Genomic DNA, 57,671 nt, shown 5'->3' with positions numbered 1-57,671 from the left:
TTCTTCACCGCGAACGTCCCGCCGAACCCGCAGCACTGGTCGGCCCCCGGCAGCTCCAGCAGCGTCATGCCGCGGACGTTGCGCAGCAGCCGCAGCGGCCGGTCGCCGACGTGCAGCATCCGCAGCGAGTGGCAGGTCGGGTGGTAGGTGACGCGGTGCGGGTAGTAGGCGCCGACGTCCTCGACGTGCAGCACGTCGACGAGCAGCTCCGACAGCTCGTACGTCCGGGCGGCGACCGCCTCGGCGCGGGCGGCGAGCGCGCCGTCACCGCCGGCGCGGGCGACGTCGGCGTGCTGGTGGCGCACCGAGCCGACGCACGAGCCCGAGGGCGCGACGATCGCGTCGTAGGGCTCGAACGTCTCGACGTGGTGGCGCACCAGCCCGAGCGCCTCCCGCCGGTAGCCGGTGTTGACGTGCATCTGGCCGCAGCAGGTCTGCTCGGCAGGGAACGCGACCTCGTGGCCGAGCCGTTCGAGCAGGCGCACGACGGCCTTGCCGACCTCGGGGAACAGGGCGTCGGACAGGCAGGTGACGAACAGCGCGATCTTCATGGTGGGCGACCTCCGGGACGCGGTCGGCGGCCAGCGTAGCGCGTGTGGTCAGACCACACCGGATAGGCTGGGCCGCATGCGTACCCACCAGGTCGTCCTCGCCCACATCGAGGACGACCTCGCCGCCGGGCGGATCCGCCTCGGCGACCGGCTGCCCGGGGAGCGGGCGCTCGCCGAGCGCCTCGGGGTGTCGCGGCCTTCGGTGCGGGAGGCGATCAAGATCCTCGAGGCGCTCGGCGTCATCCGGACCGCCACGGGCTCGGGGCCGGAGGCGGGCGCGACCGTCGTCGCCGACCCGGCGGCGGGACTCGGCGCCGCGCTGCGGCTGCACGTCGCGACCGACCACGTCCCGGTCGGCGACGTCGTCGACCTGCGGTTGCTCGTCGAAGGGGCGGCCGTGCGCAGCGCCGCGGCCCGACCCGCCGCCGACGGCCTCGACCGGGCCACGACCCTGCTCGACGCCATGGACGCGCCGGGCGTCGACGTCGCGACGTTCCTCGACCTCGACGGCGCCTTCCACGTCGTGCTCGCGGAGATGTCGGGCAACGTCCTGCACGCCGCGGTGCTGGCCGGGATCCGCGGGGCGGTGCGCGCGTACATCGGGCAGGGTGCCGCCCGCGCCGCCGACTGGCCCACGCTCGCCGACCGGTTGCGCGCCGAGCACCGGGCGATCCTGCGCGCCGTCCGCGAGGGCCGGGCCGACGACGCCGAGACCGCCGTCCGCCGGCACATCGAGGACTTCCATCGCGACACCGACGGCGGCTGACGACGCCGGCACCCCCGCGGGCGCCGGCCGGTGTCAGGCGGCGGCGGGGGGCAGGAGTCCGCGGTCGATCATCGCCCGGAACGCGTCGCGGAAGCTGTCCTCGGTGTGCATCGCCTCGCCGAACCCCGCCTGGCGGAGTTTCACCGTGCTCGTGAACGCGCGCGGTCCCGCCGGAGCACCGTGGGCGAAGCTGAAGTCGGCGTGGTGGTCGGCGCTGCCGACGAACTCGGCCAGTGTCAACGGCCGCAGGCCGTGGCGGGCGACGACCGCGTCCCACGTCGCGGCCCGCTCCCGCAGGTACCGGACGAGGCTGACGGGCTCGTCGGGCCCGACCTCGACGCCGGTGCCGTCCACTCACAGGGGCTCCGTTCCGCGCGGGACGCTCGGCGTTCGGGTTTGCCCCCGGTCGGCCCGAACGCCAGGGGAACGCGCCGTTCCTAGCGTCGGTGGCGAACCGATCGACCACGAGGTCGACGGCACCGCACCCGCCGGGTCCCGGACCGCGGCGGCCACCGACAGGAGCCCCGCCGTGCACACCGGATCGCGATCCCTGCGTGCCGCCGCCCCGCAGGTCCCGCTGCGGCCGGTCCCGCTGCGGCCGGTCGTGCTGCGCGCGGCGGCCGACGCCGTCCCGGTCGTCGCCGCCTACGTCCCGTTCGGGCTGACGCTCGGCGCCACCCTGGCCGCCTCCGGCATCTCGCCGCTCGTGGCCTGGTCGTCGTCACCGCTGCTGTTCGGCGGCGCCGCCCAGCTGCTCGCGGTACAGCTGCTCGGCGCCGGCGCGAACGTCGCGGTGGTCGTGCTGGGTGCCCTCGTCGTCAACTCCCGGATGCTGCTCTACAGCGCATCGCTGGCCCAGCACGCGTCGGGCTGGTCGCGACGCGCCCGCTGGGGCGGCGCCTACCTGCTGGCCGACCCCGTCTACGCGCTGGCCATCGGCCGGTTCACCAAGCCGGACGGCGGCGGCGACGCCCGGCTGCGGCTCGCCTACTACCTGGGCGTCGGCGCGACGCTGTGGACCGCGTGGATGGCCATCACCGCATCCGGGACGCTGCTCGCGGGGGTGCTGCCCGACGGTCTGCGCCTCGACGTCGCCGCACCGCTGACGTTCCTGCTGCTCGTCCTCCCGATGCTGACCTCACGCCCGGCGTGGGCGGCCGCCGCGACGGGCGGGCTGGTCGCGGTCGCCGCCTCCGGGCTCCCGCTGGGCCTGGGGCTGCTGGTCGGTGCCGCGGCCGGGATCGCCGCCGGCGCGCTGGTGGGAGGCCGTCGTGGCTGACCTGCTGGTGCTCGTCGCGATCGGCGTCGGCACGTACCTGATGCGTGCGGCGTTCCTCGCCACCGCGGGGGCACGCCCGCCCGCCGTGGTCACACGGCTGCTGCAGTACGTCGGACCCGCGGTGCTGGCGGCGATCGCGCTGCCCGCACTCGTCGCGCCGCACGGGCGCGTCACGACCGCCGAGACGGTGCCGGCACTGCTGGCGGCCGTCGTCGCCGGGGTGCTCTGGCGGCTCACCCGCAGCCTGCCGCTCGCCCTGTTCGCCGGGCTCGTCGCGGCCTGGGGCCTCACCTGGTTGCTGACCTGACCCGACCGACCCGACGCACCGGATCGACCGACACACCCGACCCGTCCCGACCGAACCGATGACTCCTTGGGGGGAGACGTCATGATCGAGATTCGCGCATTGCGCAACGGAGAGTTCGACGTACTCGACGCCGTGTTCGACGGCCTGTCCGCGGAGAGCCGCTACCGGCGCTTCCACGCGCCGGTGCGCCGGCTCACCGCGGGCACCCGGACCGCACTGGCCGCCGTCGACGGCCACCGGCACGTGGCGGTGGCCGCGTTCGCCGACGGCCGGCCGATCGGCATCGCCCGGTTGATCGCCGACGACACCGGCCGCAGTGACCTCGGTGTCGAGGTCGTCGACGACGAGCAGCGGTCGGGCGTGGGGACCCGGCTCGTCCGCGCCGTCGCCGGGCTGGCCGCCGCGGCCGGGCACCGTGTCGTCGAGGCCGAGGTGCTGAGCACGAACCGGGCCGCGCTGCGGCTGGTCCTGTCGGTGTTCCCGGACGCCACGGCGTTCCCCGACGGCATCACGACGCGGCTCGTCGCGGCCCTGCCCGAGCCGGCCCCGGCCGCGCAGCAGCCGGCACTGCCCTGGCGGGGGCCGGCGCGCGTCGGCGAGCGGGTGGCGCCCCGGGCGGCGTGACCGCTGCGCCGCTCGGCGGTAGCCGGGGTGGGCCGTGCGGCCCTGGCGTCGGCGAAGGGTGCACAGCAGGCTGATCCGGGAGCAGCCCGGAGGAGCCGTGATGCTGCAGGTCAACCTGCTGGGGGAGCAGTCGGTCACCGACGACACCGGCACCGTCCGGGCCCGGTCCTCGCGCGCGCTCGCGCTGATCGGCTTCCTCGTCGTGCACGCCGACGCACCGCAGACCCGGCAGCGCCTCGCCGCCCAGTTCTGGCCCGACTCCACCGACGAGCAGGCCCTGACGAACCTGCGGCGCGAGCTGCACCACGTCCGCACGGTGCTCGGCGACGACCCGTCGCTGGTCGTCACGGCCCGGGACCTGTGCTGGACCGACTCACCGACCTGCCGGGTCGACGTGCGGTCCTTCGCCCGGTTCCGGGCGGCGGCCCGGGCGGCGGCGGCCGCGGGCGACGACGAGCAGCAGCGGACCCGCGCGGGCGCGGCCGTCGCGTACTACCGCGGCGAGTTCCTCCCCGGCGGCTACGACGACTGGGTGCTCGCCGCCCGCGGCGAGCTCGAACAGCAGTGCGTCGACCTGCTGGACGTGATCGCCCACGGGGACGCGGGCGAGGCGGCGGTCGCGGCCGCGCGCAGGCGGGTCGCGCTGCGCCCGCTGGAGGAGCCCGGCTACCGCAGGCTGATGGAGCTGCAGGGCGAGGCGGGCGACCGGGCGGGCGCGGTCAGCACGTACCACCGGTGCGCCTCGGTGCTCGAACGCGAGCTGGGGGTGGATCCCGACCCGCAGACCCGGGCCACCCTCGACCGGCTGCTGGCCCGCACCACCCCGGCGGCCGAGCCGGAGGGCCTCGCGGCGCACGGGCGGGCCGGATCCGCCGCCGCGCGCCTCGTCGGGCGCACCGCCGAGCTGGCCCGGCTGCGCGAGGTCTGGCGCACCGCCGCGGGCGGGCGGCCGAGCCTGGCCGTCGTGCGCGGGGAGGCCGGCGTGGGCAAGTCCCGGCTGGTGGCGGAGCTGGCGGAGGAGTGCCGGCGCGCCGGCGCCGTCGTCGCCCTCACCCAGGGCTTCGGCACCGCGGGCCGGCTGGCGCTGGCGCCGGTCGCGGACTGGCTGCGCACCCCGGAGATCCAGGCCGCGACGGCGCACCTGGAGCCGGTCTGGCGGGTCGAGGTCGACCGGCTGGTGCCGTCGGCCCGGGCCCGCAGCGAGCCCGGCGGCGGCCCGCCCGCGATGGTCGACGCGTGGCAGCGGCACCGGTTCTTCGAGGCCGTGACGCGGGCGCTGATCGCGGTCGACCGGCCGCTGCTGCTCGTCGTCGACAACCTGCACTGGTGCGACCAGGAGACGTTGGCGTTCCTCGCCTTCTGCCTCGGCATCGACACCGGGGCGCCGCTGCTGGTCGCGGCCACCGCGCGCGACGACGACCCCGACCAGGAGGCGGGGCTGCCGGAGTGGCTCGCCCGGATGCGGTCGACCCACGACGTCACCGAGATCGAGCTGCCTCCCTTCGACAGCGCCGACACCGCGGCGCTCGCCGCGGCGGTCGTCGGCCATCCCCTCGACGAGGACACCGCGGCCCTGCTGCAGGCCACGACCGGTGGCTTCGCGCTGCACGTCGTCGAGGCCGTGCGCTGCGGGGACCTCGACCCGGGGGCCGGGGACCTGAGCACCGTCCTGCGGCACCGCCTCGAGGACGTGAGCCCGCCGGCCCGCACCGTCGCCGGGCTCGCCGCCGCCGTCGGCCGCGACTTCACCCTCGACCTGCTCAGCGAGGCCTCCGACCTGCCGGCCGACGCCGTCGTCGCGGCCGTCGACGAGCTGTGGCGGCGGCGGATCCTGCGCGAGACGTGGGACGGCTACGACTTCGCCCACGACCTGCTGCGCGCGTGCGCGTACGAACAGGTCAGCCCGCCCGCGCGCTGGCTGCTGCACCGGCGCCTCGCCCAGGGGATGGAGCTGCTGCACGCGGCGGACCTCGACGCGGTGTCGGCTCAGCTCGCCGAGCAGTACGCGCGCGGTGGACGCGGTGACCGGGCCGTCGGGTACTACCGGCGGGCGGCCGCGGTCGCGGGCGGCCGGTTCGCGCACGCCGAGGCGGTCCGGCTGCACGAGGAGGCGCTCGCGATCCTGGCCAGGGCGCCTGCCAGCCGGGCCCGCGACACCGAGGAGCTCGCCGTGGTGGAGGCGCTGGCCGCGCCGCTCAACGCGCTGCACGGCTACTCCTCGCCGCGGCTGCGCGACACCCTCGAACGCTCGATCGCGCTGGCCACCGCCCTCGGAGACCGCGGCGCGACGCTCTCGGGCCTCGTCGGGCTGTGGTCGTCGCAGTTCGTGGCGGGCGACGCGATCGCCGCGCACCGGACCGCGTCGCGCGCGCTCGACCTCGTCGAGGACGGGTCGGAGCTGGCCGGGCCCGCCCACTTCGCGCTGGGCGGCTCCGAGCTCAGCCTCGGCCGGCCCGCCGAGGCGCTGCGCCACCTGGACCGCTCCGCCGAGATCGGCGGCAGCCACCCGCTGTCCGTGGGCACCCGATCCGACGTGCACGGTCGCGCGTTCGCCGCGCACGCGCACTGGCTGCTCGGGCACGACGAGGTGGCGCTGGCGACCTGCCGGGACGCGATCGACCTGGCGCGGGCGACCGGCGGCTCCTACAGCCTCGCCGTCGCACTGGGCTACGGCGCCATCACCCACCAGCTGCGCGGCGACCGCGACGCGCTGCTCGGCACCGCCGGCGAACTGCGCGAGCTGTGCGCCCGCTTCGACTTCACCTACTACCGCGAGTGGGCGATGGTCCTCGAGGGCTGGTGCCGGGGCGGTACGGCGGGCCTCGAGCTCGCGGACCGCGGCATCGACGGGCTGACCGCGTTGGGCGCGTTCGCGCGGATGCCCTACTGGCTCTCGCTGCTCGCCGACCTCTCCGCACGGGAGGGGCGGCCCGATGCGGCGCGCGCGACGCTGGACGCGGCCGTCGTCGGCGCCCGCGCGCGCAGCGACGGCTGGTGGCTGCCCGAGGTGCTGCGGATGCGCGCCGCGCGCGACGAGAATCCCGACGTCGCGCTCGAGCGGCTGGGTGCGGCCGCCCGGCTGGCCGCGGACCAGGGCAGCGTCGCGCTGCTGCGCCGCTGCCTCGCCGACTACGCCGCCCGCGGCGTTCCGGCTCCCGCGTTCGCCGTTCCGGACGGGGGTGCAGGCCCCACCCTCGAGCCGAACGCTGCGCAAACGCCTCGTTCCTAGCGTCGACGGCGTGCATCCGGGCAGACCGGATGCCCTGTCGGAAGGAACGACCGTGACCGCGACCCCGCAGCTGACCACCCCGTTCGACGACCTCGCCGCCGCGATGCGCGGCACGCTGATCCGGCCGGGGGACGCCGACTACGACCAGGCCCGGGCCGTCTACAACGGCATGATCGACAAGCGGCCGGCGGCGATCGCCCGCTGCCGCGACACCGCCGACGTCGTCGCCGCGGTGCGCTTCGCCCGGGCGCACGGCGTCGAGATCGCCGTCCGCGGGGGCGGCCACCACGCCGCCGGATTCGGGGTGTGGGACGGCGCGCTGGTCGTCGACATGTCGACGATGCGCAGCACGACCGTCGACCCCGGGGCGCGGACCGTGCGCGTCGACGCCGGCTGCACGTGGGGCGACGTCGACCACGCGACCGTCGCGTTCGGCATGGCGACGCCGTCGGGCTTCCTCGCCTCGACCGGGGTCGCCGGGCTGGCCCTCGGCGGCGGCATCGGCTACCTGTCCCGGCGCTTCGGGCTGACCGTCGACAACCTGCTCTCCGCCGACGTCGTGCTCGCCGACGGCAGCTTCGTCACGGCGAGCGAGACCTCGCACCCGGACCTGTTCTGGGCGCTGCGCGGCGGCGGCGGCAACTTCGGCGTCGTGACGTCGTTCGTGTTCAGGTGCCATCCGATCGGCGAGGCCGGCACGGTCATCGGCGGCCCGGTGCTCTACGACATCGCCGACACGCCCGAGGTCATGCGCTGGTACCGGTCGCTCGTGCCGTCGCTGCCCGAGGAGCTCAGCGGCTGGCTGGGCCTGATCACCATCCCGCCGGCGCCGCCGTTCCCCGAGCAGCTGTGGGGCCGAAAGGCGTGCGCCATCGTCTGGTGCTACACCGGCCCGCACGACCGGGCCGACGAGGTGCTGGAGCCGGTGCGCTCCTTCGGGTCACCGCTGGTCGTCGGCCTGCACGACATGCCCTTCACGGCGCTGCAGAGCGCGTTCGACCCGCTGTACCCCGCGGGCCTGCAGTGGTACTGGAAGGCGGACTTCTTCCGTGAGATCTCCGATGCCGCCATCGACGTCCACGAGCGCTTCGGCGCGCTGCTGCCCACCGGGCACTCGACGATGCACCTCTACCCGATCGACGGCGCGGCGGCGCGGGTCCCGTCGGACGGCACCGCGTTCGCCTACCGCGACGGCGGCTGGGCCGGGGTCATCGTCGGCGTCGACCCGGACCCGGCGAACGCCGGCCTGATCGCGGACTGGGCCCGCGACTACTGGGAGGCCCTGCACCCGACCTCGGCCGGCAGCGCCTACCTGAACTTCGTGATGGACGAGGGGCAGGAGCGGGTCCGGGCGTCCTACCGGGACAACTACGAGCGGCTCGCGCAGGTCAAGCGCCGCTACGACCCGGAGAACACCTTCCACGTCAACCAGAACATCCGGCCCGCGGCCGGCTGACCGGGTCGCGGCGCGGGGGCGCAGCCGCGCCCCGCGCCGCGTCCACCGAACCCCGGGAGGGGACGAACCATGTCGTTCGAGCTGACGCGCGCGTTGTCCGACGCGCACCGCGACGAGCTGATGCGCCGCGCCACGGAGTGGAACCGGTACCGGCGACGGGTGGAACCGGACGGCTCCGGCCACCGGCACGAGGCCGTGGGCTCCCGGTCCCGCCGGCCGCGGCCCGGGTGACGCACGCCGCTCCCGCTGGACGGAAGCAGCGCTGGCGGTGGGGGCGGGCGAATCGGAGGATCGTCCGGTGACGCGCCAGACCCGCCCCGCCGCCGCGCCGGAACGGGACCGACCGCCGCTGCGACAGGTGCTCGCCCTCGGTGGGCTGTCGATGTTCGGGCCGCTGTCGATGGACCTCTACCTGCCCGGCCTGCCCGAGCTCACCACCGACCTGCACACCACCGAGGCCACCGCCCAGCTCACGATGTCGCTGTGCATGGTCGGCCTCGCGGCGGGCCAGCTGATCGCCGGCCCGCTGTCGGACCGCCGCGGCCGCCGGGGCCCGCTGCTGGTCGGGGTCGCGCTGTTCGCGGTGACGTCGCTGGCCTGCGCCTTCGCTCCGACGATCGAGGTGCTGCTCGCGCTGCGCCTGCTCGGGGGTCTCGCCGGGGCGGTCGGGATCGTCGTCGCCAGGGCGATGGTGCGCGACCAGTGGGAGGGCCGGGCGGCGGCGCGGGTGTTCGCGCTGCTCATGGTCGTCAGCGGGGCGGCGCCGGTGCTCGCGCCCGTGATCGGGAGCCAGCTGCTCCGGGTCACCGACTGGCGTGGGGTGTTCGTGGTGCTCGCCGGGATCGGGCTGGTGCTGCTGGGTGCGGCGGCCACGCTGCGCGAGACGCTGCCCGCCGCCCGCCGTCGTTCCGGCGGGGCCCGGGAGACGCTGCGCGCGCTGGGCACCGTCGCCCGTGACCGGTCGTTCCTGGCCCCGGCGTCGGTGCTCGCGCTCGGCTGCTGCTCGATGTTCGTCTACATCGCGATGGGCAGCTTCGTGCTGCAGGGCACCGGCTACGGACTCTCACCGCAGGTCTACGGCGTCGTGTTCGCGGTCAACGCCACCGGGATCGTCCTCGCCGGCCGGCTCTCGGCCTGGCTGGTCGACCGGGCCGGTCCGCGGCGGCTGCTCGGTGCCGCGGTGGCGGTGGCGTTCGCGGCCGCGCTCACGCTCGTCGCCGGCGTCCTGCTGACCCGCTCGGTCTGGGCCGTGCTGCCGCCGCTGTTCGTGGTCGTCGCGGCAGTCGGGATGATCATGCCGAACGCGACGGCCCTCGCGATGTCCGGGCAGGGCGCGGCCGCGGGAGCGGCGTCGGCGCTGCTGGGCCTCGGCCAGTTCCTGACGGGCGCGCTCGTCCCGCCGGCGGCCTCGGTCGGCGGCGTGACGCCGCTGGTCATGGCCGTGACGATCGCGGGCACCGCGACGGCGGCCGTGCTGGCCGCCGTCCCGGTGCTGCGTTCGCGCGATCCCGAGCCCGCCGCTCAGCCCGCGGTGCTCGCGCAGCCGCGGACCCCACCGGGCACCGGGTGAGCCGGCGCGGTCAGGAGGCCCGCGTCGCCCGCTCCGCGCACTCGACGGCGTTGCGGAACAGCATCGCGACGGTCGTCGGACCGACTCCGCCGACGCGCGGGGTGATCGCGCCCGCGACGTCGGCGACCGCGTCGTCGACGTCGCTGAGCAGCCGGCGACCGGCGTAGCGGACCCCGCCGCCGACGACGACCGCGCCCGGCTTGACGTGCTCGGGCCGGACGATCCCCGGCACCCCGACCGCGGCGACGAGGATGTCGGCGTCGCGGGTGTGGCGGTCCCAGTCGGGCACGTGCGAGTGCACGACGGTGACCGCCGCGTCGGCCGTCGGACGCTTCTGCGAGAGCAGCAGCGCCAGCGGCCGGCCGAGCGTCGCCCCGCGGCCGAGGATGACGACGTGCCGCCCCGCCACCGGGATCTCGTGGTGGGCGAGCAGCGCCTCGATGCCCGCGGGCGTGCACGGCACCGGGCCCGGCAGCCCGGCGGCGAGCCGGCCGAGGTTGAGCGGGTGCATGCCGTCGACGTCCTGCTCGGGGTCCATGACGGCCAGCGCGGCCTCGTGGTCGAGATGGCCGGGCAGCGGATGCTGGACGAGCAGCGCGTGGGCGCCCTGCTCGGCGCCGAATGCCCTGATCACGGCGTGCAGGTCGGCCTGCGACGCCGTCGCCGGCAGGTGCTCGTGGAAGGACTCGAAGCCCAGCTCGGCGGCGGTGCGCTGTTTGATGCGGATGTAGCCCGCCGACGCGTCGTCGTCACCGACGAGGATCGTGGCCAGGCCGGGGGCGATCCCGTGGGCGCGCAGCGCGGCGACGCGTTCGCGGACGTCGGCGAGGACGGCCTCGGCGACAGGGGCCCCGGGCAGCAGACGGGCGGTCGTGGGAGCGGACATCGCGACTCCTCGGCGTCGCGGACCCAGGCGGTCGATCCGCGCGTCGATCAGCTCCCCGGTGGTTGCCCACCCGTCCGCCGCCAGTCGCGTTGCTCGTCCAGTATGCCTGGTGGCCCCGGCGCGCCGCGAACCCGCCGCCCACCGCCGGACGACCACCCGCCCGGTGTTTGACGGCCACCGCGGCCGGGTACGGGGGGTCGTTCGATCCTGGTGCGGCGCAGGGCGTCGCGACGAGAGGAGTTCCCGGTGGGCATCGTCTTCGTGCTGTTGGTGGTGTGGCTCGGCCTGGTCGTCGTCGGGTTCGCCGTGAAGGCGCTGCTGTGGCTGGCGATCCTCGGCATCATGCTGTTCGTCGTCACCGGGATCGCGGGCGCCGTCCGACGCCACGCCGGCACCCGCACGGTGTCCCCGCGCTGAGGCCGCGCTGCTCGGACCGGCTCAGTTCAGTTTGTCGAGCCAGTCCGCGGGGACCCGGCCCGCTGGGCCGGGGGCGGGCTGGTCCAACGGCCGGTGCTGCGGGTCGGCCAGCACCGGTCCGGCGACGGGCCGCTCGGCGCGGAAGTCCCAGAACCAGTCCTCGCCGGGTTCGAAGCTCTGCACGATCCGGTGCCCGGTGTCGGCGGCGTGCCTGCTCGCGTGCTGCGCGGGTGAGGAGTCGCAGCACCCGATGTGGCCGCACGCCGCGCAGCGCCGCAGATGGAACCACCAGCCGCCGACCTCGTCGCACTCGACGCAGCCGGGTCCCGACGGCGCGACCGTCGGATCGATGTCGGTCATCACACGTCCTCGTCGGTGGTCGGCCGGCGTCGCCGGCCGTGGTCGTGCCGGCGGCTCGCCCGCCGGGGCCCGCTCATGGCTCGTCCTCGGCATGGGGCTCGAGCGGCAGCCGGACCTGGAACCGCGTGTCCCCGGGCACCGACTCGACGCGCAGGTCGCCGTGGTGGCGACGCACGACGATCCGCCAGGAGATGTCCAGGCCGAGCCCGGTGCCCTCGCCGACGGGCTTCGTCGTGAAGAACGGCTCGAAGATGCGGTCGCGCACGTCCTCGGGGACCCCGGGGCCGGTGTCGCCGATCTCGACGAGCGCGCGGTCGCCGTCGCGGGCCGTGCGGACGGTCAGCGTGCCGCTGCCGCCCATCGCGGCGCACGCGTTGTCGATGAGGTTGGTCCACACCTGGTTGAGCTCCGCGGCGTAGACCGGCACCGCGGGCAGCGTGCGGTCGTAGTCCTTCACGACGCGCACGTCGCCGATCTTGCGCGCGAGCATGATCAGGGTGGAGTCGAGCAGCTCGTGCAGGTCGGTGGTGTTGTAGGGCGCCCGGTCCATCTGCGAGTACTGCTTGGCCGCGCCGACGAGGGTGGAGATCCGCGTCGTGGAGTCGGCGATCTCGTTCATGAGCAGCTCGGTCTCGACGGTGTAGTTCAGCCAGCGGACCGCCCCCTCCAGCGCGCCGCCCAGGCCCGCGGCCTCGGCCCGGGCCACGACCTGCTCGAACCAGCCGACGTCGAGACCGGCCTGCACGAACGTCGGCGCGAGGTCCCAGCCGTCGGCGATGCCGTGCTCGTCGAACCAGTCCGACAGCGCGTCCTCGCGGTCGCCCGCCTCGATCGGGGTGAGCACCGGCGCCTTCGCGACCCGCTCGGCGGCCTCCTCCTGGATCTCGGTCAGCGACTGCAGCGCCACCCGGTCCAGCGAGCCGCCCGCGATCAGGCCGAGCTTGTGGCGCATGCCGGCCACCCGCTCGCGCAGCAGCGCCGTCGCCCGGACCGCGGCGGCCGCGGGGTTGTTGAGCTCGTGGGTCAGCCCGGCCGACAACGACCCGAGCGCCAGCAGCCGTTCGCGCTGGCTCACGGCCTGCTGGGTGTTCTGGATGCCGAAGAACAGCCCCTCCAGCAGGTGCAGCGCCATCGGGAACCAGGTCCGCATCATCTGCTGCAGCGCGGTCGCGTCGAGGACGAAGAACGTCGACGGCCGGGTCACGCGCAGCGTGTTGTTGTACACCTGCGGCATCCGGTCGCCCAGGTACGCGTGCCAGGCGCCGGCGTACACGCCGGGCTGCTCGGTGCGCTCGACCTCGACGTCCTCGTCGCCCGACCGGCGCAGCAGCACCACCGAGCCCTCGATCAGGACGTAGAAGCACGTCGCGGTCTCGCCCTCGGTGTAGACGGGCCCGGCCGGGTAGCGCTCGACCGAGCCCTCCCGGCACAGGAAGTCGAGCTGGTCGTCGCTGAGCTTCTCGAACAGGAACAGCCCGCGCAGCAACGCGGGACTGCACTCGGGCACGGCCACCCCGTCCCGGGGCGCGCTCACGACCGCTCCAGGTACCGGTGCACGAGCGACACCGCCATGGCGCCGTCGCCGACCGCGGAGGCGACGCGCTTCACCGACTCCGCGCGCGCGTCGCCCGCGACGAAGACACCCGGCTGGCTCGTCTCGAGCAGGTAGGGGTCGCGGTCGAGCGGCCAGCCCGGCGGCCGGGCCCCGCCCGTCATCAGGTCGGGTCCCGCGAGCACGAAGCCCGCCGGGTCGCGGGCGACGAGCCCGTCGAGCCACTCGGTGCGCGGGGCGGCGCCGATGAACACGAACAGCCAGGGCGCGTCGACGACCTCCTCCGCGCCGGTGTTGCGGTCGCGCAGCCGCAGCCGCTCCAGGTGCCCGTCGCCCTCGGCCCGCACCACCTCGGTGCACGTCCGGACGGTGATCTCGGGGATGCCGGCGATCTGCTCGATGAGGTAGTGCGACATCGACGCCTCCAGCGACGGCCCGCGCACCAGCAACGTCACCGACTTCGCGTGCCGGGCGAAGTAGACCGCGGCCTGACCCGCCGAGTTCGCCCCGCCGACGATGTAGACGTCGTCGCCCGTGCAGCTCGACGCCTGGCTCAGCGCCGAGCCGTAGTAGACGCCGCGCCCGGCCAGGTCGGCCAGGCCCGGCGCGGCGAGCTCGCGGTAGGACACGCCCGTCGCGAGGACGACGGCGTGCGCCGTGATCGACGAGCCGTCGGAGAACCGGACCGTCCGCCCCGAACCGCTCACGTCGAGCGCCACGACGTCGCGCGCGGTGAGCACCTCCGCGCCCATCCGGACCGCCTGCCGCCGGGCCCGGTCGGTGAGCTGCGCGCCGGAGACACCGTCGGGGAAGCCGAGGTAGTTCTCGATGCGCGAGCTCTGCCCGGCCTGCCCGCCCGTCGCCGTGCGCTCGACGAGGACCGTGCGCAGCCCCTCCGACGCGCCGTACACCGCCGCGCCCAGCCCCGCCGGGCCGCCGCCGATCACGACGAGGTCGTAGAACTCCGACGCCGGTGTCGTCGAGAGGCCGACGCGCTCGGCGAGCTGGGCGTCGTCGGGGGCGACGAGCGTCTCGCCCGCCGGGGTGACGACCACCGGCAGCGTCTGGTCGTCGAGGCCCGCCGCAGCGAGCAACCGGGCGGCCTCCGGGTCGTCGCACGGGTACCAGCGGTAGGGGACCTGGTTGCGGGCCAGGAAGTCGCGCACCTCGTTCGACCGCGCCGACCAGCGGTGCCCGACGACCCGCGTCTCGCACACCGGTCGCCGGTCGGACGCGCGCCAGGCCTCGAGGAGCGCGTCGACGACGGGGTAGAGCTTCTCCTCCGGCGGGTCCCACGGCTTGAGCAGGTAGTGGTCGAGATCGACGACGTTGATCGCCGTGATGGCCGCGTCGGTGTCGGCGTAGGCGGTCAGCAGTACGCGGCGCGCGGCCGGGTAGAGGTCCATCGCGGCCTCCAGGAACTGCAGGCCGTCCATCCCGGGCATCCGGAAGTCGGCGAGCAGCACCGCGACGTCGTCGCCGCGCAGGGCCATCTCGCGCAGGGCCTCCAACGCCGACTCACCCGACTCCGCGCGCACGATGCGGTGCTGCTCGCCGTAACGACGCCGCAGGTCGCGGGCCACCGCCCGGGAGACGGAGGGGTCGTCGTCGACGGTGAGGATCGCGGGGCGGGCCGGGACCAGAGAGGCCGTCATGGTGTCGAGTCTGCCAAGTCCGTCCAGCCCCCGTACGGACCCTGCTCGGGGACGCGGTCGGCCGCGGCGCGGACCACTCAGCCGGCGAGCCGGTCGCGCAGCCCGGACGCCCGGCCGACCGGGCGTGCGACCGCGGCCCGCACCGCCGCCTCCGACCCGACGACCCGGACCCGCTCGATCGCGCGGGTCACCGCCGTGTAGAGCAGCTCGCGCGTCAGCAACGGCGACTCCGGGGCCGGCAGCACGACCGTGACCTGCGAGAACTGGCTGCCCTGCGCCCGGTGCACCGTCATCGCGTGGACGCTCTGCGGCTGCGAGAGCCGGGCGGTGGCGACCCGCAACGGGGCGCCGCCACGACCGAACACCGCCCTCGTGCGGCCCTCCTCGCGGACGAGGACCCCGGTGTCGCCGTTGTAGAGGTTGAGGTCGTAGTCGTTGGTGGTGACGAGCACGGCCCGGCCGGGGAACCACTCGCCGTCGTCGGGGCCCGGCCCGACCCCGGCGTCGGTGAGCCAGCGCTCGACCTCCCAGCCCCAGCGGGTCACCCCGTACGGCCCGCGGCGGTGGGCGCACAGCAGCCGGTGCCGGTCGAGCGCGCGCAGCGCCCCGTCGACGTCGCCTGCCCGGGCGTGTGCCACCAGCGTCCGGTTGGCGGCCACGACCTCGGCGCGGACCGCGTCGAGACCGGGCGGGTCGCGCAGCTCCAACGTCGGGGCCTCCACGAACTCGACGGCCCCGCCCGCCCCGGAGCGCAACGCCTCGATCGCGCCGTCGCCGTCGCCGTCGCGGACGGCCCGGGCCAGCGCGGCGATCTCGGCGCCGAACCGCCAGGTCCGGTCGAGGGTGACGACGCCGTGCACGACCGCGGGGTCGGCCCGGCCGAGCACACCGAGCTCGCGCAGCGTCGCGTCGAGGGCGGGCTCGACCGGGCCCGGGGCGCGGGCCAGGTCGCCCAGCACCGCGCCCGCCTCGACCGACGCCAGCTGGTCGGGGTCGCCGACCAGGACGAGCCGGGCGTCGGGCCGCACGGCCTCGAGCAGCCGCGCCATCATCGTCAGTGACACCATCGACGTCTCGTCGACGACGACGACGTCGTGCGGGAGCCGGTTGGTGCGGTCGTGGTGGAACCGGTTGGTGTGGCCGGGCCTGAAGCCGAGCAGCCGGTGCAGCGTCGAGGCGGGGAGGTCGCCGAGCCGGGCGCGGTCGGGCCCGGGCAGCCGGCGGACCTGTTCGCGCACGGCCTCCGCGAGCCGGGCCGCGGCCTTGCCGGTGGGGGCGGCCAGCGCGACGCGCGGCGGAGGGCCGGGCTGGTCGCGCAGCAGGGCGAGCAGCCGGGCGACGGTCGTCGTCTTGCCGGTGCCGGGCCCGCCCGCGACGACGGTGACCCGGCGCAGCGTGGCGACGGCGGCGGCCAACCGCTGCCGGTCGGTCTCCCCGGCCGCGGCGGCGGCGTCCGCCGCGGTAGCGGCCCGCGCGACGGCGCCGGGACGTTCGCCGACACCGGCGACGCGATCGGTTCCGGTCACGGCGTCGGGACCGGCACCGCCGCCTGCGCGCGCGTCGGCGTCGCCGCCGGACGCAGCGCCTGCCCCGTCGGTCCGGTCATCGGCGTCGGTCCGGCCATCCGCGGCGTCGGTGAACAGCCGGGACAGCCCCGCCCGCAGCCGGTCGACGTCGACCCGGGGCGGCTCGGCGGCCGCGCGGGCGCGCAGCTCGACGCGCACCTGCTCCTCCTGCCGCCAGTAGCGGTCGAGGTACAGCAGGCCGTGGGGCATCCGCAGCGGCGCGACGCCCCCGGTGGGCTCGGCGGACACCAGCGGGCTGGCCAGGCACGCGGCCCGCCACGCCGCCGGGTCGGGCCACGGCAGCGCCGAGACGTCGAGGACCTCGTCGCCCTCGCCGAGCACCGTCGTCCCGACCTCGTCGAGGTCGACGCACACCGACCCGTGCCGCAAGGCCCGCACGGTCAGCGCCGCGGCGAGCAGGACGGTCTCGTCGGTCTCCCCGCCGAGCCGCCCGAGCCGGGCCGCGACGTGCACGTCGGCCGCGGCGAGCACCCCCGCGGCGTTGAAGCGGGCGAGCAGCCCGCCGGCACCGCGGGCGTACCGCGGGTCGTACGGGTCGCCGCCCGGCGCGACCGGCCCGGTGGGAACGGGCCCTGCGGCGGTCCCGGCGGCGGTTCCGGCGGCGGACCCCGTGGCGGTCCCGGGGCCGTTCCCGGTGGTCGTCGCAGCGGCGGTCACGGGGCCCCCTCGTCGAGCAGCCGGGACAGGTCGGTGATCAGCGCGGGCCGCGGCGCCCACGAGAACACCCCCGCCGGGACACCGTCGGCGGCCGGCGTGTCGGGGCCGCACATGCCGCGCAGGAACAGGTACAGCGAGCCGCCGAGGTGCGTACCCGGGTCGTAGCCGGGCAGCCGCCACCGCAGGTAGCGGTGCAGGGCGACCCCGTAGAGCAGCGCCTGCAGCGGGTAGTGCGCCGACGTCATCGCCTGGGTCAGCGCCGCGGCGCCGTAGTGCGCCGACGTCAGCGGCACGTGCCCGTCGGGACCGGCGGGCCCGAGCCAGTTCGTCTTGTAGTCGACGACCACGTAGCGCCCCCCGACGCGGAGCACCGCGTCGATGCTGCCGGTCAGGTAGCCGCGCAGCGCCTGCTCGGCGAGCAGCGGCGCGTCGAGGTGGTCGGGGTAGCCGACCAGCGGGTCGTCGGCGGGCAGGTGCCGGCGCAGCAGCCGCGCGACGTCGGCGAGGACGGGGGAGGGGCCGGGCCGGTCGCCACCTGCCAGCGGCAGCTCGAAGTCGAGCTCGCTCAGCCGGTCGGCGGGCGCGACGTCGGCCAGCGCCGCGCCGCCGACGAGCGGCCCCATCGGGGTCCGGACCACCGGGACGAGCGCGGCGGCCAACTCGTCGGCGTCGACCGCAGCGGGTCGGCGGGCCAGCTCGGCCCGCGCCCTGGCGGCGAGCTCGCCGCGCAGGTCGGCCGCGGTCGTGTCGGCCGACTCGAGGACGGCGTGCACGAGCGTGCCGAACGCCGTGCCCATCGGCAGGTCGGCCATCGGGGACGGGACCGCCTGCGCCGCAGCGGGATCGGCGGCGGTGAACAGGAGCGGGCCCGGCTCCGCGGGCTCGTCGGCGATCCCGGGGTCCTCCGGCTCGCTCACCACGGCCGGGGTGTGCGCGCCTGCGTCGTGGGCCGCGGCGGTCAGCGCACTGTAGGAGGTGCGTCGCCAGTCGAGGTCGATGTCGCGGTCGAAGCGTGCCGCGTCGAGCGGCGGCACCGGCCGGGCGGGCGGGCTCCACGGCGCAGGGACGTCGTCGCCCACCTGTTCGACGACGACGTGCGGCGACCCGTCGGGCCCGGTGCCCGCGCGGCGGACCAGCGCGTCGAACATCGGTCCCGGGTCGGGCGGGACCGCGCACGTCTCCCGCGGCGTCTCGCCGGGGCCTGCGCCCCCGGCGAGCATCCGGTGCAGCGCCGACTTCGACGTCGTCGTCGCCGGTACCCACCACGTGAGGAGCTGCGAGCGCGCGCGGGTGAGCGCGACGTAGAGCAGCCGCAGGTCCTCGCCGGCCTCCTCGGCGAGGTGCGCGCCCTGCCGTTCGAGGAAGTGCGGCCCCGAGGGCCCGCCCACGTCGAGCACCCGCTCCTGGCGCGGGCCCTCGTGCAGCCGTGCGAGCGTGGGCTCCTGCACGTTGCGGTCCCACGCGAACGGCACCGCGACGATCGGGTACTCCTGCCCCTTGCTGCGGTGCACGGTGACGATCTGGACGGCGTCGGCGTCGGACTCCAGGCGCCGGCTGCGCTCGGCGCCGGTGTCGGACCCGGCCTCCTCGATCCGCCGGCGCAGCCACTCGACCAGCGCGGACGGCCCGAGATGCTCCTGGGTCGCCGCGTGGTGCAGGGCCTGCCCGATGTGGCGCAGGTCGGTGAGGGTGCGGTCGCCGTCGGTGCGCGCGAGCAGCCGCTCGGCCAGCCGGCGCCGTGCCGACACCGCCTCGAGCAGCGCCGCCACCCCGCGCCCGCGCAGCGCGCCCGCCCAGTCGCGCAGGTCGTCGCCGAGGGTCTCGACCACGGCGTCGGCGTCGTCGCCGCACAGGTCGGTGACGGTGAGCCCGGCGAAGCAGGTGAGCGCCGCGGCACGCAGCCGCAGCCCGCTGTGCGGCTGCTCCAACGCCTCCAGCAGCGTGAGCCACTCGCCCGCCACCGGGGTGGTGAACACGCTGCGGGTCCCGGTGACGACCGCGGGCACCCCGGCCTCGCGCAGCGTGCGGAGCACGAGCTCGGCCTGGTCGTTGGTGCGGACGAGCACCGCGACGTCGCCGGGCAGCACGGCGCGCTCGACGCCGTCGGCGGGCACGACCGACGCGCCGCTCGCGAGCAGCGCCGCGATCTGCGCCGCCACGTCGGCGGCGACCTGCGGGCGTGCGGCGTCGACCCGGCCGAGCCGGTGGAAGAGCCGGCCCAGCCGCTGCGTGCCGACGACCCGGACGCGCAGCGGCGCGTCACAGGTCGACCCGCGCAGCGACCGGCCGGGCCGCGCGGCCTCGACGTGGTGCACGACGATCCGCGGGTCGCCCAGCGCGGCGCCGTGGAACAGTGCGTCGACGGCGTCGAGCACGGCCCGGTCGCTGCGGAAGTTGCGGTCGAGGGTGAACCGCTCGCCCGCGTCGGTCGCGGCCTGCAGGTAGCTGACGACGTCGGCGCCGCGGAACGCGTAGATGGCCTGCTTGGGGTCGCCGATCAGCACGAGCGTGGTGTGGCCGTGGAACGCCGCGGACAGGATGCGCCACTGCACCGGGTCGGTGTCCTGGAACTCGTCGACGAGCACGACGCGGTAGCGGCTGCGCAGCCGGGCCGCGGCCGCGTCGCCGCGCACCGGGTCGGACAGCGCGGCGTCGAGCCGGGTGAGCATGTCGTCGTAGCTGTAGAGCTTCGCCGCGCGCTTGCGCCGGTCGACCTCGCGACGCACCGCCTCGGCGAAGCTGCGCCGCGTCGCCGCCGGTGACCCCGGATCGGCGTCGACCGGCTCGATGCGCGCCTGCGGATCGCCGACGACCGCCCTGGCCAGCTGCAGCGCCTCGGCGCGGCCGAACGCGGGTCGCTCGGCGCCGGCGGCGGCGTACTTGCGGACGTAGAAGTCGTCGACGACCTCCTCGACGAGGTCGTCGACCGACTCGACGAACAGCGCGTCGGGGTCGGCGTCGCCGAGCACCCCCAGCCCGGCGAGCATCCGCTGGCAGAACTGGTGGGTGGTCGCGATGGTCGCGGCGTCGAACTCCGCGACGGCGAGCCGTAGCCGCTCGCGGCGCAGCGCGACCGTCGCGGCGTCGGCCGCGGCGAGGTGGCGGAGCACGCCGTCGGCCGCGACGCGCGCGGCCGCCGGGTCGGCGAGGGCGCGCTCGGCCGCGGTGAGCCGCTCCCGGACGCGTTCACGCAGCTCGTGGGTGGCCTCGCGGCCGAACGTGACGAGCATCAGCTCCGCGAGCGTCGCGATGCCTTCGGCGACGTAGCGCGCCGCCAGCGCCGCGATCGTGTACGTCTTGCCCGTCCCCGCGCTGGCCTCCAGCACCGTCGTCGCGCCGGTCGCGGGCAGCGGCCCGCACACGTCGAACGGCCGTTCCGGGATGACCGGGGTGAGCGCGGTGGCGGTCACGGCAGGCTCACCTCCTCTGCCGCGAGCAGCGGCGTCCAGACCCGCATCGCGAGCTCGCCGAACAACGACGGTTCCTCCCCGGTACGTGCGGGCGCCGACAACAGGTCCTCCAGCGGTGCCGACGGTCCCCACAACAGCCGGTGCGCAGGCTCGTCGCGCTCGGGGGAGAAGCGGCCCGCCCACGCCGAGCGGGCGGCGTCGACCGCGTCCTCGACGGTCCGGTTGCGCAGCCGCCGCCGTCCCGCGTAGGCGTGGGACGCCTTGAGCACCAACGGGAGTGCCGCGCACAGCCCGTCGCGGTGCAGCGCCAGCAGATCGGCCAGCACGACGGCGGCCCGGCCGGGTTCGACCGGCCCGAGGACGGACCGCTCCGGCCCGTCGGACCCGCGGCCGATCGTCACGGCGCGCCACGTCGTGTCCGGGCGGGCCGCGGTGAGCGCGAGCAGCCGCACCCAGGCGCCGACGCGCTGCTTGGCACCGAGCCGGGAGAAGCCCGCGCTGACGATGTCGCCCGTGGCACCCGGTCCGGAGCCGACCCGGACCACCCCGCCCACCGTGCCGACCACCCGCGTCCCCGCGACGACGGCGGACACGTCGAGGGACTCCGGCGGGGCGGACCGCAGCGGCAGCGTGGCCGCCACGATCGGTTCGACGTCCGCGGCGACCTCGTCGAGGATCCGCCGGCCCAGCCCGCCGGGTGGGAGGGCCCCGCGGCGCCACTCGGCCGCGCGGCACGCGTCGAGGTCGTGCCCGGCGAGCCGGTCGGCCAGCAGCCGCGCCCCGATGTGCCAGCGCTGCAGCTGGTCGAGCTCGACGGGCAGCGCGTCGTCGGGGTCGTCGTCGGCGGAGAACAGCGACACCCCGACGCGCTGGCGCAGGAACGCCTTGGCCGGTCCCTCCAGGAACCGGACGAGGTCGTCGAGCTCGACCTCCGCGGGGGGCGGCAGCACCGGCAGCGGCCCGGGCAGGGGCCGCGGCGGCGGGGTGCGGACGCCCGTCGCCGCCCGGGCCCCCGCGAGCGCGGCCCGGTCGAAGCTGAACGGACCCGGCCCGCCGAGCACGGCCGCCGCGAAGTTGCGGGTATCGAAGGGCTGCAACGGATGACGGACGGCGACATGGTCGCGCGCCCGCCGGCCGTCGGGGCCCACCGCGACGGCGTCGAGCGCATCGAGCAGCTCCCCGACCGGCACCGACGGCGGCCTGCGGACCCCGGTGCGCTCGTCGGCGCCGGAGTGCACGACGACGAGGTGCTCGGTCGCGGCCCCGACCGCGTCGAGGAGCAGCTGCCGGTCCTCGCTGCGCGGGTCGCGCTCGCCGACGCGGGGGTCGCGGGCCAGCACGTCGTCGCCGTCGGGCTCGCCCGCGCGGGGGAACGCGCCGTCGTCGAGCCCGAGCAGGCACACGACGCGGTGGGGCACCGACCGCATCGGCACCAGCGTCGCGACGGTGAGCGTGCCGGTGCGGAAGTTCGCCCGCGTCGGCCGGCCGCGCAGCCGGTCGGCCAGCAGGCCGCGCACGTCGGGCAGCCCGAGCGGCACCGAGGCGGCGTGCGGCCCCGCCGACGCGGTGACCTCCGCCAGCTCGGCGCGCGCCTGCGCGGCCTGCCACGCGTCGGTCGGGGTGGTGGTGGTGAGCGCGTCGAGGCCCGCGGCGAGCGCGGCACCCCACTCGGCGAGCGTCCGCTCGCCGCGCAGCCCGGCGAGGACCGCGGCGAGCCGGTCGAGCAGCTCCGCGAAGCGGCCGACGGTGTCGACGTCGGAGCTGCCGACGTCGTCGAGCGGCAGCGCCGTGCCGAGCCACTGCCGGTCGGCCTCGTCCATCGCCACGCCCAGCAGCATCCGGTCGAGCCCCGCCGACCACGTGTTCTGGGCGAACGCGCCCAACGCGAACGGGCCACGGTGGTCCGCGTCGAGCCCCCACCGCACGCCCGAGCCGACGACGAGGTCGCGCAGCCGGTCGAGCGCGTCGTCGTCGAAGCGGAACCGGCGCCGGACGGGCTCGGTCGCCGCGAGGTCGAGCACCTGGGTGGCGGTCAGCCGGGCGTCCGCCAGCTCCAGCAGCGTGGCGACGGTGTCGAGCAGCGGGTTGACCTGCCGCAGCGCCCGGTCGGCCAGCCGCACCGGGAGCCGGTGACCGGGGTGGCCGGTGTCGTCGTCGATCCCGGCGGCCAGGCCGAACGTCGCCGAGATCAACGGGGCGAACGTCTCGATGTCGGGGCACATGACGACGACGTCGCGCGGCTCCAGCGTGGGGTCGGCGGCCAGCAGTCCCAGCACGACCTCGCGCAGCACCTCGACCTGGCGGTCGGGCCCGTGGCAGGCGTGCACCTGGACGCTGCGGTCGGTCGGGTCGAGGACCGTGGGCACGGCACCGGGGGCGACGTCGTCGCGCAGCGCGCACTGCAGCGCCCCCAGCAGGGTCGGGGGCGGCGGCGGGCCCGGGTGGTGGACGTCGGTCCCGACGGGCAGCCGCAGCTGCAGCTCGCGCACGTCACGCCCCAGCGAGGCGAGGAGCGGGTTCGCGACGACGGCGGCACTGGCGTCGTCCGCGCGTCGGGGCGCCGTCCCGGCCTGCGGCGTCAGCGCGGCCCACAGCACCGGCGACGGGTGCGCGAGCCACAGGTGTACGTCGCGGTGCACGGCGAGGGCGGCGAGCACGGTGAGCCTGCTCGCGGCGAGCCGGGTCGGGCCGAACACCGAGAGCCGCGGGCCCAGCGCCGCGCGGCCGGGGTCGGCCCGCAGCAGCGCACAGGCCGTCTCGACGCGCTCGGCGGGCCCGGGAACCCCGATGCGGGCGCGCAGCCGCCGCCACAGCTCGGCCTGCCAGCGCAGGTCGGGCGCGAGCGCTGCGCCCCCGGCCGCGTCGACGTCGGCGCCCGCGAGCCATTCCCCGAGCATGCCCGGCCGGTGCGCGGCGTAGGAGGCGTAGAGCTCGGCGAGCCGCCGGGCCAGTGCGTACCGCCGCCCGCGCCGGTGCGCGTCGGCCGAGTCCGTGCCCAGATGGGCCCCGAGCAGCGCGAACCCCGGCTCGGCCGCCGCCTCGTCGACCAGCTCCAGCAGCGGCCAGACCGCCCGCGCGGGGCGCCACGGGTCGTCGGCCGGGTCGACCCCCGTGGCCGCGCACACCACCTCGTCGACCACCTCGGCGGGGGACGGGAACCGCACGTTGGCGCACACCCCGTCGGCGCGGCCGTCGCGGGTCCCGAGCCGGTGCGCCAGCCGCTGCGCGAGCCACCGCTCGACGCCGCGTTCGGGCACCGCGACGACCTCGGCCGCGAACGGGTCGGCCGGGACCTGCGCCAGTACCCCGGCGAGCGCGTCGGCGAGGGTGTCGGCGCGTTCGGCGCGGTGGACGTGCAGCACGCCCGGCACGTTATCGACCACCACCGACGATCTTGGGGACCCCCACGCCGCCGGTCGACCGGCGGTCGGCGCTCACCGGTCCGGCGGCGCTCACCGGTCCGGAGCGCTCACCGGTCCGGGGCGCTCACCAGTTCGACGGCGCGTAGTCCTTGAGGAAGCAGCCGTGCAGGTCCTCGCCCGCCTCGCCGCGCACGATCGGGTCGTACACCCTGGCCGCGCCGTCGACCAGGTCGAGCGGGGCGTGGAAGCCCTCGGCGGCCAGCCGCAGCCGCGTGGGGTGCGGCCGCTCGTCGGTGATCCAGCCGGTGTCGACGGCCGTCATCAGGATCCCGTCGCGCTCCAGCATCTCCGCGGCCGACGTGCGCGTCAGCATGTTCAGCGCGGCCTTCGACATGTTGGTGTGCGGATGGCCGGGCCCCTTGTAGGCGCGGTGGAACTGCCCCTCCATCGCGCTCACGTTGACCACGTACGTGCGGCGCGCCGGGGAGGCCGCGAGAGCCGGACGCAGGCGCGAGATCAGGATGAACGGCGCCGTCTGGTTGCACAGCTGGACCTCGAGCAGCTCCAGCGGGTCGACGTCCTCGACCGGCTGGGTCCAGCTGTTGACCCCGGCGGTGTCGGGCAGCAGGCCGCCTGCGTCGATCGACAGGACGCCGGCCTCGACGCGCGCGGGGTCGGAGTTGCCCGCGGCCAGCGCCAGCTCGGCGAGCGCGTGCGGCGGCAGCGCGGCAGGGGCCGTCGGACCGGTGCCCAGCGCGCCGGTCAGCGCCGCCGGGTGGGCGGCCGACACGTCGCCGTAGCGGACGACGTCGGGCACCGCGCCGCCCGGCAGCGCCGGCGCCTCGCGCTCGGCGGCCGCGAGCGCGGAGTAGGAGCCGGGGGAGCGGCGGACCGTCTGCGCCGCGTTGTTGATCAGGATGTCGAGGTGCCCGCGGGCCGCGACGTCGTCGGCCAGCCGGACGACCTGCGCCGGGTCGCGCAGGTCGATCCCCACGATGCGCAGCCGGTGCAGCCAGTCGGCGCTGTCGGGCATCGCGGTGAACCGGCGGACGGCGTCGTTGGGGAAGCGGGTGGTGATCGTGGTCTCGGCGCCGTCGCGCAGCAGCCGCAGCGCGATGTACATGCCGATCTTCGCCCGCCCGCCGGTGAGCAGGGCGCGCCGGCCGGTGAGGTCGGTCCGGGCGTCGCGCCGGTCCCGGTTCACCGCGGCGCAGCCGGGACAGAGCTGGTGGTAGAACGCGTCGACGACCGTGTAGCGCTGCTTGCAGGTGTAGCAGGCGCGGGCCCGCTGCAGGGTGCCCGCCGTCGCGCCCGGCGTGCTCGACACGAGCGGGATACCGCGCGTCTCGTCGTCGATCCGGCCCGGGGCGCCGGTGGCGGTGGCGGCGGTGACGGCCCGGTCGGCGGCGCGCACCGCGTCGCGCTTCGCCCGGCGCCTGCGCTGCCGGACGTCCTTCCAGATCCCGGCCGTCGCCCGCCGGATCGCGACGGCGTCGGGGTGCTCGGTGGGCAGCCGGTCCACCTGGGCGAGCACGCGCAGGCAGACGGCGAGCTCGTCGGGGTCGAGCCCGACGTCTGCCGTGGCGGGACTCTCGGGGTCGGTCACGGTCACGGGTGGATTCTCCGGGACGCTCAGGCGAGCTCGGCCAGGGCCTTGCGCGCCTGCTCGAGCTCGGCCTCCAGCGCCGCGACCCGGGCCTCCCGCTCGGCGCGGGCGGCCCCGACGACCTCCTCGATCGGCTCCGCGAGGTCGGCGTGCAGCTCGGCGGCGGCCCGCGTGACGGCGGCGGCGGTGACGGGCAGCGCGCGGACCACCCAGTCGGCGCCGCGCTTGAGATCGGCCTGCCACTCACCGTCGGCGCTGCCGCTGACCGTCAGCGTCAGCTCGATGACGCGGGTGCGCCGCGCGGTCGATCCCTTGGGGCGGCCGCGGCGCCGCGGTGCGGCCGCGTCGCCGGCGGCGGGGGTGTCCGCAGCTGCGGAAGGGGTGCCGGCCGGGTCGACGGTCTGCGGCTCGTCAGGGGTCGTCACGTGCATACCTCTCGTGGTCGCTCCACCGAACAGGGTGATCGTAGAACGGCTGTTCGAATCGTCCGGATACGGGTGCGTGGCGCGGATCGCACCACCTCGGGCACGTGGATCGTGCATATATATAAAGCACTGATGTAAATTCGAGGTCATGACCGCCCCTCCCGATGCCCCCGGTGGCGACCGCGCGCCCGCCCCGGGAACCGGTGCCGCCGAGGACCTCACCCGGCTCGCGGTGGCGCTGGAACGCGCCGCGAGCTGGGTGCGCCGCACCACCGCCCCCGCGGAGTGGAACCTCGTGGCGCTGTCCACGCTCGACGCCCTCGACACCGCCGGCCCGCAGCGCGTCTCCGACCTCGTGGCCCGCGAGTCGATCTCGCAGCCCGGCATGACGGGTCTGGTCGCCCGGCTCGAGGCCGCGGGCCTCGTCACCCGCGGACCCGACCCGCGCGACGGGCGCGCCACCCTCGTCGCCGCCACCGAGGAGGGCAGCGCCTACATCCGCATGCGGCACCGGCTGCGCGCAGGGGCGGTCGCCGCGCACCTGGAGGCGCTGAGCGCCGCCGAGCGGCACGCGCTGCTCGCCGCCGTGCCCGCGCTGACCCGGCTGGCCGAGCTGGCCCCCGACACCCACGACGCCACGCGGCGGTCCCGAACGGAGGAAGGATCATGAGCACCGGTCACACCGGCGCCGGAGCGAGCCCGTTCCGCCAGCCCAGAGCGGTCTGGGCGGTCGCGTTCGCGTGCGTCATCTCGTTCATGGGGATCGGGCTGGTCGACCCGATCCTGCCGGCGCTCGCCGGGCAGCTGCAGGCCAGCCCGACGCAGGTCGAGCTGCTGTTCACCAGCTACCTCGTCGTCACCGCGATCGCGATGCTCGGCACGGGCTGGGTGTCGAGCCGCATCGGCGCCAAGCGCACGCTCGTCGCCGGGCTGGTCCTCATCGTCGTGTTCGCCGCGGCGGCGGCCGCGTCCGGTTCGATCGGCGGCATCGTCGGCTTCCGCGCCGGGTGGGGGCTGGGCAACGCGCTGTTCATCGCCACGTCCCTCGCGGTCATCGTGGGCTCGGCCAGCGGCGGCTTCGCCGGCGCGATCGTGCTGTACGAGACGGCACTGGGCATCGGCATCGCGTCCGGCCCGCTGCTCGGCGGCCTGCTCGGCACCGTCAGCTGGCGCGGCCCGTTCTTCGGGGTCTCCGCGCTCATGCTGATCGCGCTGGTGGCGACCGTCGTGCTCGTCGAACCCACGCCCCGGCCCGCCCGACGGTCCCGGCTGCGCGAACCGATCACGGCGCTGCGCCACCGCAGCCTCGCGACCACCAGCGTCACCGGCCTGCTCTACAACTGGGGCTTCTTCACCCTGCTCGGCTACTCGCCGTTCCTGCTGGACCTGTCCGCGCTGCAGCTCGGCGGCGTGTTCTTCGCATGGGGCATCCTGGTCGCCCTCTTCGCGGTGTTCGGCGCGACGATGCTCAAGAACCGCGTCGGTACCCTGCGCTCCCTGTACGGCGCGCTCGGTCTGATCGCCGTGATCCTGCTGCTCATCGGGCTGTTCCCGGGCAACCGGCTGCTGGTGATGATCGCGGTGATCGTGTCCGGCGCGGCCGTGGGCCTCAACAACACCTTGGTGACGACGGCCGTCATGAGCATCTCGCCGGTCCCGCGCAACGTCGCCTCGGCCACCTACGGCTTCGTGCGCTTCATCGGCGGCGGGCTCGCGCCCTTCGTCGCCGGGCTGCTGGCCGAGCACGTGAACGTGCAGCTGCCGTTCCTGATCGGGGCCGGTGCCGTCGTGGTCGGTGCGCTGCTGCTGCACACCGTCCGGCGTGCGCTCGACGACGCCGACGCCGAGGCCGCCCGCCCCGCCGAGGACGCGGCCGCCGAGCAGGCCGTCGGGGAGGTGCCCGCCGTGGCGGAGGAGGCGGTACTGGCCGAGGACGCGTTGCGCCGCGAGCACCACCCGGTGCTCCCCGGGCGCGACGGGGTACCCGCCGACATGCGCGAGGGGTCGGGGCGGTCGCGATGAGCGGCGGGGCGCCCGAGCGGCCGGGGCCCGAGCACGACCCCGGCGACGAGGGGCCCGGTGCGCGGTCGCCGCGCGCCGGCCATGGTTTCGAGCTGGGCTGCGACGGTCCGTCGTCGCTGGTCGTGGGCATCGACGGGTCCGACACCGGCTGGCGGGCCCTCTACTACGCGGTCGGTCAGGCGCGCCGCCAGCACAGCCGGGTGGTGGCCGTCTACGCGGAACGGGCGCAGTCGTTCGTCAGCACCCCGACGATCGTCGCGCCGATCGTCGACCCCGAGGCGGACGAGCGCTTCGTCGAGGGGCTGCGCGAGACCGTCGTCGCGCTCGGCGAGGAGTTCGGGGTCGCGACGGAGCTGGTCGTCGTCACCGCGGACCCGGTGCAGGCCCTGCTCGCCGTGGCCGACGACGTGCGGGCCGACGCCATCGTCGTCGGGGCGAGCGAGCAGGCCGGGCACCGGCTGTTCGGGTCGATCGCCGTGCGCACGGTCCGGACGGGGGCACGGCCGGTCACGGTCGTCCCCTGACGGGCGGGCGGTACCGCCGGTCAGGCCGACGGCCGGGTCGGCGTCCCGGTCCCGGGCGAGTCCGCCGCGTGCTTGGCGAGCAGCCTCGGCGCGCCCAGCACGACGCCCGCCGTCACGCACATCGCGGCGAGCTCCGCGGCGGCGAGACCGACCCCGCCCAGGACGACCGCCGCCGCGAGCAGCCCGAGGGCCAGCAGGACCCCGACGGCGAGCTCGGGTGAGCGCATCCAGCGGGGCAGTCGTCGACGGTGACCGCGGAACTCGTCGTCCAGGTCCGGGAACTGCACGACGAGTTGACGTTCGAGCTGGTCGAGACGCTGCCGCTCGGCGGCGCTGAGGGGCGTCTCCGGATCCGGGGGAGTCACGTCCGGGGCTACCCCGTTCGGAGGCTGTTCACACCTGGATGCCCGCCCGTTCTCGGCAGCGCGGGCCGCGTCGTCGTACGGTCGGCGGGCCACGGTCAATGACGGACGCTGACGGACGCTGCACGGGGGGACCATTGAGCACGGGCGCCGACGCGGAACGGGTGCAGGAGGCGGCCCGGGCCGTCGTCGCGGAGCACGACCCGCGCCGGGTCGCCGCGCCGGAGTTCCTCGGCGCCTGCTTCGACGCGGGACTGTCGTGGGTGCACTTCCCCGAGGGGCTCGGCGGGCTCGGCGTCTCGCGGGGCCTGCAGGCCGTCGCCGACGCGGTGCTGCAGGGCGCCGGTGGCCCGGTCCCGTTCTGGCTCAACCCGATCGGCTACGGCATGGCCGCGCCGACGATCAGCGAGCACGCCCGCTCACCGGAGCTGGCCCGCGGCTGGCTGCGTCCGCTCGCGACGACGGAGGACATCTGGTGCCAGCTCTTCTCCGAGCCGGGCGCCGGATCGGACCTCGCCGGTCTCGCGACGAGTGCGGTGCGCGACGGTGACTCGTGGGTCGTCAACGGGCAGAAGGTGTGGACGAGCCTCGCGCACCGGGCCCGCTGGGGGCTGCTGCTCGCGCGGTCGGACCCCGACCAGCCCAAGCACCGCGGGCTCACCTACTTCGTGCTCGACATGACCGCGCCCGGCGTGCGGACCCGGCCGTTGCGCCAGATGACGGGGCAGGCGGAGTTCAACGAGGTGTTCCTCGACGACGCCCGCATCCCCGACGAGCACCGCCTCGGTGCCGTCGGCGACGGCTGGCGCGTCGCGATGACGACGCTGATGAACGAGCGGTCCGCGATCGGCGCGGGATCGGCGGAGCGGGGCTCGGGCACCATCGGCGACGCGCTGTCGCTGTGGGCCGACCGTCCGCACCGGCGCACGCCCGTCCTGCGCGACCGGTTGGCCGGGCTGTGGGCCCGCGCGGAGGCACAGCGGCTCACCGCCGCCCGCGCCCGCCGGACCGCCACCGCGGGCTCACCCGGACCGGAGGGCTCGGTGAGCAAGCTCGTCGCCGCGGAGCTCAACCAGGACGTCTACGAGTTCTGCATGGACCTGCTCGGACCGGAGGGCACGCTCTACGGGTCCTACGAGGTCCGCCGCGAGGGCGGCCGTGACGCGGACTGGCGGGGCGCGGTGCAGCAGCGGTTCCTGCGGTCGCGGGCCAACACGATCGAGGGCGGCACGTCGGAGGTGCTGCGCAACATCCTGGGGGAGCGCGTCCTGGGCCTGCCGGGCGAACCGAGAACCGACTCCGGGCCCTGGAAGGAGGTCCCCCGTGGCTGAGTCGACCACCACGCCGGCCACCACGGCTCCGGTCGCCACCGACGTGCCCGTCGAGTTCGACGTGACCGACGAGCAGCGCGAGCTGCGTGCCGCGGTGCGCAGGTTCTGCGCCGAGCAGTCCGACGAGGCGGCCGTCCGCCGGCACATGGAGTCCGAGGTCGGGTACGACCCCGCGGTCTGGGCGCGGCTGGGCGGCGAACTGGGCGTGCTGGGCCTCGCCGTCCCCGAGGAGCTCGGCGGCGCCGGGGCCGGGCTCGTCGAGCAGGCGATCGTCGTCGAGGAGCTGGGCGCGGCGCTGCTGTGCGGACCGGTGCTCGGGACGATCGGGCTCGCGCTGCCCGCGCTCGTCGCGGCGACGCCGGGGCCGCTGCGCGACGAGCTCGTCCCGTCACTGGTCGACGGCACCCGCACCGCCGCGCTCGCCGCCCCCGAGCACGCCGGGCTGTTCGACGGGCACGCGATCACCGTCGGTGCCGTCCACGCGGGCGACGGCTGGGAGCTCACCGGCGTGGTGAACCAGGTCGTCGACGCCCCCGGGGCCGACCTGCTGCTCGTCGCCGCGAGCGGGCCGGAGGGCGTCGCACTGTTCGCGGTGCCCGCCGCGATCGAGCAGGTCGAGGTCGAACCGCTCACGACGCTCGACCTCACCCGACGGCAGGGCACCGTGCGGCTGCGCGAGGCGCCCGCCCGGCTGCTCGCGGGCGCCGACGAGATCGACGGCGTCCTCGGCCACGCCTTCTACGTCGGCTCGGCGCTGCTCGCCGCCGAACAGGTCGGCGGCGCCCAGCACATGCTCGACGCCACCGTCGCCCACGCCCGCGAACGCCTGCAGTTCGGCCGGCCGATCGGCTCGTTCCAGGCGGTCAAGCACCGGCTCGCCGACATGCTGGTGCAGGTCGAGCACGCCCGGTCGACGGCCCAGCACGCCGCCTGGGCCCTGCAGAGCGGTGCGGACGACCCGTTCCTCGCGACCAGCATCGCGCAGGCGACCTGCTCCGACGCCTACTACCGGGTCGCCGCCGACGCGATCCAGCTGCACGGCGGGATCGGGTTCACCTGGGAGCACCGGGCGCACCTGTACTACAAGCGCGCCGTCACCGACGCGGCCCTGCTGGGCGGCGCGGAGATCCACCGCGACCGGATCGCCGCGGCCGTGCTCGACCACGTCGTCGCCACCCCCGGTGTCCCGCCGGTGGCCGACGGCAGGCCCGCGCCGTCGTGAGGCTGTCGGGGAAGGTCCTGGTCGCCAACCGGGGCGAGATCGCCGTCCGCATCCTGCGCGCGGCCGCCGAGCTGGGAGTGCCCGCGGTCGCCGTCGCGTCGTCCGACGACGCCGACGCCCCGCACGTGCGCGCGGCGTCCGAGATCGGCGCCGAAACCGTCGCGCTCCCGGGCTCGGGCCCCGCGGCCTACCTCGACGTCGACGCGGTCGTCGCCGCGGCGCGCGACAGCGGGTGCGACACCGTCCACCCCGGCTACGGGTTCCTCAGCGAGAACCCCACCCTCGTCCGGGCCTGCGAGGCGGCCGGGCTGCGGTTCGCCGGACCGCAGGCCGAGGTGCTGGAACGCTTCGGGGACAAGACCCGCGCCCGGCAGGTCGCCGCGGCCGCGGGCGTCGCTGTCCCGGAGGGCACCGACGGTCCCGTCGACCTCGACGGCGCCGCCGCGTTCCTGGCCGGGCTCGGGCCGGGCGCGCACGTCGTGCTCAAGGCCGTCTCGGGTGGCGGCGGGCGGGGCATCCGGCCCGTCCTCGACCCCGCCGACCTGCCCGCCGCGTTCGCCTCCGCCGCCCGTGAGGCGGCCGGCGCGACCGGGGGCGACGGCGTCTACGTCGAGCGGTACGTCGCCGGCGCGAGGCACGTCGAGGTCCAGGTCGTGGGCGACGGCACGCGGGTCGTCGCGGTGGGGGACCGGGACTGCAGCGTGCAGCGTCGCCACCAGAAGCTCGTCGAGATCGCGCCGGCCCCCGCCCTGCGCGCCGAGGTCCGCGCCCGCCTGGCGGGGGCGGCCGTCGCGATCGCGGGTGCCGACTACCGCGGGCTGGGGACGGTCGAGTTCCTCGTCACGCCCGACGGCGAGTGGTTCCTCGAGGTCAACCCGCGGCTGCAGGTCGAGCACACCGTCACCGAGGAGGTAACCGGCCTCGACCTCGTCGCCGTCGGGCTGCGGATCGCGGCGGGCGCGAGCCTGGCCGACCTGGGCCTCGACGGGGCCGCGCCCGCGCCACGCGGCACCGCCGTGCAGGTGCGCGTCACCACCGAGACCGTCACCCCGGACGGCCTGCGGCCCGCGGCCGGCACGATCACCGCGCTGGCGCTGCCGTCGGGTCGCGGGGTCCGGGTCGACGCCGCCGCGCACGTGGGGCAGCGGACCAGCGCCCGGTTCGACCCGTTGCTGGCCAAGGTGATCGCCCGCGGTGCCGACCTCGCCGCGGCACTGGCGGTCGCCCGTCGCGCGCTCGCCGAGACGGTCGTCGCGGGCGTGGACACCACGGTCGGGCTGCTGCGCGCGGTGCTCGCCGCCGACGACTGGGTGCCCGGGCAGTCGGGCACCGACTGGTTCGACGCGCACCTCCCGGCCCTCGCGGCCGCGGCCGCGGGGCTGGTCCCGTCGGCCGGACCCGCCCCCGCTGCCGCACCCGTTCCCGGTGCCGGCGGACCCGCGGCGCCCCCGCCCGCAGGCACCCTGGCCGTCGCCGCGCCGACCACCGGCACCGTGGTCGCGGTCGAGGCGGGGGAGGGCGACGAGGTCGCGGCCGGCGCGGTGCTGCTGGTCCTCGAGGCGATGAAGATGGAGCACCCGGTGCTCGCTCCCGCCCCGGGCGTCGTGCGCCGCGTCGACGTCACGGTCGGCGACACCCCGGCCGCAGGCGCCGCCGTCGTGCACCTCGAGGAGCGCGCCGGCGCCGGTGCCGACACGGCCGCGACCGACGAGATCGACATCGACCACGTCCGCGACGACCTCGACCAGGTCCTGCGCAGGCGTGCGGTCGGGCTCGACGCCGCCCGTCCCGACGCCGTCGAGCGGCGCAGGCGCGCGGGCAGGCGCACCGCGCGGGAGAACCTCGACGACCTCGTCGACGACGGCACCTTCGTCGAGTACGGGGCGCTCGCGATCGCGGCCCAGCGTCGCCGGCGCAGCGTCGACGACCTCGTCGAGCGCACGCCGGCCGACGGCATGGTGGCGGGCACCGCCGACGTCGGCGGGCACCAGGTCGTCGTGATGTCCTACGACTACACCGTCCTCGCCGGCACCCAGGGCGCGCACAACCACAAGAAGAAGGACCGGCTGTTCGAGCTGGCCGAGAAGCGGATGCTGCCGGTCGTCGTGTTCTGCGAGGGCGGCGGCGGCCGCCCCGGCGACACCGACGGCAGCTGGGTCTCCATGCTCGACGTCCCCGCCTTCCACCTGTTCGGCAGGCTCTCGGGACGGGTGCCGCTCGTCGGGATCGTCGCCGGGTACTGCTTCGCGGGCAACGCCGCGCTCGCCGGCTGCTGCGACGTCATCATCGCCACCGAGGACGCCAACCTCGGCATGGGCGGGCCCGCGATGATCGAGGGCGGCGGCCTGGGCGTCGTCGCGCCGGGCGAGATCGGCCCGATGCGCGACCAGGTGCCCAACGGCGTCGTCGACGTGCTCGTCGCCGACGAGGCGGAGGCCGTCGACGTCGCGCGCCGGTACCTGTCGTACTTCCAGGGACCGCGAGCCCGGTGGGAGGCCCCCGACCAGCGCCTGCTGCGGCACGCCGTCCCCGAGAACCGGGTCCGGGTGTACGACGTGCGCGCCGTCGTCGACGGGCTCGCCGACGTCGGGTCCGTGCTGGAGCTGCGCCGCGGGTTCGCGGCCGGCATGGTCACCGCGCTCGTGCGCGTCGAGGGCCGGCCGATGGGCCTGATCGCCAACGACCCGACCCACCTCGGTGGCGCCATCGACCGCGACGGCGCCGACAAGGCGGCGCGGTTCATGCAGCTCTGCGACGCGTTCGGGCTGCCCATCGTCTCGCTCGTCGACACGCCGGGGTTCATGGTCGGGCCGGAGTCCGAGCGCACCGCGACCGTGCGGCACTTCGGGCGGATGTTCGTCGTCGGTGCCAACGTCGACGTGCCGATCGGCATGGTCGTGCTGCGCAAGTGCTACGGGCTCGGCGGGCAGTCGATGGGCGGCGGCTCGACGAAGTCGCCCGCGTTCTGCGTGGCCTGGCCGACCGGTGAGTTCGGCGGGATGGGCCTGGAGGGCGCGGTCCGGCTCGGCTTCCGCAAGGAGCTGGCGGCCGTCGAGGACCCCGCCGAGCGCGACGCCCTGTACCGCAAGCTCGTCGCCGAGATGTACGAGCAGGGCAAGGCCACCAACACCGCGAGCGTCTTCGAGATCGACGACGTCATCGACCCGGTCGAGACGCGCCGCTGGATCGTCGAGGGCTTCCGGTCCTACCACCCGGCCGACATGGGCGAGCGCCGCCCCAACGTCGACACCTGGTGACCGCGAGCGGCCGCTGGTGATCCGCGGCCCCGGGGTGGCACGGTGTGGGCGTGCCCTCGCTGCTGCTCTCGCGTCCGGACCTCGACTTCCTGCTCCACGACTGGCTGCAGGTCGAGAAGCTGACCGCGCGGCCGCGGTTCGCCGCCCACGACCGCGACACCTTCGCGGCGGTCCTCGACCTCGCCCACGACGTCGCGACCGAGCACTTCGCCCCGCACCGCAAGATCTCCGACAGCCGCGAGCCCGAGTTCGACGGCGAACGCGTCCACCTGCCCGACGAGGTCGGCGCGGCGCTGCGGGTGCTCGCCGACACCGGCATGATCGGGGCGACGATGGACGAGGCCGTCGGTGGGATGCAGCTGCCGCACACCGTCGCCCAGGCGTGCTTCCTGTGGCTGCACGCGGCGAACGTCGGCACCGCCGCATACCCGTTCCTGTCGGTTGCGAACGCGAACCTGCTGCTCGCCCACGGGTCCCCCGAGCAGATCGACACGTGGGTGCGGCCGATCGTCGAGGGCCGCTTCATGGGCACGATGTGCCTGTCCGAGCCGCAGGCCGGGTCGTCGCTCTCCGACGTGACGACCCGCGCCGAGCCGCAGCCCGACGGGACCTACCGGCTCACCGGTACCAAGATGTGGATCTCCGGGGGCGACCACGAGCTGTCGGAGAACATCGTCCACCTCGTGCTCGCCCGCGTCCCCGGTTCGCCCCCCGGCGTCAAGGGCATCTCGCTGTTCGTCGTGCCGCGCTTCCTCGTCGCGCCCGACGGGTCGATCGGCGAGCGCAACGACGTCGTCCTCGCCGGGTTGAACCACAAGATGGGCTACCGCGGGACGGTCAACACGCTGCTGAACTTCGGCGAGGGCCGGCACACCCCGGGCGGGCGAGCGGGTGCCGTCGGGTACCTGGTCGGCGAGCAGAACCGCGGGCTCGCGCAGATGTTCCACATGATGAACGAGGCGCGGGTCGGCGTCGGCGCGGGCGCGACGGCGCTCGGCTACGCCGGCTACCTGCACGCCCTCGACTACGCCCGCTCGCGGCCGCAGGGCCGGCCGGTCGCGGCGAAGGACCCCGCCGCACCGCAGGTCCCGATCATCGCCCATGCCGACGTGAAGCGGATGCTGCTCGCGTCGAAGAGCTACGTCGAGGGCGCCCTCGCGCTGGTGCTCTACTGCGCGCGGCTGCTCGACGAGGAGCAGACCGCCGACGACCCCGCCGACCGCGAGCGTGCCCACCTGCTGCTCGAGATGCTCACCCCGGTCGCCAAGAGCTGGCCGGCGCAGTGGTGCCTCGCCGCCAACGACCTCGCCATCCAGGTGCACGGCGGCTACGGCTACACCCGCGAGTACGACGTCGAGCAGCTCTACCGCGACAACCGGCTCAACGCCATCCACGAGGGCACGCACGGGATCCAGGCGATCGACCTGCTGGGGCGCAAGGCCGTCATGCAGGGCGGGGCAGGCCTGGCCCTGCTCGCCGAGACGATCGCGGCCACGACCGGCCGGGCCGCCCGGGCCGACGGTCTCGCCGCCGAGTTCGCCGGAGCCCTCGACGCGGCGGTCGCCCGGATCGTGGCGGTGACCGCGACGCTGTGGGCGGTCGGCGACCTCGAGGTGACGCTGGCGAACGCGTCGGTCTACCTCGAGGCGGTCGGGCACGTCGTCGTCGGCTGGCTGTGGCTGGAGCAGCTGCTGGCCGTCGGCGACCGGACCGACGACCTCGCGCAGGGCAAGCGGGCCGCGGCCCGCTTCTTCCTGCGCCACGAGCTGCCCCGCACCGGGCCGTGGCTCGACCTGCTCGCGAGCGCCGACCGGACGACGGTGGAGATGCGGGACGCCTGGTTCTGACCGGCGTTCCGATCCGCGTCGTCCGTTCCGGCACCGGCCGCCGCGGGCGGCCGGACCCGGCCCGCCGCGGTGCGTCCGCCGAGGTGCTCCCGCCGGCCGCGGGCCGGCCCCGGCTCAGCCCGCCGCGTCGAGGTCGCGCTCCACGCGGTCGAGCGCGGTGCGGATGGTCTCGGCGTAGCCGGCGGTCGCCTCGTCGTCGGGCAGATCGCCCATCCGCGCCCGGGCGGCCGCGACGTGGTCGCGGGCCCCGGCCGCGTCGCCGAGGCGGCGCAGCACGTCGGCCAGGTTGAGGTGCAGCGACGGGTAGAACCCCGCGATACGCAGCGACGGATGGTGGGCCTGTGCGCTCGCGTCGGTCGCCTCCGCCGCCGCGGCGAGCGCCCGCCGGTCCCACATCAGCTCCGCGTGCGGGTCGGGCTGCACGTCGGCCGCGTAGTGCGCGAGCACGCACCGGTGGAACGGGTCCCCGGCCGGGTCGGCGAGCTCGGCCCACAGCGCGTCGAACTCCGCGGCGGCCGCCTCGACGTCGCCCCGGCGGGACCGCTCGACGGCCGCGGTGATGCGCTCCATCACCGGTGGGGTCTCGGTTCGCTCCATGCCCCGGGACGGTAGCGACGGCCCCCGACAGAACCGTCGCGGCGACCGTCGACCATGACCGCTACCTGGACCGCGCGCCATCTGTGAGGGGGGCCACCGGCCGAAGCGGACGAATCGCATCGTGCGCTGATGCAATTTCTCTTAGTGTAAAGCAACTAAATTTCACGACGATTGACGTAGGAACGGTGGTGCACGTGGCGCCTGCACAGTCGACGGTGCGGGAGGCGGACCCGATCGCCGGGGAGGCCGAGCCCGATCCGCGCTACAAGTGGATAGCGCTCTCGAACACGACGCTCGGCCTGCTCATGGCGACGATCAACTCCTCGATCGTCCTCATCGCGCTCCCCGACATCTTCCGAGGGATCGGGATCGACCCCCTCGGACCCGGCAACACCAGCTACCTGCTGTGGATGATCATGGGCTTCCTGGTCGTCACCGCGGTACTGGTCGTCGGGTTCGGCCGGCTCGGGGACATGTACGGCCGGGCCAAGATGTACAACCTCGGCTTCGCCGTCTTCACGGTCTCCTCGATCTTCCTCGCGATCACGTGGCAGCACGGTGACGCCGCGGCGATCTGGCTGATCGTCTGGCGTGTCGTCCAGGGTGTCGGCGGCGCGTTCCTGATGGCGAACTCGAGCGCGATCCTCACCGACGCGTTCCCCGTCCGCCAGCGCGGCATGGCGCTGGGCATCAGCGGCGTCGCCGCGATCGCAGGCTCGTTCCTCGGCCTGGTCATCGGCGGCCTGCTCGGCCCGGTGAACTGGCACCTCGTCTTCCTGGTGTCCGTGCCGTTCGGCGTGTTCGGCACGATCTGGGCCTACATCAAGCTGCGCGACACCGGCATCCGCAAGCGCGCCAAGATGGACTGGTGGGGCAACGCGACGTTCGCGGTCGGCCTCATCGCCGTCCTCGTCGGCATCACCTACGGCATCCAGCCCTACGGCGGCCACACGATGGGCTGGACCAGCCCGCTCGTGCTGTCCTGCGTCATCGGCGGCGTCGTCGTGCTGATCGCGTTCGGGGTCATCGAGACGAAGGTCGCGGTGCCCCTGTTCGAGCTGTCGCTGTTCCGGAACCGTCCGTTCACCCTCGGCAACATCGCGAACCTCCTCGCCTCGCTCGGCCGCGGCGGCCTGCAGTTCATGCTGATCATCTGGCTGCAGGGCATCTGGCTGCCCCAGCACGGCTACAGCTTCGAGCAGACGCCGCTGTGGGCGGGCATCTACATGCTGCCGCTGACGATCGGCTTCCTCGTCGCCGCGCCGCTGTCGGGCGTCCTGTCCGACCGCCTCGGCACCCGGTGGTTCACCAGCGGCGGCATGGTCGTCTCGGCCGCGACGTTCCTGCTGCTGGAGATGCTGCCCGTCGACTTCGACTACTGGGCCTTCGCGGCGCTGCTGCTGGTCAACGGCATCGGCATGGGACTGTTCGCCTCGCCCAACCGGGCCGAGATCATGAACAGCCTGCCCGCGGGGTCCCGCGGCGCCGGCGCCGGGATGACCGCCACGTTCCAGAACTCCGCGATGGTGCTGTCCATCGGGCTGTTCTTCAGCCTGATGATCGCGGGCCTGGCGACGAACCTGCCCGGGGTCATGGAGTCGGGGCTGCTCCAGCACGGCGTCCCGGCGGCCGACGCGTCCCGGATCGCCGACCTGCCGCCCGTCGGCGTGCTGTTCGCCGCGTTCCTCGGCTACAACCCGATCCAGCAGCTGCTCGGCGGCGTCCTCGGCCAGATCCCGGCCGACCAGGCGTCGTTCCTGACCGGGCGCAGCTTCTTCCCGAACCTCATCTCGCAGCCGTTCTCCGACGGCCTCGCGGCCGCGTTCCTGTTCGCGGTCATCGCCTGCCTCGTCGCCGCGGTGGCGTCGTTCCTCACCGGCAGGCGCCCGGTGGCCGAGGCCCGGCACTCGCAGGACGCGCCGCGCGAGACGGTGGGCGCGGAGCTGGCCGCGGTCGCGGGCGAGGCCGGCGGGCTCAGCGAGCTCGTCGACGAGTCGCAACCCCGCTCGCGGGGACCCGTCCCGGCCGGGGAGGTCGTCGGCCGGGTGCTGGCGGCCTACGGCACCGAGATCGACGACGGCGTCGTCGTCGTGACGGCGGGCGACGGCAGCCAGGTCGGCCGCGCGCTCGTGGGACCCGACGGCAGCTACTCGCTACGCGGGCTGGCCCCCGGCACCTACACCGTCGTCGCGACGGCCCCCGGCTTCCAGGCCGACGCCGCCGCGGTGACGCTCAACGGCACCGGCGTCGAGCGTGACTTCAGCCTGCAGGGCGGGGGAGCCGTCCAGGGCGTCGTGCGTCCCGTGCTCGCCGGGTTGGCGGCGACGGTGCTGGCCACGGACGCGGCGGGCCGCGTCGTCGGGCGGGCCGAGACCGCCCCCGACGGGTCGTTCGCCCTCGCCGGCCTGCCGTCGGGGGAGACCACGCTGACCGCGAGCCTGCCCGGCCGCCGTCCCCGTGCTGCGACGGTCCGGGTCGGACTCGGCGCCCCCGCGGTCGTCGAGCTCGAGCTGGCCGACGCGCTGACCCGGCTAGGCGGCGTCGTCACCGGCCCGAACGGCACGCCGCTGCCCGGCGCGACGGTCACACTGACCGACGCGCACGGTGACGTGGTGGCCGCGACCGTGAGCGGCCCCCAGGGCGAGTACTGCGTGGAGGGACTGCACCCGGGCAGCTACACCGTGACCGCGTCCTTCGGCGGTCCGACGGCCCAGCGCGTCGACCTCGCCGGTGACGGTCCCGCCCACCTCGACCTGCGGCTCGGCGCCACGCCGGCCACCGCGGGCTGAGGCACGTCGTGGCCACCGCACCGGCAATGACGCCGGTCGCCGCGGGCGCCGACGTCGTCGGGGTCTCCGACGACGTCGCCGAGCTCGCGGGCAGGCTGCGCATCGCGCTGAGCCGGCTCACCCACGCCCTGCGTGCCCCCGACGACGAGGCGGGCCTGACCCCGACCCGGATCGCGACGCTGTCGATCCTGGAGACGGCAGGCCCGCTCCGGGTCGGTGCGCTCGCCGAGCGCATCGGGATCAGCCCGCCGACGATGACCCGGCTCGTCGACTGCCTCGGCGAGCTGGACCTCGTCCGTCGCGACCCCGACCCCGACGACCAGCGCGCCACCCGGGTCAGCCTGTCCGCGGGCGGCAGCGCCCTGCTGGGGCGGTTGCGCCACCGCGGGACGGGGCTGCTGGCCCGTCGGATCGCGGGACTCGACGACGCGGGCCTGGTGACCCTCGCCGCCTCGGTCCCGCTGCTCGAGCAGCTCGCGGAGACGACGGTCGCGCCCTGACACCGGGCCGCCCGGCCGCCGGCCCCAGGCCCTCGCGCGCAACCGCACTGCTCTTCTGCGCCGCCCGGCCGACCGTGAGGTTGCGGCCGGGCTGCAGCGCGCAACCTCACGGTCCTGCCGGGCGTCTCGGCCGACCGTGAGGTTGCGCCCGGGCTCCTGCGCGCAACCTCACTCACTGCTGCTGAACCCCGGCAGGGGAGCGGTGAGGTTGCGGGTGGCCGGGCGGCGTGGGGCCGGGCAGGTGCGCGAAGAGTCGGCGCCGTCACAGTCGGCGCCGTCACAGTCAGCGCCGTCACAGTCAGCGCTGACTGTTCGGCTGCTAGCGTCGGGGCACGGCGGCGCGGCCGACGCACCGCCCGGCCCGATCGGTCGACTCGGGCAGCCGACAGGAGCAGGAGGCGGACGTGCGCGATGCGGTGATCGTCGAGGCGGTGCGGACCCCGGTCGGGCGGCGCAAGGGAGGGCTCGCGGGCGTGCACCCCGCCGACCTCTCGGCGCACGTCCTGCGCAGCCTCGCCGAGCGCAGCGGCGTCGACCCGGCCGTGGTCGACGACGTGATCTGGGGTTGTGTGTCCCAGTCCGGCGAGCAGACCTTCGACATCGGCCGCACGGCGGTGCTGTCGGCGGGCTGGCCGGAGACCGTCCCCGGCGTGACGGTCGACCGGCAGTGCGGGTCGAGCCAGCAGTCGATCCACTTCGCCGCGGCCGGGCTGATCGCCGGCCAGTACGACGTCGTCGTGGCCGGCGGGGTCGAGTCGATGACCCGGGTGCCGATGGGCTCCGCCTCGAACGGCGCCCGCCCCTTCGGCACCGACTTCGACGCCCGCTACGGCGGCGTCACCCCCGACCAGGGCATCGGCGCCGAGATGATCGCCGAGCGGTGGGGCTTCTCCCGTACCCAGGTCGACGAGTTCTCGCTGGCCAGCCACGAGAAGGCTGCGCACGCGCAGGACGAGGGCCGCTTCGAGGGCCAGATCGCGCCCGTCACCACACCCGACGGCACCGTCGTCTCCGCCGACGAGGGCATCCGCCGCGGTGGCACGCTCGAGACGCTCGGTGCGCTCAAGACGGTGTTCCGGGAGGACGGCGTCGTCACCGCGGGCAACGCCTCGCAGATCTCCGACGGTTCCGCGGCGCTGCTGATGACGACGTCGGAGAAGGCGGCCGAGCTGGGCCTGACGCCGATCGCGCGGATCCACACCGCGGTGCTCGCCGCGGCCGACCCGGTGATCATGCTGACGGCGCCGATGCCCGCGACGGAGAAGGCCCTCTCCCGCTCGGGCCTGTCGATGGACCAGATCGGCGTGTTCGAGGTCAACGAGGCCTTCGCGTCGGTGCCGCTGGCGTGGCTCGCCGACATCGGCGCCGACCCCAAGACGCTCAACCCCAACGGCGGTGCCATCGCGCTGGGCCACCCGCTCGGCGCCTCGGGTGCCCGGATCATGACGACGATGGTCCACCACATGCGGGACAACGGAATCCGCTACGGGCTGCAGACCATGTGCGAGGGTGGCGGCCAGGCCAACGCGACCATCGTCGAGCTGCTCTGAGCCTGCGCCCCGCCCGTACCGCCCCGCCCGTACCACCACTGCCATAGACGCCACAGTTCGACCCGGGAGGTCCCGTCCACCATGGACATCAACGGCAACGTCGCACTCGTCACCGGCGGTGCGTCCGGTCTCGGCCTCGCCACGGCCGAGACGCTGCTCGCCGCCGGCGCGAAGGTCGTGCTCCTCGACCTCCCGGGTTCGGCGGGCGAGGAGGTCGCGGGAAAGCTCGGCGACGACGCCCGGTTCGCGCCGGCCGACGTGCGTGACGAGGCCGCGGTCGCGGCGGCCCTGGACGTCGCGGCCGAGCTGGGCACGCTGCGCGTCGCGGTGAACTGTGCGGGCATCGGCCCGGCGGCCAAGACCGTGGGCAAGAGCGGCCCGTTCCCGCTCGACCTGTTCAGCCGGGTCGTCGAGATCAACCTGATCGGCACGTTCAACGTCATCAGGCTGGCCGCCGAGCGGATGACGCAGGCCGACCCGGTCGACGGGGAGCGCGGCGTCATCATCAACACGGCGTCGGTCGCGGCGTTCGACGGGCAGATCGGGCAGGCGGCGTACTCGGCGTCGAAGGGCGGGGTCGTCGGCATGACGCTGCCGATCGCGCGCGACCTGGCGTCGGCGATGATCCGCGTCGTCACGATCGCACCCGGGCTGTTCGACACCCCGCTGCTCGCGTCGCTGCCCGAGGAGGCCAGGACGTCGCTGGGCGCGCAGGTCCCGCACCCGTCGCGGCTGGGCGACCCGGCCGAGTACGGTGCGCTGGCCGCGCACATCGTCGCCAACCCGATGCTCAACGGCGAGGTCATCCGGCTCGACGGGGCCATCCGGATGGCCCCGCGCTAGGAAGGGGACCGAACCGGTGAAGCGCACCCTGTTCGAGGAGGACCACGAGGCGTTCCGCGCCTCGTTCCGCAAGTTCGTCGAGGCCGAGATCGTGCCGCACCACGACGAGTGGGAGCAGGCCGGGATCGTGCCGCGGGAGCTGTTCGCGACCGCCGGGCGGTCCGGCTTCCTGGGGATCGAGATCCCGGAGGAGTACGGCGGCGGCGGGGTGCGCGACTTCCGGTTCAACGCCGTCATGGACGAGGAGCTCATGGCGTGCGGGGCGGCCGCGGCCGGGCTGGGCCTGTCGTTGCACAACGACATCTGCCTGCCCTACTTCATGGCCTACTGCAACGACGAGCAGCGGGCGCGCTGGCTGCCCGGCATCGCGTCGGGCGAGCTGATCACGGCCATCGCGATGACCGAGCCCGGCATCGGCTCGGACCTCGCGTCGATGACGACGACGGCCGTCCGCGACGGCGACCACTACGTCGTCAACGGGGCGAAGACGTTCATCACCAACGGGATCAACGCCGACCTGGTGATCACGGCGGTGAAGACCGATCCGACGCAGCGGCACAAGGGCATGTCGCTGCTCGTGATCGAGCGCGGGATGGCGGGCTTCGAGCGCGGGCGCAACCTGGACAAGCTCGGCCAGCACGCGCAGGACACCGCCGAGCTGTCGTTCACCGACGTGCGGGTGCCGGTGGCGAACCTGCTGGGCGAGACCGAGGGCGAGGGCTTCACGCAGCTGGTCTCCAACCTGCCCCAGGAGCGGCTCTCGATCGGCTACGCGGCGGTCGCCGCGGCCCGCTACGCCCTGAACCTGACGTTGGACTACGTCAAGGAGCGCAAGGCGTTCGGCCAGCCCATCGGGTCGTTCCAGAACTCGCGGTTCGTGCTCGCCGAGCTCGACACCGAGATCGACATCGCCCAGCACTACGTCGACGCGTGCGTGCGGGCGCTCGACGCGGGCGAGCTGACCGCGGCCGACGCGAGCAAGGCCAAGTACTGGTGCACCGAGCTGCAGGGGCGCGTCGTCGACAAATGTCTGCAGCTGCACGGCGGGTACGGCTACATGGCCGAGTACCCGATCTCGCGGGCCTTCGCCGACGCCCGGATCACCCGGATCTACGGCGGCACGACCGAGATCATGAAGGAAGTCATCGGGCGGTCGCTGGGCCTGTGACGTCTCCCGTTCCGGCCCCGCCGCGCACGCGGGCGCAGCGCTCGGAGGACAGCCGGGCGCGCATCCTCGACGCGGCGGTCGCCTGCCTGGTCGCCGAGGGGTACTCGGGCGCGACGACGTTGGCGATCCAGGCCGACGCCGACGTCTCGCGCGGCGGCCTGCTGCACCACTTCCCGTCGCGCGACCTGCTGCTCGTGGCCGCGGCGCAGCACATCGCGGCGCAGCGGGTGCGCGACACCGAGGAGCGGGTGCTCGCCCTGGTCGAGGCAGGCGCGCAGGGCGCGGAGCGGATCGACCGTGTCGTGCTGGCGCTGTGGGAGTCCTACCACGAGGCGCACTTCTGGGCCGCCCTCGAGCTGTGGACGGCCGCGCGGTCGAACCCCGGGATCGCCGACGCCCTGCTGCCCGAGGAGCGCAGGCTGGGTGCGGTGATCCGGGCGTCGGTGGCGCGCATGATGGGCGAGCCGTACGCGTCGCACCCGCGGTTCCGGCAGGTGCGCGACCTGTTGCTCACGAGCATGCGTGGCGCGGCGATGACCTACACGTTCGACCGCCGCGACCCGGCCGCCGACCCGCTCGTGGGCCAGTGGCAGGACCTCGCGCGCACGCTGCTCGACGCCTGATCCGCGGCCGACGACCAGGGCCCGGCCCGCCTCGCGGAGCGGGACGGCTCACCCCAATGGGCCTCTGCCCGTCGGTGCTGCTTTAGTTAGCCTTCCCTTAGATGAGGTGAGGAGACTCGGCATGCGGGTGGTGGCCTTCGGCTACATGACGTGGGGGCGGCGCACGATCGAGGCGGTGCTGGAGGCGGGCCACGAGGTTCCGCTGATCGTCACCCACCCCGACGGCGACTCGGCCTACGAGAAGATTTTCAACGAGTCCGTCGCCGAGCTCGCCGCCGACCGCGCCATCCCCGTGCTGGTGCGCAACCGCGCGCACGACGAGGAGGTCAGGACCGCGATCGCCGCCGCCGAGGCCGACATCATGGTCGTCTCCAACTGGCGCACCTGGCTGCCGCCGGAGGTCTACTCGATCCCGCGGCTGGGCACGCTCAACGTGCACGACGCGCTGCTGCCGGCGTACGCGGGGTTCGCCCCGCTGAACTGGGCGCTGATCAACGACGAGCCCGAGGTCGGGGTCACCGCGCACATGATGGACGCGGACTTCGACGCCGGCGACATCGTCCTGCAGCGCTCGACGCCCGTCACCGACGACGACACGGTCGTCGACCTCTTCGACCGCACGCTCGCGATGTTCGGGCCCATCACCGTCGACGCGCTCGACCTGATCGCGTCGGGCCGGCGCGACTTCGCGCCGCAGGACCGCCGGGCCGCGTCGTACTTCCACCGGCGTAGCGACGAGGAGAACCGCATCGACTGGACCTGGCCGCCGCGCGACGTGTTCAACCTCGTGCGCGCCCAGGTCGACCCCTACCCCAACGCGTACTGCTACCGCGGCACGGAGCGGATCCGGGTGCTCGCGGCGTCGCTGACCGACGACGCCATCGGCGGCACCCCGGGCCGCATCGTCATCCGGCGCGGGACCGGTGTCGTCGTCGCCGCGGGTGCCGACGCGCGTCGCGGCCGCAACCCCGGCGTCCTGATCCACCGGGTCCGGCTCGACGACGGCCGCGAGCTCGACGCCGTGGACTACTTCCCGCGGATGGGCGAGTACCTGACCGCCCACCCGCGGGAGGCGGATCAGGCCCGGTAGGCCTGCGAGAGCTGCGGGACGACGGCGTCGAGGGCCGTCGGGAGGCTCAGCGGGCTGCCGAAGCCCAGCGCCCCGGCGACCTCGGTGCCGTACCCGCCCAGGTAGACGACACGGCCGGCCTTGACCGCGTCCAGGCTCTGGAACGCCCGGTCGTCGGCGAGGTCCTCCTGCGTCTGGCCGAACACGACGACGGCGTCGGAGTCCAGCTCGCCGATGCGCTCGGCGCTCAGGGTCTCGGTCGTGGCCGGCAGCCGCAGGCCGAGGCCCTGGAAGAGCTGGGTGCGCAGGTCGTCGTTCCCGAGCGAGTAGATCTGGCCGTCGACGACGAAGCCGATCCGCAGGTTCTTGCCCGCGAACTCGGGGTGCTCCTCGCGGGCCTTCGCGAACCGTGCCTCGGCGTCGGCGACGACACGATCGGCCTGGGCGCTGCGGCCGAGCACCTTGCCGGTCAGCCTGGTCTGGTCCTGCCAGCCCATCGCGGCGTTCGCGGCGTCGGGCTGCGCGACCGTCGGCGCGATCTTCGACAGGGCGTCGTAGGTGGCCCTGTCCATGAACGAGTAGATGCCCAGGATCAGGTCGGGACGCAGCGCGGCGACGCGCTCGACGTCGACCTCGTTGCCGCCGACCAGCGGCGGGGTGGCGCCGCCGAGTGCGGCCTGGGCCCAGGGGCGGCGCGTCTCGTCGTACTCGCCGATGAAGTCGCGCACGCCGACCGGCACGACGCCGACCGCGAGGGCGAAGTCGGCGTCGTTGAACCCGACGGTGACGACGCGGGTCGGCTCGGCCGGGACCGTCGTCTCGCCGAAGGCGTGCGTCACCGTCACCGGGAACGTCGCGGTGCCCGCGGGTGCGGGCGCCGGCTCCGCGGTGCTGGGGCGTTCGCTGCTCGAGCACGCGGCGAGGGTCGTCGCGAGGACGGCTGCGACGGCGAGGGTGAGCAGCCGGGCAGGGGAGCGGGCCATGGGTCTCCTTCGGTCGGCGTGGACGATTCGTCCCTTTCCGGACCAAAGTTAGCCTCACCTCATGCTGTCGGTTGCACGGGCTCCCTCCGCAGCGCGGCGCTGTCGGCGCGGATTCGCTGCCACAGGGCCGCGACGTGCTCGGGCTGCGTCGTGACCGCGCCGATCGCGATCCGCATCACGTACCGACCGTCGACGACCGTGTGGGTCACGAACGCCGACCCCGACGCGTTCACCCGCTCGACCAGCGTCCGCGTCGCGGCGTCGTCGGCCTCCGGGCCCCGGCCGGTGTCGGCGCGCAGGCACACCAACGCGAGCGACGGTGGCGCCGCGAGCACCAGGCCCGGCTCGGCGCGCACCTTCGCGGCGAGGTCGACGGCCATCGCCACGTGCCCGCGCAGGTGCGCCCGCAGCCCGTCGAGGCCGAGCCCGTGCACGACGGCCCACAGCTTCAGCGCCCGGAACCGCCTGCCCAGCGGGACCTGCCAGTCCCGGTAGTCCACGACCGCGCCGGACTCGCTGGCCGCGTTGCGCAGGTACTCCGGGGTGATCGAGAGCGCCCGCGGCAGGGCCGTCGCGTCGCGGACCCACAGCAAGGAGGCGTCGAACGCGGTGAGCAGCCACTTGTGGGCATCGGTGCAGAAGGAGTCGGCGAGCTCGCAGCCGTCGAGCACGTGCCGCAGCTCGGGGCAGAGCCCGGCCACGCCGGCCCAGGCGGCGTCGACGTGCACCCAGACGTCGTGGGCCGCGGCGACGGCGGCGACGGCACGCACCGGGTCGACCGCCCCCGTGCCGGTGGTGCCGACGGTCGCGCACACCATGACCGGCCGCAGCCCGGCGGCCACGTCCGCGGCGACGGCGGCGGCGAGCGCGTCGGGCGACATCGAGACGGTGCCCGGTACCGGCTCGACGACGCGCAGCGCCCGCGCCCCCAGGCCCGCGACGCGCACGGCCTTGGCCAGCGATGAGTGCGTCTCCGCGGTGACGTAGACCCGCTCGCGGCCGTCGGTGCCCGACTCCCGCCATGCTCCGCCGCCGGCCCGTTCCAGCGCGGCGAGCAGCGCGACGAGCGCGGCCGACGACGCCGAGTCCTGGATCGAGCCGCCGCCCCCGCCGTCGAACGTGAACGCCTCGCCGATGCCGAGGGCGCGGGCGAACCCGTCGAGCAGCACCTGCTCGACCTCGGTCGCGGCCGGCGAGGTCGACCAGAGCATCCCCTGCGCACCCAGCCCGCCGGAGAGCAGCTCGCCCAGCAGCGAGGCGAGCGAGGCGTTGGCGGGGAAGTAGCCGAAGAACCCGGGGTGCTGCCACAGCGTGCTCGCCGGCACGACGACCTCGTCGACGGTGCGGAGCAGCTCCTCCAGCGGCTGCGGCGTCTCCGGCAGCCCGCCCGCGAGGGCACCGTCGGTCAGCAGGCGGCGCACCGAGCCCGGTTCGACCGCGGGCTGGACGTCGTGGTCGGTGATGCGGGCGCGGTGGTCGGCCACCCAGTCGACGAACGCGTGGCCGAGGCGGCGGAACTCGTCGGGATCGAGATCGGGCACCCGGTCACCCTAGGCGCTGCCCGGCCGCGGGTGGTTAGGGTTGGCAAGTGTCCGCGACGTCCGGTGTGCCTGCCCGCCCGGACCTCCCCGACGACGCGCCCGCCCGGGTCCGCCTGCTCCAGGCCGCGGCCCTGACCAGCACGTTCGACCGGTTCGCGCTCGCGCCGCTGCTGATCGAGATCGGCCGTGACCTGGGAGTGTCGCTCGCCGCGGTCGCGGCCGTGGCCAGCGGCTACTACCTCGCCTACGGGCTCATGCAGCCCCTGTGGGGGCTGCTCAGCGACCGGCTGGGCCGGGTCCGGGTGATGCGCGTCGCGCTCGCGGGAACCGCGCTCGCCGCGGTGGTGTCCGTCGTCGCCCCGACGCTCGCCGTGCTCGCGGTATCGCGCGTCGTGGCCGGCGCGATGGTGGCCGCACTGATCCCGACCACCCTGGTCTACGTCGGCGACACCTGGCCGGTCGCGGTGCGCCAGCGGCCGCTGTCGGACCTGCTGGCCGCGTCCTCGCTCGGGACCGCGGCGGCGACGGTCGGCGCGGGCGTCGTCGCCGAGCTGGTCGGATGGCGTGCGGTGTTCGGCCTGACGGGCGTCGCGGCCGCAGTGCTGTGGGTGGCGTTGCGGCGGCTGCCCGAGCCGGAGCGCGCGCCACCGGGCGCACTACTGGCTCCGCTGGGGCTCGTCGCCCGCAGCGGGTGGGCATGGGTGGTGCTCGGCCTGGCGTTCGTCGAGGGTGCCGTCGCGCTCGGGACGCTGACGTTCCTCGCCCCGGCGGTGCAGGGGCTCGGCTGGTCGCCGGGCGTCGCGGGGCTGGTCGCCGCGGCGTACGGGATCGCGGCGCTGCTGACGTCGCGGCTCGTGCGCCGGCTCGTCGGACGGGTCTCGCCCGTCGTGCTGGCCGCGGTCGGGGGCGGTGTGCTCGCCGTCGCGTGGGTGCCGCCCGCGGTGTCGGTCGGTGTCGCGACGATCCTCGCCTCGGGTCTGCTGCTGGGCGTCGCCTGGGCATTCCTGCACACAACGCTGCAGACCTGGGCGACCGAGGTCGTGCCCCGGGCCCGGGCCGCGGCGGTGTCGCTGTTCGCGGCGGTGCTGTTCCTCGGCAGCTCGGTCGGGACGGCGCTGGCCGCGCCGCTCGCCGACGCGGGCGACTACCCGACGCTCTTCGGCGTCGCGCTGACGGCGGCGGTGCCGTTGGCCGCCGCCGCGGTCCTCGCCAGGGCGCGCTACGCGCGCGCCCACCGCCGCCGCTGAGCGGCCGGGCTCAGACCCGATGCCGGCCCCGGGACGCGGCGGCCCGCGCCGCCGGGGACCGACCGGACCCGAGGGGCCGGCCCCGGGCCGACGTGGCCCGGCCGTGGCAGGTGTCACCGACCGTGCGCGGACCCCGTACGGCACAGTGACGGGATGATCGATCGAGACAACGGGCGCAGGGTCGCACTCGTCACCGGGGGTTCACGGGGCATCGGGGGCGACATCGCCCGCAGGCTCGCCGGTGAGGGCTTCTCGGTGACGGTCGCGGCCCGGCAGGAGGCCGGCGTCACCGCCGCCTGCGAGAAGATCGCGGGCGAGACCGGTGCCGAGGTGCACGGGGTCGCCGCCAACATGGCCGACGAGGACGCGCTCGTCCGGCTCGCGGCCGAGCACACCGACCGGTTCGGCCGCCTCGACGTGCTCGTGCTGGCCGCCGGTCTCGGTGCCGAGGAGCCCGTGGCGGCGATGCGCACGAAGGCGTTCGACCTGCAGATCGGGGTCAACCTGCGGGCGCCCGTGCTGCTGGTCCGTGAGCTCCTGCCGCTGCTGCGCGAGACGGCCGCGGCCAACCCCCGCCACGGCAGTCGCGTCGTCGCGCTCTCGTCGATCACCGGGGTGGCCGCGGAGGCCGGCCTGTCGGCGTACGGGGCGTCGAAGGCCGGGTTGGTGTCGTTCTGCGAGACGCTCTCCCTCGAGGAGTCCCGCAACGGTGTGAACGCCACCGCGGTCGCGCCGGGATATGTCGACACGGACATGACCGCACATCTCGAGGGACGTCTGGAACGGTCGTCGATGTTGACGGTCGACGACGTCTCGGAAATGGTGCTCGGGCTCACCCGGTTGTCGGCCCGGGCGGTCGTCCCGAGCATCGTCATCAGTCGCGCAGGTACGCAGCTCTGGCGTGCCTGAGAACGGGACCGTCCGACGGGAAGTGACCCGAGGGGGGTCGCGGGGATTGCTCCGGGAATGCGGAGAAGTGTCGGGGCCGGTCCCGGCCGGTCGGCGGCATCGGGGCTGTCGCGAACGCGGGCCCCGGCCGGGGAACCTCAGTGGCTCTGCCGGTACGCCTCGAGCACATTCGTGGGGATCCGGCCGCGCTCGGAGATCTTCATCCCCTGGGAGACCGCCCATTCGCGAATGGCCTGGTTCTGTTCACGGTCCGAAGACGCACGCGGCGGGCCGGCGTTGCTGCTGCCAGACCGCCGTGAGGGCGCACGACGGGCCGCGTTAATGAAGGGGTCGAGCGCCTCGCGCAATCGCTTCCCATTCGCCGCGGACAGGTCGATCTCGTAGTGCTTGCCGTCGAGGGCGAACTCGACCTGCTCGTCCGCTTCGGAGCCGTCGATGTCGTCCACCAGCGTCACCGTCGTCTGCTTCGCCACTGGCTACCCTTCACAAGAGCGCGGGCACGGCGGAAACCCGAACGGAACGACAGTATCCGCCGGAGAGTCGAGCACGTGCATGATTTCCTCGTCGACCAATCGTAATGGAGTGGGTCGAGGAATGTCGAATGGGGTCCACCCGTTCACTGTGAGTGCTCGGGAGTCGGGTAGATCTGTTGCATGCGTCCGCGCAGCAGACAGGAGTGCAGAGCGCGACCGTTTACCGACGAGTTCACCCGGTGCGTTGCCGGGTGTGCACGCACGGTGCGTGGCGAACGCTGCGCAGCGTACCGAGCGCGGTCGGGTAATCCGGATGAATGGTCGCCCGAAGCCGCCGGAAAGGCGTCACCCCAGCGCCGACCACCAGTCGTCCAATGCGGGCGGGGTGAGCAGGTCGACGCGTTGACCGGGACGCGGTACCACCAGTGGGATTCGCGCGGTTTCGGCCGCGGCCCGCAGCCGTGTCACCGGCTCGGACCACCCGTGAAATGCGAGGTTGAACGTCGCCCAGTGCACCGGCACGAGTAATCCGCCGCGCAGGTCGCGATGCGCCCGCACCGATTCCTCGGGGTTCATGTGGATGTCGGGCCACGCGACGTCGTAGGCCCCGACGGGCAGGACGGTGACGTCGAACGGTCCCAGCCGCGCGCCCGCCTCGGAGAATGCCGCGGTGTACCCGGTGTCGCCGCCGAAGTAGGCCCGCCGCCGCGGCCCCGCGACCGCCCACGACGACCACTGGGTCGTGTTGCGGGCGAACAGCCTGCCGGAGAAGTGACGCGCCTCCGCGCACGTGATCGTGAGCCCGGCGACCTCGGTGGCGTCGTTCCAGTCCAGCTCGCGGATCCGGTCGTCGGGCACCCCCCAGCGGCGCAGGTGGGCCCCGATCCCGACCGGGACGACGAACACGGCGGCCGTCTCGTGGCCGAGCCGTCGCACGGTCGCCATGTCGAGGTGGTCGTAGTGGTCGTGGGAGACGACGACGGCGTCGACCTGAGGCAACGCCTGCAGCGGGACCGGCGCCGGGTGCAGCCGCCGCGGCCCGACCCGCTCCGACGGCGAGACCCGCTCGCTCCACACCGGGTCGGTCAGCACCCGGCGGCCGTCGATCTCCAGCAGCACCGACGAATGGCCGTACCAGGTCAGCGCGAGCTCGCCCGCGGTGACGGGCTGGACGTCGGCCGCGATCGGGACCGGCGCCGACGGGGTGCCGGTCGTCCCGCGGGTGAGCAGCCGCAGCAGTAGCCCGCGCAACTCGCCCGGCGCGATCTGGACGCCGGGCTCGGTGTTGCCGAAGCGGCCGTCGCGGGAGTGCGGTGAGCTCGCGGCCCGGGCCCGCAGGACGGCGTCGCTCGCCCCGACCGCCAGGGGAACGCCGCGGGCGGCCCGCGCGACCCTGCCGGCCCCGACGAGCAGGCCGCCGACGAGTACCGAGCGGGCGGCGGCCGACACCACCCGGCGGGACACGATGCTCACCCCGCCAGCCTACGGAGACCCCGACCCGACCGGCACGGCACGCGCGGGCGCGACCGGCACGACCTGCGGGTCACCGCCCGTCGACCGACACCGCGATCTCGCCGCCGAGCGCGAACCCGTCGACGAGGGGCAGCCGGTCGCCGGACCAGAAGCGACCCGGGTCGTACCAGTTGGGCCGGCGGTCGGCGGTGAGCAGGCCCATCTCCTCGTAGGTCACCGCGACGACCTCCGCGCAGTAGGCGGTGACGAGCGCGGGCTCCGTCGCCGCGACGTCGGAGCCGGCGGCGGGCGGGACCCCGTCGTCCCCGCGACGGCGCGCGAGCGGCGCGCGCACCCGCGCGAGGACCGAGTCCCGCACGCGGGCGGCGCGGGCACCGGCCCGCGGGAGCCGCCCCCGGGCCCAGCGCGACGCGAGCCGCGCCGTCGACGGGAACGGGGTGCCGTCGAGGCGGGCCACGGTGCGCAGCGCCGCGTCCTCCCGCTCGCGCCCGACCGTGGGCTCCAGCTGGCGCAGCCAGACCCGCTGGTGGTAGCGCTCGTGCCAGGTGGCGACGGCGTCGCGCAGGTCGTGGAGCTGGACGCCGCGCTGGTGGCGGCCGGTCCACACGTCCGGCAGCGACCGGCCGAGCTCGGCATGCCACATCAGCGGCGGCAGGTCCTCGACCACGATCGCCATGCCGACGTGGTTGACCGGCGAGTTCGTCAGGTTCTGGATGGCCCGGTCGGCGCCGGTGCGGCCGCGGAACAGCCACACGTCCCCGGTCCTGGTCAGGTCGACCGCGCGGTCGAGGGAGATCGAGGAGCCGCTCACGGGCGCCTACCCTATGGCGATGCGCTGGTGGAAGTGGGCAGGTCTGGCGGGGCTCGCCGGAGTGGCGGCGACCGGTGTCGTCACCGCGCGCGCCGAGCGGCGCCGCCGCGCCTACACCCCGGAGGAGATCCGGGAGCGGCTGCGGGCGCGGATCGCGGCGGCGGAGCCGGCCTCGCCGCCGGCCCCGGCGCCGCGCTGAAGGTGAGGGTGGCTGAGGTGAGGGTCGCTGAGGTGAGGGTCACAGCCGGGGCACTGTCGGACGGCTTCCGTTCGGGGCGGTGCGTGACAGGGTTCCCCTCATGACGGATCTGTCGTTCGAGCCGCTGACGCCGGTGTCCTATCTCGATCGCGCGGCGGCCGCGCACGGCGACCGCGTCGCGGTGATCGACGGCGAGCTCCGACTGACCTACCGCGAGTTCCACGACCGCTGCAGGCGCCTCGCGGGTGGCCTCGCCCCGTTGGCGGGCGGGCGCCCCGTCGCGTTCCTCGCCCCGAACACCCACGTGCTGCTGGAGTCGAACTACGGCGTGCCGTGGGCGGGGTCGCCGCTGGTCGCGATCAACACCCGGCTCTCGGCCGGCGAGGTCGCCTACATCCTCGAGCACTCCGGTGCGGCCGTGCTGGTCCACGACCCCGTGTTCGACGAGCTCGTCGACGACGCCCTCGCCCGGCTCGCCGGCTCCGGCACGGCCGCGCCCGCGCGCATCCGGGCGGGGGAGGAGTACGAGGCCCTGCTCGCGGGCGCGTCGCCGCTGGCCGTCACCCCCGACGACGAGCGCGCGCTGCTCTCGATCAACTACACGTCCGGGACGACGGGCCGCCCCAAGGGCGTCATGTACCACCATCGCGGCGCCTACCTGCAGGCGTTGGCGATGGTCGGGCACACCGGGATGTCGCCCTCGACGGTGCACCTGTGGACGCTGCCGATGTTCCACTGCAACGGCTGGTGCTTCCCGTGGGCCGTCACCGCCGCGGCCGGCACGCACGTCTGCCTCGACAAGGTCGATCCCGCGCGGGTCTGGCAGCTGATCCGCGAGGAGGGTGTCACGCACCTCAACGGGGCGCCGACGGTGCTGTCGATGCTGGCCTACGCCGAGCAGGCCGGTGAGGGCGTGCCCGGCGACCGCGTGGTCCGGATCGCGACGGGCGGGGCGCCCCCGTCCCCGGCGATCCTGCGCCGGATGGCCGGCCTCGGTTTCGACGTCACCCACCTCTACGGGCTCACCGAGACGTTCGGCCCGGCGATGATCTGCGACTGGCGCCCGGAGTGGAACGGCCTCGACGCAGAGGAGCAGGCCGGGCTCAAGGCGCGCCAGGGCGTCGGCAACATGATCTCCTGCACCGCCCGGATCGTCGACGACAACGGCGCCGACCTGCCGGCCGACGGCACCTCGGTGGGCCAGATCGCCCTGCGCGGCAACAACGTCATGCTCGGGTACTTCAAGGACCCCGAGGCGACCGCGGCGGCCGCGCCCGACGGCTGGTTCCGCACGGGCGACCTCGGGGTGATGCATCCCGACGGCTACGTCGAGCTGCGCGACCGCAGCAAGGACGTGATCATCTCCGGGGGCGAGAACATCGCGAGCGTCGAGGTCGAGCAGGCCGTCGCCGAGCACCCGGCCGTCCTCGAGGTCGCGGTGATCGCGGTGCCCGACGAGCGCTGGGGAGAGGTCCCGGCCGCCTACGTGACCCTGCACGCCGGCGCGTCGGTGACCGAGCAGGAGATCATCGAGCACGTCAAGGGCAGGCTCGCGCGGTTCAAGGCACCGAAGACCGTCGTGTTCGGCGAGCTGCCCAAGACCTCCACCGGCAAGATCCAGAAGTTCGTCCTCCGGGAGAAGGCGTGGGCGGGCGTCGAGCGGCGGATCCAGTAGTAGCGGGGCCCGCGTTGCGCTGATCGGAACGGGTGCTCCGCGGATCCGCCGCGGCAATGAGAAGGTGGGCAGGCCGTCTCCACGACGTGGGCGGCGTCCGACCGGCGAGGTGAACGCATGACCGTGCAGGACAGCGAGCCGCGGGCCTCGGGACCGGCCGCGGACCCCGTGGACTTCTCCCTGACCGACCGCTACCGACCGGGCACCGGTCCGGTGCTGCTCACCGGCGTGCAGGCCATCGCCCGGCTGCTCGCCGAGCAGCACGCGGCGGACGCGCGCGCGGGGCTGCGGACGGCGTCCTTCGTGTCCGGCTACCAGGGCTCGCCCCTGGGCGGGCTGGACAAGACGCTGGCCGCCGCACCGGAGCTCGTCGAGACGGCGGGCCTGACGTTCGTGCCCGGGGTCAACGAGGAGCTCGCCGCGACCGCGATCTGGGGCAGCCAGGTCGAGGTGCCCGGGCACGGCCGGACGGTCGACGGCGCCGTCGGCGTCTGGTACGGCAAGGCGCCCGGCGTCGACCGGGCGGGCGACCCGATGCGGCACGGCAACATGTGCGGCGCCCACCCCGCGGGTGGGGTCCTCGTCCTCGCCGGCGACGACCCGAGCTGCAAGTCGTCGACCATCCCGTGCATCTCCGAGCGCACGCTCACCGGCTACGGGCTGCCCGTCCTCTACCCCAGCAGCGCCGAGGAGATCGTGCGGCTGGGCCGCTACGGCGTCGCGCTGTCGCGGGCCTCGGGCATGTGGGTCGGCATGAAGATCACCGCCGACGTCGCCGACGGCGTCTGGACCCTCGACGCCGGCTGCGGCGACGTCGAGATCACCGTCCCGGCGCTGCAGTGGGAGGGACGGGACTGGGAGTACCGCCAGATCCCGATGCTCGTGCCGCCGTCGTCGCTGGAGGCCGAGGCCCAGCTCTACGGGCCGCGGCGGGCGATGGTCGACGCCTTCCTCGAGGCCAACCCGGTCAACACCGTCGAGCTGGACACCCCGGGTGCCTGGCTGGGGATCGTCGCCGCCGGGAAGGCGTTCACCGACGTCCGGCAGGCACTGCGCGACGTCGGTCTCGACGACGACGGCTGCCGCAGAGCCGGGATCCGGCTGCTGCGGATGGGCATGGTCGCGCCCGTGCAGCGCGGCCTCCTGCGCGACTTCGCCGAGGGCCTGGACACCGTGCTCGTCGTCGAGGAGAAGACGCCGTTCCTCGAGACCGGGGTCCGTGACGCGCTGTACGGTCTGGCGTCCGCACCCGTGGTCGTCGGGTCCGCCGACGCCGACGGCCGGCCGCTGGTGCCCGTCGCGGGGGAGCTGACCGCCGGAGCGCTGGCCGGGCCGCTGCGCCGCGTCCTCTCCGGGCGCGTCGCGCTGCCCGAGCCCGTACGGGTGCCCGCGCCGCTGTCGTTGTCGCCGGTCGCCCGCACCCCCTACTTCTGCTCGGGCTGCCCGCACAACCGCTCGACCGTCGTCCCCGAGGGTGCGGTCGCGGGCGGTGGGATCGGGTGCCACGCGATGGTCGCGCTGACCCATCGGCCCACCAGCGAGGTCTCGTCGATCACGCAGATGGGCGGCGAGGGCGCGCAGTGGATCGGGCAGGCGCCGTTCACCGACGCCCGGCACATGTACCAGAACATGGGCGACGGGACGTTCGCCCACTCCGGCCAGCTCGCCGTGCAGGCCTGCGTCGCCGCCGGCGTGTCGATCACGTTCAAGCTCCTCTACAACCGGGCCGTCGCCATGACCGGCGGACAGGACGCCGAGGGCGGGCTCGAGGTCCCGGCGCTCGCGGCGAAGCTGCTGGCCGAGGGCGTCGCCCGGGTGATGGTGTGTGCCGACGAGCCGGCGCGCTACCGGGCGCTGCCGCCGCTGCCGCGGGGGGTCGACCTGTGGCACCGCGACCGGTTCGACGAGGCCCAGCGCGTGCTGGGGGAGGCCGAGGGCGTCACCGTCCTGATCTACGACCAGCGCTGCGCCGCGGAGTCGCGACGACTGCGCAAGCGCGGGGCGCTCGCGGTGCGGCCCACCCGCGTCGTCATCAACGAGGAGGTGTGTGAGGGCTGCGGCGACTGCGGGGTGAAGAGCAACTGCCTGTCGGTGCAGCCCGTCGACACCGAGCTGGGTCGCAAGACCCGCATCGACCAGTCGTCCTGCAACACCGACTACTCCTGTCTCGACGGGGACTGCCCGTCGTTCGTGACCGTCGTCGCCGACGGTGCGCGCCCCGCGGCTCGCACCCGCCCCGAGCCGCCCGACGTGCCGTCCGCGGTGGTCGCTCCGGCCGGTGACGTGTTCCTCGCCGGCATCGGCGGGACCGGCATCGTCACGGTCAACCAGGTGCTCGCGTCGGCAGCCGTGCACGAGGGGCTGGCCGTGCACGGCGTCGACCAGACCGGGCTGTCGCAGAAGGCCGGGCCGGTGGTCTCGCACCTGCGGGTCGCCGCGTCCGAGGCCGAGCTCGGCCCCGCGAACCGCGTCGGACCCGCGCAGGCGCGCTGCTACCTCGCCTTCGACGCGCTCGTCGGTGCCGACGCGCGCAACCTCGGCTACGCCTCGGCCACCGACACGACGGCCGTCGTGTCGGTGTCGTCGGTGCCGACGGGCGCCATGGTGCGCGACGCGACCGTCGCCGCGCCCGACGTCGAGGCGCTGGTCGACCGCATCGCCGGCCGGTGTGCCGACGTCGTGCGGCTCGACGCGGCCGGCGCCGCCGTCGCGCTGTTCGGCGACGCGATGCCGGCCAACCTGCTGCTGCTCGGCGCGGCCTGCCAGGCCGGGGCGCTGCCGGTCGGCGCCGAGTCGGTCGAGTGGGCGATCGGGCTCAACGGCGTCGCCGTCGAGGCCAACATCGCGGCGTTCCGCTGGGGACGGGTGGCGGTGGCCGACCCGTCGGCGTTCGCGGCGGCGGTCGGCTCGCCCGCCGCGGCGCCGGCGCGCCGGACGCCGCCGCCCGGGCTCGGGCTG

General features: G+C 75.2%; 46 protein-coding genes and 1 riboswitch (1 of these 47 only partly in view). Of the genes, 28 read left to right on the top strand and 18 right to left on the bottom strand.

Features of this window, described 5'->3' with window-relative positions; genetic code table 11:
- A protein-coding gene (locus PSD17_RS09795; protein ID WP_013676111.1) for a (Fe-S)-binding protein crosses the window boundary here: on the bottom strand, positions 1–551 show its 5' portion. The gene continues 178 nt to the left of window position 1, outside the view; the window shows 551 of its 729 coding nt (coding positions 1–551); it begins with the start codon at positions 549–551; the stop codon falls past the left edge of the window.
- Between the two features lie 76 nt (positions 552–627).
- Here PSD17_RS09795 and PSD17_RS09790 point away from each other — a divergent pair, with 76 nt between their 5' ends.
- Complete coding sequence (locus tag PSD17_RS09790) at positions 628–1,317, top strand: FadR/GntR family transcriptional regulator (protein WP_013676110.1); 690 nt, start codon at positions 628–630, stop codon at positions 1,315–1,317.
- Positions 1,318–1,350: 33 nt separating this feature from the next.
- On the opposite strand, the gene PSD17_RS09785 is transcribed toward PSD17_RS09790, so the two are convergent.
- A complete protein-coding gene (locus PSD17_RS09785; protein WP_339122432.1) occupies positions 1,351–1,671 on the bottom strand; it encodes a hypothetical protein in 321 nt (106 codons plus the stop codon).
- Positions 1,672–1,846: 175 nt separating this feature from the next.
- On the opposite strand from PSD17_RS09785, the gene PSD17_RS09780 reads away from it, so the two are divergent.
- The 7 genes from PSD17_RS09780 to PSD17_RS09750 all read left to right on the top strand — a co-directional run bounded on the left by PSD17_RS09780 (position 1,847) and on the right by PSD17_RS09750 (position 9,782).
- The gene (locus PSD17_RS09780) at positions 1,847–2,596 is read left to right on the top strand and encodes an AzlC family ABC transporter permease (protein WP_158703454.1); all 750 of its coding nucleotides are present in this window, start codon (positions 1,847–1,849) and stop codon (positions 2,594–2,596) included.
- Positions 2,589–2,903: an AzlD domain-containing protein gene (locus PSD17_RS09775; protein ID WP_339122431.1), complete on the top strand. Its 315-nt coding sequence runs from the start codon at positions 2,589–2,591 to the stop codon at positions 2,901–2,903. Before PSD17_RS09780 ends, PSD17_RS09775 begins: the two co-directional genes overlap by 8 nt.
- 81 nt (positions 2,904–2,984) lie before the next feature.
- Positions 2,985–3,527, top strand: coding sequence for a GNAT family N-acetyltransferase (locus PSD17_RS09770; protein WP_339122430.1), 543 nt, complete (start codon positions 2,985–2,987; stop codon positions 3,525–3,527).
- Positions 3,528–3,627: 100 nt separating this feature from the next.
- Positions 3,628–6,756, top strand: a complete 3,129-nt coding sequence (locus PSD17_RS09765; protein ID WP_339122429.1) for an AAA family ATPase — start codon at positions 3,628–3,630, stop codon at positions 6,754–6,756.
- Positions 6,757–6,808: 52 nt separating this feature from the next.
- The gene (locus tag PSD17_RS09760) at positions 6,809–8,212 is read left to right on the top strand and encodes an FAD-binding oxidoreductase (protein WP_339122428.1); all 1,404 of its coding nucleotides are present in this window, start codon (positions 6,809–6,811) and stop codon (positions 8,210–8,212) included.
- A 69-nt stretch (positions 8,213–8,281) separates the two neighbouring features.
- Positions 8,282–8,443: a hypothetical protein gene (locus PSD17_RS09755; protein WP_339122427.1), complete on the top strand. Its 162-nt coding sequence runs from the start codon at positions 8,282–8,284 to the stop codon at positions 8,441–8,443.
- A 67-nt stretch (positions 8,444–8,510) separates the two neighbouring features.
- The gene (locus PSD17_RS09750) at positions 8,511–9,782 is read left to right on the top strand and encodes a multidrug effflux MFS transporter (protein WP_339122426.1); all 1,272 of its coding nucleotides are present in this window, start codon (positions 8,511–8,513) and stop codon (positions 9,780–9,782) included.
- A gap of 10 nt (positions 9,783–9,792) precedes the next feature.
- Here the strand turns inward: PSD17_RS09750 and PSD17_RS09745 are convergent, their stop codons facing one another.
- Positions 9,793–10,668 (bottom strand): bifunctional 5,10-methylenetetrahydrofolate dehydrogenase/5,10-methenyltetrahydrofolate cyclohydrolase, encoded by an 876-nt coding sequence (locus PSD17_RS09745; protein WP_013676103.1) that lies wholly within the window; start codon positions 10,666–10,668, stop codon positions 9,793–9,795.
- Positions 10,669–10,682: 14 nt separating this feature from the next.
- A riboswitch (ZMP/ZTP riboswitch) is annotated at positions 10,683–10,766 on the bottom strand.
- A 148-nt stretch (positions 10,767–10,914) separates the two neighbouring features.
- Between PSD17_RS09745 and PSD17_RS09740 the strand changes: the two genes are divergently transcribed.
- Complete coding sequence (locus PSD17_RS09740; RefSeq protein WP_013676102.1) at positions 10,915–11,085, top strand: hypothetical protein; 171 nt, start codon at positions 10,915–10,917, stop codon at positions 11,083–11,085.
- A 21-nt stretch (positions 11,086–11,106) separates the two neighbouring features.
- Here the strand turns inward: PSD17_RS09740 and PSD17_RS09735 are convergent, their stop codons facing one another.
- The 8 genes from PSD17_RS09735 to PSD17_RS09700 form a co-directional block, all read right to left on the bottom strand.
- A complete protein-coding gene (locus tag PSD17_RS09735) occupies positions 11,107–11,445 on the bottom strand; it encodes a UBP-type zinc finger domain-containing protein (protein WP_013676101.1) in 339 nt (112 codons plus the stop codon).
- Between the two features lie 73 nt (positions 11,446–11,518).
- Entirely contained in the window at positions 11,519–12,979 is a 1,461-nt protein-coding gene (locus tag PSD17_RS09730) for an ATP-binding protein (RefSeq protein WP_199796667.1), read from the bottom strand.
- Positions 12,976–14,652 carry an FAD-dependent oxidoreductase gene (locus PSD17_RS09725; RefSeq protein ID WP_013676099.1) on the bottom strand — a complete coding sequence of 559 codons (1,677 nt, stop codon included), beginning with the start codon at positions 14,650–14,652 and terminating at the stop codon, positions 12,976–12,978. Before PSD17_RS09725 ends, PSD17_RS09730 begins: the two co-directional genes overlap by 4 nt.
- A gap of 77 nt (positions 14,653–14,729) precedes the next feature.
- The gene (gene recD / locus PSD17_RS09720; RefSeq protein ID WP_339122425.1) at positions 14,730–16,895 is read right to left on the bottom strand and encodes an exodeoxyribonuclease V subunit alpha; all 2,166 of its coding nucleotides are present in this window, start codon (positions 16,893–16,895) and stop codon (positions 14,730–14,732) included.
- Positions 16,892–20,305, bottom strand: coding sequence for a UvrD-helicase domain-containing protein (locus tag PSD17_RS09715; RefSeq protein WP_339122424.1), 3,414 nt, complete (start codon positions 20,303–20,305; stop codon positions 16,892–16,894). The genes recD and PSD17_RS09715 overlap by 4 nt, the downstream gene beginning before the upstream one ends.
- On the bottom strand, positions 20,302–23,688 hold the full coding sequence (gene recC / locus PSD17_RS09710) for an exodeoxyribonuclease V subunit gamma (protein ID WP_339122423.1): 3,387 nt from the start codon (positions 23,686–23,688) through the stop codon (positions 20,302–20,304). The genes PSD17_RS09715 and recC overlap by 4 nt, the downstream gene beginning before the upstream one ends.
- A gap of 103 nt (positions 23,689–23,791) precedes the next feature.
- Positions 23,792–25,279 (bottom strand): SDR family NAD(P)-dependent oxidoreductase, encoded by a 1,488-nt coding sequence (locus PSD17_RS09705; RefSeq protein ID WP_013676095.1) that lies wholly within the window; start codon positions 25,277–25,279, stop codon positions 23,792–23,794.
- A gap of 20 nt (positions 25,280–25,299) precedes the next feature.
- A complete protein-coding gene (locus PSD17_RS09700; protein ID WP_041759903.1) occupies positions 25,300–25,704 on the bottom strand; it encodes a DUF6319 family protein in 405 nt (134 codons plus the stop codon).
- A 142-nt stretch (positions 25,705–25,846) separates the two neighbouring features.
- Here PSD17_RS09700 and PSD17_RS09695 point away from each other — a divergent pair, with 142 nt between their 5' ends.
- The 3 genes from PSD17_RS09695 to PSD17_RS09685 are packed head-to-tail and all read left to right on the top strand — an operon-like array spanning position 25,847 to position 28,244.
- Positions 25,847–26,368 carry a MarR family winged helix-turn-helix transcriptional regulator gene (locus PSD17_RS09695; RefSeq protein WP_013676093.1) on the top strand — a complete coding sequence of 174 codons (522 nt, stop codon included), beginning with the start codon at positions 25,847–25,849 and terminating at the stop codon, positions 26,366–26,368.
- Positions 26,365–27,720, top strand: a complete 1,356-nt coding sequence (locus tag PSD17_RS09690) for an MFS transporter (RefSeq protein ID WP_339122422.1) — start codon at positions 26,365–26,367, stop codon at positions 27,718–27,720. The genes PSD17_RS09695 and PSD17_RS09690 overlap by 4 nt, the downstream gene beginning before the upstream one ends.
- Positions 27,717–28,244, top strand: coding sequence for a universal stress protein (locus tag PSD17_RS09685; RefSeq protein WP_013676091.1), 528 nt, complete (start codon positions 27,717–27,719; stop codon positions 28,242–28,244). The genes PSD17_RS09690 and PSD17_RS09685 overlap by 4 nt, the downstream gene beginning before the upstream one ends.
- 20 nt (positions 28,245–28,264) lie before the next feature.
- Here the strand turns inward: PSD17_RS09685 and PSD17_RS09680 are convergent, their stop codons facing one another.
- Entirely contained in the window at positions 28,265–28,609 is a 345-nt protein-coding gene (locus tag PSD17_RS09680) for a DUF3040 domain-containing protein (RefSeq protein ID WP_339122421.1), read from the bottom strand.
- A gap of 98 nt (positions 28,610–28,707) precedes the next feature.
- Here PSD17_RS09680 and PSD17_RS09675 point away from each other — a divergent pair, with 98 nt between their 5' ends.
- The 4 genes from PSD17_RS09675 to PSD17_RS09660 are packed head-to-tail and all read left to right on the top strand — an operon-like array spanning position 28,708 to position 36,263.
- Complete coding sequence (locus tag PSD17_RS09675; protein ID WP_013676089.1) at positions 28,708–29,937, top strand: acyl-CoA dehydrogenase family protein; 1,230 nt, start codon at positions 28,708–28,710, stop codon at positions 29,935–29,937.
- Positions 29,930–31,159, top strand: a complete 1,230-nt coding sequence (locus PSD17_RS09670; RefSeq protein ID WP_339122420.1) for an acyl-CoA dehydrogenase family protein — start codon at positions 29,930–29,932, stop codon at positions 31,157–31,159. Before PSD17_RS09675 ends, PSD17_RS09670 begins: the two co-directional genes overlap by 8 nt.
- The gene (locus PSD17_RS09665) at positions 31,156–34,416 is read left to right on the top strand and encodes an acetyl-CoA carboxylase family protein (protein WP_339122419.1); all 3,261 of its coding nucleotides are present in this window, start codon (positions 31,156–31,158) and stop codon (positions 34,414–34,416) included. The genes PSD17_RS09670 and PSD17_RS09665 overlap by 4 nt, the downstream gene beginning before the upstream one ends.
- A gap of 50 nt (positions 34,417–34,466) precedes the next feature.
- Positions 34,467–36,263 carry an acyl-CoA dehydrogenase gene (locus PSD17_RS09660; RefSeq protein ID WP_339122418.1) on the top strand — a complete coding sequence of 599 codons (1,797 nt, stop codon included), beginning with the start codon at positions 34,467–34,469 and terminating at the stop codon, positions 36,261–36,263.
- A 114-nt stretch (positions 36,264–36,377) separates the two neighbouring features.
- Here PSD17_RS09660 and PSD17_RS09655 read toward each other — a convergent pair whose 3' ends face one another.
- Positions 36,378–36,860: a hypothetical protein gene (locus tag PSD17_RS09655; RefSeq protein ID WP_041759899.1), complete on the bottom strand. Its 483-nt coding sequence runs from the start codon at positions 36,858–36,860 to the stop codon at positions 36,378–36,380.
- A gap of 188 nt (positions 36,861–37,048) precedes the next feature.
- Here PSD17_RS09655 and PSD17_RS09650 point away from each other — a divergent pair, with 188 nt between their 5' ends.
- From PSD17_RS09650 to PSD17_RS09620, 7 genes are all read left to right on the top strand, one after another.
- Entirely contained in the window at positions 37,049–39,649 is a 2,601-nt protein-coding gene (locus tag PSD17_RS09650; protein ID WP_445261002.1) for an MFS transporter, read from the top strand.
- A gap of 26 nt (positions 39,650–39,675) precedes the next feature.
- On the top strand, positions 39,676–40,149 hold the full coding sequence (locus PSD17_RS09645) for a MarR family winged helix-turn-helix transcriptional regulator (protein ID WP_049803453.1): 474 nt from the start codon (positions 39,676–39,678) through the stop codon (positions 40,147–40,149).
- 404 nt (positions 40,150–40,553) lie between these two features.
- Complete coding sequence (locus PSD17_RS09640) at positions 40,554–41,699, top strand: thiolase family protein (protein ID WP_013676082.1); 1,146 nt, start codon at positions 40,554–40,556, stop codon at positions 41,697–41,699.
- A gap of 81 nt (positions 41,700–41,780) precedes the next feature.
- Entirely contained in the window at positions 41,781–42,542 is a 762-nt protein-coding gene (locus PSD17_RS09635; protein WP_013676081.1) for a 3-hydroxyacyl-CoA dehydrogenase, read from the top strand.
- Positions 42,543–42,558: 16 nt separating this feature from the next.
- A complete protein-coding gene (locus tag PSD17_RS09630; protein ID WP_013676080.1) occupies positions 42,559–43,710 on the top strand; it encodes an acyl-CoA dehydrogenase family protein in 1,152 nt (383 codons plus the stop codon).
- Positions 43,707–44,333: a TetR/AcrR family transcriptional regulator gene (locus PSD17_RS09625; RefSeq protein ID WP_013676079.1), complete on the top strand. Its 627-nt coding sequence runs from the start codon at positions 43,707–43,709 to the stop codon at positions 44,331–44,333. The genes PSD17_RS09630 and PSD17_RS09625 overlap by 4 nt, the downstream gene beginning before the upstream one ends.
- A 121-nt stretch (positions 44,334–44,454) precedes the next feature.
- A complete protein-coding gene (locus PSD17_RS09620) occupies positions 44,455–45,423 on the top strand; it encodes a methionyl-tRNA formyltransferase (RefSeq protein ID WP_013676078.1) in 969 nt (322 codons plus the stop codon).
- Here the strand turns inward: PSD17_RS09620 and PSD17_RS09615 are convergent.
- Positions 45,411–46,385, bottom strand: a complete 975-nt coding sequence (locus PSD17_RS09615; protein WP_339122417.1) for an iron-siderophore ABC transporter substrate-binding protein — start codon at positions 46,383–46,385, stop codon at positions 45,411–45,413. The two genes, PSD17_RS09620 and PSD17_RS09615, sit on opposite strands and share 13 nt — an antisense overlap.
- Before the next feature lie 59 nt (positions 46,386–46,444).
- Positions 46,445–47,926 carry a pyridoxal-dependent decarboxylase gene (locus tag PSD17_RS09610; RefSeq protein WP_339122416.1) on the bottom strand — a complete coding sequence of 494 codons (1,482 nt, stop codon included), beginning with the start codon at positions 47,924–47,926 and terminating at the stop codon, positions 46,445–46,447.
- A 47-nt stretch (positions 47,927–47,973) separates the two neighbouring features.
- Between PSD17_RS09610 and PSD17_RS09605 the strand changes: the two genes are divergently transcribed.
- Both PSD17_RS09605 and PSD17_RS09600 read left to right on the top strand, forming a co-directional pair.
- On the top strand, positions 47,974–49,173 hold the full coding sequence (locus tag PSD17_RS09605; protein ID WP_339122415.1) for an MFS transporter: 1,200 nt from the start codon (positions 47,974–47,976) through the stop codon (positions 49,171–49,173).
- Positions 49,174–49,326: 153 nt separating this feature from the next.
- Positions 49,327–50,082, top strand: a complete 756-nt coding sequence (locus PSD17_RS09600; protein WP_013676074.1) for an SDR family NAD(P)-dependent oxidoreductase — start codon at positions 49,327–49,329, stop codon at positions 50,080–50,082.
- A 137-nt stretch (positions 50,083–50,219) separates the two neighbouring features.
- Here the strand turns inward: PSD17_RS09600 and PSD17_RS09595 are convergent, their stop codons facing one another.
- The 3 genes from PSD17_RS09595 to PSD17_RS09585 all read right to left on the bottom strand — a co-directional run bounded on the left by PSD17_RS09595 (position 50,220) and on the right by PSD17_RS09585 (position 52,839).
- The gene (locus PSD17_RS09595; protein ID WP_013676073.1) at positions 50,220–50,555 is read right to left on the bottom strand and encodes a histone-like nucleoid-structuring protein Lsr2; all 336 of its coding nucleotides are present in this window, start codon (positions 50,553–50,555) and stop codon (positions 50,220–50,222) included.
- A gap of 345 nt (positions 50,556–50,900) precedes the next feature.
- On the bottom strand, positions 50,901–52,028 hold the full coding sequence (locus PSD17_RS09590) for an MBL fold metallo-hydrolase (RefSeq protein WP_339122414.1): 1,128 nt from the start codon (positions 52,026–52,028) through the stop codon (positions 50,901–50,903).
- 70 nt (positions 52,029–52,098) lie between these two features.
- Positions 52,099–52,839, bottom strand: coding sequence for a hypothetical protein (locus tag PSD17_RS09585; RefSeq protein WP_013676071.1), 741 nt, complete (start codon positions 52,837–52,839; stop codon positions 52,099–52,101).
- Positions 52,840–52,858: 19 nt separating this feature from the next.
- On the opposite strand from PSD17_RS09585, the gene PSD17_RS09580 reads away from it, so the two are divergent.
- The 3 genes from PSD17_RS09580 to PSD17_RS09570 form a co-directional block, all read left to right on the top strand.
- Positions 52,859–53,038, top strand: coding sequence for a hypothetical protein (locus PSD17_RS09580; RefSeq protein ID WP_041761763.1), 180 nt, complete (start codon positions 52,859–52,861; stop codon positions 53,036–53,038).
- Between the two features lie 100 nt (positions 53,039–53,138).
- Positions 53,139–54,713, top strand: a complete 1,575-nt coding sequence (locus tag PSD17_RS09575; RefSeq protein ID WP_339122413.1) for an acyl--CoA ligase family protein — start codon at positions 53,139–53,141, stop codon at positions 54,711–54,713.
- 117 nt (positions 54,714–54,830) lie between these two features.
- On the top strand, positions 54,831–57,671 hold a 2,841-nt coding region (locus PSD17_RS09570; protein WP_339122412.1), incomplete at its 3' end, for an indolepyruvate ferredoxin oxidoreductase family protein.

Origin of the sequence: Pseudonocardia sp. D17 (assembly GCF_036984265.1) — a bacterium.
Taxonomy (GTDB): domain Bacteria; phylum Actinomycetota; class Actinomycetes; order Mycobacteriales; family Pseudonocardiaceae; genus Pseudonocardia; species Pseudonocardia benzenivorans.
The sequence above is the reverse complement of the archived record's forward strand: the minus strand, read 5'-3'. Positions and strand labels throughout refer to the sequence as shown.

What these genes read in the sequence shown, in the direction of transcription:
- PSD17_RS09755 (WP_339122427.1), top strand. Translation starts at nt 8,282, where the DNA reads ATGTCGTTCGAGCTGACGCGCGCGTTGTCCGACGCGCACCGCGACGAG.
- PSD17_RS09765 (WP_339122429.1), top strand. Translation starts at nt 3,628, where the DNA reads ATGCTGCAGGTCAACCTGCTGGGGGAGCAGTCGGTCACCGACGACACC.
- PSD17_RS09600 (WP_013676074.1), top strand. Translation starts at nt 49,327, where the DNA reads ATGATCGATCGAGACAACGGGCGCAGGGTCGCACTCGTCACCGGGGGT.
- PSD17_RS09700 (WP_041759903.1), bottom strand. Translation starts at nt 25,704, where the DNA reads ATGCACGTGACGACCCCTGACGAGCCGCAGACCGTCGACCCGGCCGGC.
- PSD17_RS09745 (WP_013676103.1), bottom strand. Translation starts at nt 10,668, where the DNA reads ATGTCCGCTCCCACGACCGCCCGTCTGCTGCCCGGGGCCCCTGTCGCC.
- PSD17_RS09690 (WP_339122422.1), top strand. Translation starts at nt 26,365, where the DNA reads ATGAGCACCGGTCACACCGGCGCCGGAGCGAGCCCGTTCCGCCAGCCC.
- PSD17_RS09735 (WP_013676101.1), bottom strand. Translation starts at nt 11,445, where the DNA reads ATGACCGACATCGATCCGACGGTCGCGCCGTCGGGACCCGGCTGCGTC.
- PSD17_RS09575 (WP_339122413.1), top strand. Translation starts at nt 53,139, where the DNA reads ATGACGGATCTGTCGTTCGAGCCGCTGACGCCGGTGTCCTATCTCGAT.
- PSD17_RS09725 (WP_013676099.1), bottom strand. Translation starts at nt 14,652, where the DNA reads ATGACGGCCTCTCTGGTCCCGGCCCGCCCCGCGATCCTCACCGTCGAC.
- PSD17_RS09620 (WP_013676078.1), top strand. Translation starts at nt 44,455, where the DNA reads ATGCGGGTGGTGGCCTTCGGCTACATGACGTGGGGGCGGCGCACGATC.
- PSD17_RS09695 (WP_013676093.1), top strand. Translation starts at nt 25,847, where the DNA reads ATGACCGCCCCTCCCGATGCCCCCGGTGGCGACCGCGCGCCCGCCCCG.
- PSD17_RS09770 (WP_339122430.1), top strand. Translation starts at nt 2,985, where the DNA reads ATGATCGAGATTCGCGCATTGCGCAACGGAGAGTTCGACGTACTCGAC.
- PSD17_RS09790 (WP_013676110.1), top strand. Translation starts at nt 628, where the DNA reads ATGCGTACCCACCAGGTCGTCCTCGCCCACATCGAGGACGACCTCGCC.
- PSD17_RS09645 (WP_049803453.1), top strand. Translation starts at nt 39,676, where the DNA reads ATGACGCCGGTCGCCGCGGGCGCCGACGTCGTCGGGGTCTCCGACGAC.
- PSD17_RS09675 (WP_013676089.1), top strand. Translation starts at nt 28,708, where the DNA reads ATGACGGACGCTGACGGACGCTGCACGGGGGGACCATTGAGCACGGGC.
- PSD17_RS09685 (WP_013676091.1), top strand. Translation starts at nt 27,717, where the DNA reads ATGAGCGGCGGGGCGCCCGAGCGGCCGGGGCCCGAGCACGACCCCGGC.
- PSD17_RS09655 (WP_041759899.1), bottom strand. Translation starts at nt 36,860, where the DNA reads ATGGAGCGAACCGAGACCCCACCGGTGATGGAGCGCATCACCGCGGCC.
- PSD17_RS09635 (WP_013676081.1), top strand. Translation starts at nt 41,781, where the DNA reads ATGGACATCAACGGCAACGTCGCACTCGTCACCGGCGGTGCGTCCGGT.
- PSD17_RS09580 (WP_041761763.1), top strand. Translation starts at nt 52,859, where the DNA reads ATGCGCTGGTGGAAGTGGGCAGGTCTGGCGGGGCTCGCCGGAGTGGCG.
- PSD17_RS09615 (WP_339122417.1), bottom strand. Translation starts at nt 46,385, where the DNA reads ATGGCCCGCTCCCCTGCCCGGCTGCTCACCCTCGCCGTCGCAGCCGTC.